Origin of the sequence: Porphyromonas sp. oral taxon 278 str. W7784 (genome assembly GCF_000467855.2) — a bacterium.
In the GTDB taxonomy this organism is placed as follows: domain Bacteria; phylum Bacteroidota; class Bacteroidia; order Bacteroidales; family Porphyromonadaceae; genus Porphyromonas.
Map to the genome: position 1 here is coordinate 1 of NZ_KI259228.1, position 57,671 is coordinate 57,671.

48 protein-coding genes and 1 tRNA gene are annotated in these 57,671 nt (G+C 54.5%); 18 read left to right on the top strand and 31 right to left on the bottom strand.

Annotation, left to right across the window (positions count from 1 at the left end; translation table 11 throughout):
- Positions 1 to 180: 180 nt before the first annotated feature.
- The 6 genes from HMPREF1556_RS02370 to HMPREF1556_RS02395 form a co-directional block, all read right to left on the bottom strand.
- Positions 181 to 253, bottom strand: a tRNA-Lys gene (locus tag HMPREF1556_RS02370).
- Between the two features lie 94 nt (positions 254 to 347).
- On the bottom strand, positions 348 to 1,895 hold the full coding sequence (locus HMPREF1556_RS02375; protein WP_021666618.1) for a YifB family Mg chelatase-like AAA ATPase: 1,548 nt from the start codon (positions 1,893 to 1,895) through the stop codon (positions 348 to 350).
- Between the two features lie 42 nt (positions 1,896 to 1,937).
- Positions 1,938 to 2,663, bottom strand: coding sequence for a hypothetical protein (locus HMPREF1556_RS02380; protein WP_157047504.1), 726 nt, complete (start codon positions 2,661 to 2,663; stop codon positions 1,938 to 1,940).
- Positions 2,632 to 4,734: a GDSL-type esterase/lipase family protein gene (locus HMPREF1556_RS02385; protein ID WP_021666620.1), complete on the bottom strand. Its 2,103-nt coding sequence runs from the start codon at positions 4,732 to 4,734 to the stop codon at positions 2,632 to 2,634. Before HMPREF1556_RS02385 ends, HMPREF1556_RS02380 begins: the two co-directional genes overlap by 32 nt.
- Positions 4,735 to 4,751: 17 nt before the next feature.
- On the bottom strand, positions 4,752 to 5,360 hold the full coding sequence (locus HMPREF1556_RS02390; RefSeq protein ID WP_021666621.1) for a DUF4294 domain-containing protein: 609 nt from the start codon (positions 5,358 to 5,360) through the stop codon (positions 4,752 to 4,754).
- A gap of 23 nt (positions 5,361 to 5,383) precedes the next feature.
- On the bottom strand, positions 5,384 to 6,610 hold the full coding sequence (locus HMPREF1556_RS02395) for an L-serine ammonia-lyase, iron-sulfur-dependent, subunit alpha (protein ID WP_021666622.1): 1,227 nt from the start codon (positions 6,608 to 6,610) through the stop codon (positions 5,384 to 5,386).
- A gap of 409 nt (positions 6,611 to 7,019) precedes the next feature.
- Here HMPREF1556_RS02395 and HMPREF1556_RS02400 point away from each other — a divergent pair, with 409 nt between their 5' ends.
- The 11 genes from HMPREF1556_RS02400 (at position 7,020) to dut (ending at position 17,954) form a co-directional block, all read left to right on the top strand.
- Positions 7,020 to 8,516 (top strand): carboxylesterase family protein, encoded by a 1,497-nt coding sequence (locus tag HMPREF1556_RS02400; RefSeq protein WP_021666623.1) that lies wholly within the window; start codon positions 7,020 to 7,022, stop codon positions 8,514 to 8,516.
- A 107-nt stretch (positions 8,517 to 8,623) separates the two neighbouring features.
- Positions 8,624 to 10,681, top strand: coding sequence for a molecular chaperone HtpG (gene htpG / locus HMPREF1556_RS02405; protein WP_021666624.1), 2,058 nt, complete (start codon positions 8,624 to 8,626; stop codon positions 10,679 to 10,681).
- A gap of 147 nt (positions 10,682 to 10,828) precedes the next feature.
- Positions 10,829 to 10,963, top strand: coding sequence for a hypothetical protein (locus tag HMPREF1556_RS08915; protein ID WP_021666625.1), 135 nt, complete (start codon positions 10,829 to 10,831; stop codon positions 10,961 to 10,963).
- 114 nt (positions 10,964 to 11,077) lie between these two features.
- Positions 11,078 to 11,686, top strand: coding sequence for a hypothetical protein (locus HMPREF1556_RS02410; protein WP_021666626.1), 609 nt, complete (start codon positions 11,078 to 11,080; stop codon positions 11,684 to 11,686).
- 184 nt (positions 11,687 to 11,870) lie between these two features.
- Entirely contained in the window at positions 11,871 to 12,683 is an 813-nt protein-coding gene (locus tag HMPREF1556_RS02415; protein WP_021666627.1) for a hypothetical protein, read from the top strand.
- A 213-nt stretch (positions 12,684 to 12,896) separates the two neighbouring features.
- On the top strand, positions 12,897 to 13,610 hold the full coding sequence (locus HMPREF1556_RS02420) for a transporter (protein WP_021666628.1): 714 nt from the start codon (positions 12,897 to 12,899) through the stop codon (positions 13,608 to 13,610).
- A gap of 237 nt (positions 13,611 to 13,847) precedes the next feature.
- Positions 13,848 to 14,570 carry a transporter gene (locus HMPREF1556_RS02425; RefSeq protein WP_021666629.1) on the top strand — a complete coding sequence of 241 codons (723 nt, stop codon included), beginning with the start codon at positions 13,848 to 13,850 and terminating at the stop codon, positions 14,568 to 14,570.
- 133 nt (positions 14,571 to 14,703) lie between these two features.
- Positions 14,704 to 15,084 (top strand): glycine cleavage system protein GcvH, encoded by a 381-nt coding sequence (gene gcvH, locus HMPREF1556_RS02430; protein WP_021666630.1) that lies wholly within the window; start codon positions 14,704 to 14,706, stop codon positions 15,082 to 15,084.
- Complete coding sequence (gene purE, locus HMPREF1556_RS02435) at positions 15,084 to 15,596, top strand: 5-(carboxyamino)imidazole ribonucleotide mutase (RefSeq protein WP_021666631.1); 513 nt, start codon at positions 15,084 to 15,086, stop codon at positions 15,594 to 15,596. The genes gcvH and purE overlap by 1 nt, the downstream gene beginning before the upstream one ends.
- An 80-nt stretch (positions 15,597 to 15,676) precedes the next feature.
- Positions 15,677 to 17,464, top strand: a complete 1,788-nt coding sequence (gene ispG, locus HMPREF1556_RS02440) for a (E)-4-hydroxy-3-methylbut-2-enyl-diphosphate synthase (RefSeq protein WP_044125133.1) — start codon at positions 15,677 to 15,679, stop codon at positions 17,462 to 17,464.
- A 55-nt stretch (positions 17,465 to 17,519) separates the two neighbouring features.
- Positions 17,520 to 17,954, top strand: coding sequence for a dUTP diphosphatase (gene dut, locus HMPREF1556_RS02445; protein ID WP_021666633.1), 435 nt, complete (start codon positions 17,520 to 17,522; stop codon positions 17,952 to 17,954).
- 120 nt (positions 17,955 to 18,074) lie between these two features.
- Here dut and folD read toward each other — a convergent pair whose 3' ends face one another.
- The 12 genes from folD to pflB all read right to left on the bottom strand — a co-directional run bounded on the left by folD (position 18,075) and on the right by pflB (position 32,033).
- The gene (gene folD, locus HMPREF1556_RS02450) at positions 18,075 to 18,968 is read right to left on the bottom strand and encodes a bifunctional methylenetetrahydrofolate dehydrogenase/methenyltetrahydrofolate cyclohydrolase FolD (protein ID WP_021666634.1); all 894 of its coding nucleotides are present in this window, start codon (positions 18,966 to 18,968) and stop codon (positions 18,075 to 18,077) included.
- A gap of 268 nt (positions 18,969 to 19,236) precedes the next feature.
- On the bottom strand, positions 19,237 to 20,958 hold the full coding sequence (gene lpdA, locus HMPREF1556_RS02455; RefSeq protein ID WP_021666636.1) for a dihydrolipoyl dehydrogenase: 1,722 nt from the start codon (positions 20,956 to 20,958) through the stop codon (positions 19,237 to 19,239).
- Positions 20,959 to 20,997: 39 nt separating this feature from the next.
- Positions 20,998 to 22,113 (bottom strand): dihydrolipoamide acetyltransferase, encoded by a 1,116-nt coding sequence (locus HMPREF1556_RS02460; protein ID WP_044125134.1) that lies wholly within the window; start codon positions 22,111 to 22,113, stop codon positions 20,998 to 21,000.
- 87 nt (positions 22,114 to 22,200) lie between these two features.
- On the bottom strand, positions 22,201 to 23,205 hold the full coding sequence (locus HMPREF1556_RS02465; RefSeq protein ID WP_021666638.1) for an alpha-ketoacid dehydrogenase subunit beta: 1,005 nt from the start codon (positions 23,203 to 23,205) through the stop codon (positions 22,201 to 22,203).
- Positions 23,206 to 23,247: 42 nt separating this feature from the next.
- Entirely contained in the window at positions 23,248 to 24,216 is a 969-nt protein-coding gene (locus tag HMPREF1556_RS02470) for a thiamine pyrophosphate-dependent dehydrogenase E1 component subunit alpha (RefSeq protein ID WP_021666639.1), read from the bottom strand.
- A gap of 776 nt (positions 24,217 to 24,992) precedes the next feature.
- Positions 24,993 to 25,394, bottom strand: a complete 402-nt coding sequence (locus tag HMPREF1556_RS02475) for a DUF5606 domain-containing protein (protein ID WP_021666640.1) — start codon at positions 25,392 to 25,394, stop codon at positions 24,993 to 24,995.
- Between the two features lie 90 nt (positions 25,395 to 25,484).
- Positions 25,485 to 26,126: a dephospho-CoA kinase gene (gene coaE, locus HMPREF1556_RS02480; protein WP_044125135.1), complete on the bottom strand. Its 642-nt coding sequence runs from the start codon at positions 26,124 to 26,126 to the stop codon at positions 25,485 to 25,487.
- Entirely contained in the window at positions 26,104 to 27,126 is a 1,023-nt protein-coding gene (locus HMPREF1556_RS02485) for a YbbR-like domain-containing protein (protein ID WP_021666642.1), read from the bottom strand. The genes coaE and HMPREF1556_RS02485 overlap by 23 nt, the downstream gene beginning before the upstream one ends.
- Before the next feature lie 101 nt (positions 27,127 to 27,227).
- Positions 27,228 to 27,545 carry a preprotein translocase subunit YajC gene (gene yajC, locus HMPREF1556_RS02490; protein ID WP_021666643.1) on the bottom strand — a complete coding sequence of 106 codons (318 nt, stop codon included), beginning with the start codon at positions 27,543 to 27,545 and terminating at the stop codon, positions 27,228 to 27,230.
- A 39-nt stretch (positions 27,546 to 27,584) separates the two neighbouring features.
- Positions 27,585 to 28,640 (bottom strand): transcription antitermination factor NusB, encoded by a 1,056-nt coding sequence (gene nusB / locus HMPREF1556_RS02495; protein WP_021666644.1) that lies wholly within the window; start codon positions 28,638 to 28,640, stop codon positions 27,585 to 27,587.
- 346 nt (positions 28,641 to 28,986) lie between these two features.
- Complete coding sequence (pflA, locus tag HMPREF1556_RS02500) at positions 28,987 to 29,715, bottom strand: pyruvate formate-lyase-activating protein (RefSeq protein WP_021666645.1); 729 nt, start codon at positions 29,713 to 29,715, stop codon at positions 28,987 to 28,989.
- A gap of 86 nt (positions 29,716 to 29,801) precedes the next feature.
- Entirely contained in the window at positions 29,802 to 32,033 is a 2,232-nt protein-coding gene (gene pflB / locus HMPREF1556_RS02505; protein WP_021666646.1) for a formate C-acetyltransferase, read from the bottom strand.
- A gap of 574 nt (positions 32,034 to 32,607) precedes the next feature.
- Here pflB and feoB point away from each other — a divergent pair.
- From feoB to HMPREF1556_RS02525, 4 genes are read left to right on the top strand one after another with little or no spacing between them, the layout of a single operon-like run.
- A complete protein-coding gene (gene feoB, locus HMPREF1556_RS02510) occupies positions 32,608 to 35,142 on the top strand; it encodes a ferrous iron transport protein B (RefSeq protein WP_021666647.1) in 2,535 nt (844 codons plus the stop codon).
- An 11-nt stretch (positions 35,143 to 35,153) separates the two neighbouring features.
- Positions 35,154 to 35,297, top strand: coding sequence for a FeoB-associated Cys-rich membrane protein (locus tag HMPREF1556_RS02515; RefSeq protein WP_021666648.1), 144 nt, complete (start codon positions 35,154 to 35,156; stop codon positions 35,295 to 35,297).
- A 54-nt stretch (positions 35,298 to 35,351) separates the two neighbouring features.
- Complete coding sequence (locus HMPREF1556_RS02520; RefSeq protein ID WP_044125151.1) at positions 35,352 to 36,326, top strand: calcium/sodium antiporter; 975 nt, start codon at positions 35,352 to 35,354, stop codon at positions 36,324 to 36,326.
- A gap of 19 nt (positions 36,327 to 36,345) precedes the next feature.
- Positions 36,346 to 38,622, top strand: coding sequence for a bifunctional (p)ppGpp synthetase/guanosine-3',5'-bis(diphosphate) 3'-pyrophosphohydrolase (locus HMPREF1556_RS02525; RefSeq protein ID WP_021666650.1), 2,277 nt, complete (start codon positions 36,346 to 36,348; stop codon positions 38,620 to 38,622).
- A gap of 90 nt (positions 38,623 to 38,712) precedes the next feature.
- Here the strand turns inward: HMPREF1556_RS02525 and HMPREF1556_RS02530 are convergent, their stop codons facing one another.
- Positions 38,713 to 39,636 (bottom strand): magnesium transporter CorA family protein, encoded by a 924-nt coding sequence (locus HMPREF1556_RS02530; RefSeq protein WP_021666651.1) that lies wholly within the window; start codon positions 39,634 to 39,636, stop codon positions 38,713 to 38,715.
- A 975-nt stretch (positions 39,637 to 40,611) separates the two neighbouring features.
- Here HMPREF1556_RS02530 and HMPREF1556_RS02540 point away from each other — a divergent pair.
- Both HMPREF1556_RS02540 and HMPREF1556_RS02545 read left to right on the top strand, forming a co-directional pair.
- Entirely contained in the window at positions 40,612 to 42,060 is a 1,449-nt protein-coding gene (locus HMPREF1556_RS02540; protein WP_021666654.1) for an McrB family protein, read from the top strand.
- Between the two features lie 21 nt (positions 42,061 to 42,081).
- Complete coding sequence (locus HMPREF1556_RS02545) at positions 42,082 to 43,380, top strand: hypothetical protein (protein WP_021666655.1); 1,299 nt, start codon at positions 42,082 to 42,084, stop codon at positions 43,378 to 43,380.
- Positions 43,381 to 43,654: 274 nt separating this feature from the next.
- Here the strand turns inward: HMPREF1556_RS02545 and HMPREF1556_RS02550 are convergent, their stop codons facing one another.
- Positions 43,655 to 47,677 carry a glycoside hydrolase family 2 TIM barrel-domain containing protein gene (locus tag HMPREF1556_RS02550; protein WP_021666656.1) on the bottom strand — a complete coding sequence of 1,341 codons (4,023 nt, stop codon included), beginning with the start codon at positions 47,675 to 47,677 and terminating at the stop codon, positions 43,655 to 43,657.
- A gap of 534 nt (positions 47,678 to 48,211) precedes the next feature.
- Complete coding sequence (locus tag HMPREF1556_RS02555) at positions 48,212 to 48,616, bottom strand: nuclear transport factor 2 family protein (RefSeq protein ID WP_021666658.1); 405 nt, start codon at positions 48,614 to 48,616, stop codon at positions 48,212 to 48,214.
- 134 nt (positions 48,617 to 48,750) lie between these two features.
- On the opposite strand from HMPREF1556_RS02555, the gene HMPREF1556_RS02560 reads away from it, so the two are divergent.
- Positions 48,751 to 49,065: a helix-turn-helix domain-containing protein gene (locus HMPREF1556_RS02560; RefSeq protein WP_021666659.1), complete on the top strand. Its 315-nt coding sequence runs from the start codon at positions 48,751 to 48,753 to the stop codon at positions 49,063 to 49,065.
- Between the two features lie 394 nt (positions 49,066 to 49,459).
- Here the strand turns inward: HMPREF1556_RS02560 and HMPREF1556_RS02565 are convergent, their stop codons facing one another.
- The 10 genes from HMPREF1556_RS02565 to HMPREF1556_RS02605 form a co-directional block, all read right to left on the bottom strand.
- Positions 49,460 to 50,083, bottom strand: a complete 624-nt coding sequence (locus HMPREF1556_RS02565) for a TatD family hydrolase (RefSeq protein ID WP_369795588.1) — start codon at positions 50,081 to 50,083, stop codon at positions 49,460 to 49,462.
- A 104-nt stretch (positions 50,084 to 50,187) separates the two neighbouring features.
- The gene (gene yidD, locus HMPREF1556_RS08600; protein ID WP_021666662.1) at positions 50,188 to 50,430 is read right to left on the bottom strand and encodes a membrane protein insertion efficiency factor YidD; all 243 of its coding nucleotides are present in this window, start codon (positions 50,428 to 50,430) and stop codon (positions 50,188 to 50,190) included.
- Positions 50,427 to 50,861, bottom strand: a complete 435-nt coding sequence (gene rnpA, locus HMPREF1556_RS02570) for a ribonuclease P protein component (RefSeq protein ID WP_052332606.1) — start codon at positions 50,859 to 50,861, stop codon at positions 50,427 to 50,429. Before rnpA ends, yidD begins: the two co-directional genes overlap by 4 nt.
- A 31-nt stretch (positions 50,862 to 50,892) precedes the next feature.
- Positions 50,893 to 51,639 carry a uroporphyrinogen-III synthase gene (locus HMPREF1556_RS02575; RefSeq protein ID WP_021666664.1) on the bottom strand — a complete coding sequence of 249 codons (747 nt, stop codon included), beginning with the start codon at positions 51,637 to 51,639 and terminating at the stop codon, positions 50,893 to 50,895.
- Positions 51,636 to 52,334 carry a DUF4271 domain-containing protein gene (locus HMPREF1556_RS02580; protein WP_021666665.1) on the bottom strand — a complete coding sequence of 233 codons (699 nt, stop codon included), beginning with the start codon at positions 52,332 to 52,334 and terminating at the stop codon, positions 51,636 to 51,638. The genes HMPREF1556_RS02575 and HMPREF1556_RS02580 overlap by 4 nt, the downstream gene beginning before the upstream one ends.
- Before the next feature lie 110 nt (positions 52,335 to 52,444).
- Positions 52,445 to 53,356, bottom strand: coding sequence for a sugar phosphate nucleotidyltransferase (locus HMPREF1556_RS02585; protein WP_021666666.1), 912 nt, complete (start codon positions 53,354 to 53,356; stop codon positions 52,445 to 52,447).
- 50 nt (positions 53,357 to 53,406) lie between these two features.
- Positions 53,407 to 54,864 (bottom strand): lytic transglycosylase domain-containing protein, encoded by a 1,458-nt coding sequence (locus HMPREF1556_RS02590; protein WP_021666667.1) that lies wholly within the window; start codon positions 54,862 to 54,864, stop codon positions 53,407 to 53,409.
- A 12-nt stretch (positions 54,865 to 54,876) separates the two neighbouring features.
- Positions 54,877 to 55,566: a DUF5683 domain-containing protein gene (locus HMPREF1556_RS02595; RefSeq protein ID WP_021666668.1), complete on the bottom strand. Its 690-nt coding sequence runs from the start codon at positions 55,564 to 55,566 to the stop codon at positions 54,877 to 54,879.
- 39 nt (positions 55,567 to 55,605) lie between these two features.
- A complete protein-coding gene (locus HMPREF1556_RS02600; protein WP_021666669.1) occupies positions 55,606 to 56,505 on the bottom strand; it encodes a ParB/RepB/Spo0J family partition protein in 900 nt (299 codons plus the stop codon).
- Positions 56,506 to 57,270: a ParA family protein gene (locus tag HMPREF1556_RS02605; RefSeq protein WP_021666670.1), complete on the bottom strand. Its 765-nt coding sequence runs from the start codon at positions 57,268 to 57,270 to the stop codon at positions 56,506 to 56,508.
- Positions 57,271 to 57,671: the final 401 nt, after the last annotated feature.

The window sequence follows — 57,671 nt, forward strand, 5'->3', positions numbered from 1 at the left end:
CGCCCCCTCATCTCGCAGGATGAGGGGGCGGGGGCTTTACTTATTGGGAGGTTTCTGTGCCAGAGGCAAGGGCCTCCCTCTCCGCAGGGTGGCTCAGCCCCCTTTCTCCTAGTATCCTAAACGAACTTAGCTTGGAGATCTGCTACACGCAGTCTCCAAGCTAAGCTAACGTTGAGGATGTGAACCAGCTGGGGTTCGAACCCAGGACCCCATCCTTAAAAGGGATGTGCTCTACCTACTGAGCTACTAGTTCTACCTAAAAGCATTCAAAGCAGGCGAAGCCCACTCTAAAGCGATGCAAAGATAGTCAAGATATGTGATACTTCCAATATGGGGAAGTGGTAGCCTCAGCGCACACGCTGTCCCCACGAGCCTCGGTCGAGACTGCGATAGCGGATGGCTTCGGCTATATGCTCCCGACGGATCAGCTCCGATCCCGAGAGGTCGGCGATGGTGCGAGCGACCTTGAGGATACGATCATAGGCACGAGCGGAGAGGTCTAGTCGCTCCATGGCTAGACGGAGCTTCTCCAGCCCCTCGGCATCAGGGCGAGCGAAGAGCTCCATGAGGCGTGGGGTCATCTGAGCATTGCAGTGTACGCCTGGGTAGGGAGCAAAGCGAGCGATCTGGATCTCCCGAGCTCGGAGGACACGCTCCCTGATCTTCTGACTACTCTCCGAAGGCTGTATATCAGAGAGCTTATCGAAGTCTACGGGGACGATCTCCACCTGTAGGTCGATGCGGTCGAGCAGCGGACCAGAGACCTTCCCTAGGTAGCGCTGTACTTGCTGAGGAGTGCATTCGCAGGCATGAGTAGGATGATTGTAGTAGCCACAAGGGCAGGGATTCATGGCAGCGACAAGCATGAAGCTAGCAGGATAGTCCACGGTGTAGCGTGCTCGAGCGACGGTGACTACTCGCTCCTCCAGAGGCTGTCGCATGACCTCGAGGACACCACGACTGAACTCAGGGAGCTCATCGAGGAAGAGCACCCCATTGTGCGCAAGACTGATCTCCCCAGGCTGAGGATTAGCACCCCCACCGACTAGCGCCACGGGTGAGATGGAGTGATGAGGTGAGCGAAAGGGGCGAGCAGTCATCAGGGTGACGTCCCGAGCGAGCTTACCTGCCACCGAATAGATCTTCGTTGTCTCCAGACTCTCCTCGAGCGTGAAGGGAGGCAGGATGCTGGGGAGGCGCTTCGCCATCATCGACTTCCCACTGCCTGGAGGGCCTATCATGAGTAGGTTGTGCCCGCCAGCTGCAGCTACCTCGAGGGCACGCTTCACCGTCTCCTGCCCCTTGACCTCTGAGAAGTCGAAGAAGTCCTCCCTCAGTCCTCGATAGAACTCCCCTCGGGTATCGACCTCGACCTTAGGAAGGGGCTCCTCACCCGAGAGCATAGCTATCACCTCACGGAGGGAGCGTGCTGCATGTACCTCGAGCCGATTGACGACCGCTGCCTCCCGAGCATTAGCCTCGGGGAGGATGAAGCCTCGGAAGCCCTCACTACGCGCTTGTATAGCTATGGGGAGAGCGCCATGAATGGGACGAACAGATCCATCAAGGGAGAGCTCACCCATGATCATGTAGTGCTCCAAGAGATCCGCTGGTATCTGCCCATCTGCCGCTAGAAGGCCAATAGCCAGAGGGAGGTCATAGGCTGCTCCCTCCTTTCGGAGGTCTGCGGGACTCATGTTGATGACGATGCGCTTCCCTGGGAACTTATATCCCGAACTCTCGATCGCAGAGATGATACGATCTTGACTCTCTTTGATCGCTGTGTCGGGCAGTCCTACGAGCTGGAAGTAGGAGCCCCGTGTACAGTTGACTTCGATTGTGACGGTCTGCGCTTGGATGCTCTGTAGAGCGGCTGCATAGGTCTTGACAAGCATGGTGGTGTGTCGTGTGTAGTAGAGGTAAGGAGGGAAGGGGTATCAGCGCTTGATCTTGCCTAGGGTATCGATACGAAGGTGTATGGGTCGGTCTTGTCCCTGGACGCCGTACTCATGGCGAAGCCTCGTGACAAGCCCTAGGCTATCGGAGAAGGCTATTCCCTCGAGGCTGTCCCGACGAAGCTGAGCCCGTACGGTGGAGTCAGAGAGGGAAGGATAGAGGAAGACGAACTGCAGGCTATCGGGGCGAGCCTTGGTCCTCAGCTGAGCCTGCTCCTGCTTGGTGAGGCTCTGCATACGCTCGGGGGAGGCGAAGACCAGTACTACAGGGCGCTTCCGATAGAGGTCGGAGAGGCTTCGCTCCTTCCCCTGGATGTCTCGCCCCCGGAAGTCATGGGCTTCGGTGAGGGGCGTGAGGGGCGCAGACTCCTTAGCAGGGCTCTGAGTCCTCTGCCACGCCCTACCATCCCAAGAGAAGAGGAGCACCTCTGCCCCCGAAGCATGGACGAAGGAGATCCTGCGGAAGCGTGCTGTATCAGGGCTCAGCGAGATCGTCTTGGAGAAGTGCACTAGGGTATCGGTCTCCTGCACGCCCTCCCCTATGTAGGTCACGTAGGCGAGGGTGTCGCTGGGTGCTAACTTACCGAGGTCGATCGTCAGTTCGGGTAGCGAAGAAGAGCAGGAGCTAGCCCCTGCGAGGAAGGCTCCCCCTAGGAGGGCGAGCAAGCGGAAGGATCTATTGAGCGCCATGGGAATGGGTCTTAACATCTAAGGAGAAGGTACCTACGGGGAGACCCGTGGCACCGATGAGGTTGGCATCGCTGTAGGGGCGATAGGCATAGCGGAGGAGCCAGAGTGCCTGAGTGGGGAGGGAGGCGGGGAGACGAAGGGTGACGGTCTGCCCCTGGATTGTGCCCGAGAGTGGGTAGGTCTTCCCCTCACGGGTGACGAGCTCAAAGCCTCTGAGTTCAGCACCATCGGAGGTGCGTAGCTGGGTCGTGCCCGAGAAGGAGATGAGGAGTGCCTGTGGCTGGAGTGTGAGGTGCTGCACCTCGGGACTACGAGCCTCCAGCGAGCTGTACCCATACTGCCTCGAGAGAGCTAGCTGTGCCAGACGGTGCCCGATGGGGTACTTGACCCGAGGGTGGACATCGGTCTTGAGCCCATGATCTAGAGATACGACCATCTCGACCCCATCCTGAGGGCGGGCGAGTCGTCTCTGACTATCACGGAAGGCAGGCCAAGAAGGGCGCTCCATCGAGGAGAGCTGTACGTAGTAGAAGGGAAGCTTAGCACCGAAGGTCTTCCGCCAACTATCGACGAGGAGGGGGAAGAGTACTTCGTGCGCCTCGACGTTGTGCGCATTCGACTCCCCTTGGTACCAGAGTGCCCCACGGAAGGCAAAGCCCTTGAGTGGGCGGATGCCCGTATCATAGAGATAGGTGGGGGCGTAGGGGTGACGAGCGAGCGGGGCGCTACGTGCCTCGAGGTTCTGCCCAGCACGCTCCCGCACCCATGGCATGATGAAGTCATTCGTTCGCCAGTGACGGAGGATAGCGGGAAGCTTCATCTCCAGCGTAGCTCGGTCGATCCAAGCCTCCGCAGGTGAGCCTCCTACGGCATTCACGACGATCCCTACAGGTATCTGGAGGCTATCCCTCAGCTCACGGGCGAAGTGGTAGGCGATGGCTGAGATGTTCGTCCGACTAGGGCTAGCTCCCGTCCACGAAGTAGGGCGATAGTAGCGAAGCTGGTCGAGGGAGTCGAGGAAGCTAAGAGGCCAAGCCGTCGCCGTCGTCTCATGGGCAGGCTCCATGCTGTAGATACGCAGGAGGCTGTCGGGCTGGATGGGGCGATGCTCCTCATCACTACTCTCCCCGAGGGTGAAGGCCATATTCGACTGCCCCGAGCAGAGCCATACCTCACCGACGTAGACCGAATGGAGCTGGATCCTACGGCGTGAGGTACCCACTTCGAGGGTATAGGGGCCTCCTGCTGACTGGGCAGGCAGGGTGATCGACCACTCCCCTAGCCTGCTGGTCTTAGCCCGACCTCGCCAGCCACGGAAGCTGAGCGTGACCTCCTCCCCAGCATCTGCCGTACCTCTGAGGGCGAGGGGGCGCTCACGCTGGAGCACCATCCCATCGGAGTAGATCGAGGGGAGTTGTAGCCCGCCGTAGTTCCCCGAGATAGCTCGGTAGGCGGTCTCTGCTAGGATACGTGTCCCTGGGGCGGTAGGGTGCACGGCATCGGGGAAGTAATGAGGGAAGGGATAGAGCGGGCTGTGGAAGTCGATGAGCTCCACGCCTGCTGTCTCAGCTACCTGCTCGATAGCCTGCTGGATCTGGATCTGCCAGTCCCGAGTGCCTGACTCGAAGCGTGGGTGCTCCACGCCGATAGGCGTCGTACGGGCGATGAGGATACGCACCCGAGGGGAGATGGAGCGTAGCGTGTCGATCAGGTGCCGGTAGTCGGGGATGAAGTCATCCCGATAGTTGGGCCAGTTGCGGGGGTCGGTATCGTTGACCCCAAGATGGATCACAGCGATATCAGGGCGGAAGGCTAAGGCTCGGTGGTACTCCTCTTGCTGGAAGTAGGGGCGGTGCCCACGAGCGAGCAGGGTGGCTCCCGACTTCCCGAAGTTCTCTACCTGATACTTAGCCCCGAGGAACTGCTGTAGCAGGACGGGATAGGCCTCCCGATCCCGATCCTGGAGGCCATAGCCGTAGGTGATGCTATTCCCGATACAGGCTACACGGATGGGAGCTTTCGTTCGCCCCACTGCCGAGAGGCTCACACCTAAGAGGAGTAGGAAGTAGAGGCAAAGGCGCTTTCTCATTGTGCTCAGTCTAGTCTTCAGAGGATATGTTGGTCATAGAGGCGGACGATACGCTCGGTGAGGGCATCATCAGGGTTAGTCTCGGGGGAGTAGGTCGACTTGAGGTTAGCCCCCGTGATGCGGGCGAAGATCTGCCATGTCCAGGCCTTGAAGCCCCCGAGGAAGGCCTGCACAAGTTCGTAGCCCGTCATCCCACACTGGCGATTGATGAGCTTGATCAGGAGCTTTCCCTGTCCTAGGGTGAGGTCCTTCATCTTAGGCTCCATGTCCCGCTTGAGTTCGACCTCGACACGCTTCAGATGAGGCTCCTGCTCCTTCTCAGGGAGGGTCTGCATGTACTCGTAGGTCTCGATGATAGTGGCGGCTACATATTTGGCGTAGGGGTAGACCTTCTTGACGTCTCGTATGCGTCGCCAGAGTTGCTGACGCTCCGAGGGGGTGAGTGGACGTACCGTGCGATGAGCCGAGACGTAGATATTGGCTAGATTGATCTCGATCAAGCTATCATTGAGCATACGGATCGCAGGGATCGTGTCGGGGGTCTGGGCATGAAGTCTCCCTCCGAGGCTTCCCAGGGAGAGGAGGACGAGGCCAAGGATCGTGAGGAGGGATGCTCTGAGATGCATAGGTCAGGATCGTGATGAAGTGATTACCAAGGGCGAGGAGGTTTCTTGGCAGAGTAAGCGCTGGCGAGCCCCCCGGTCGAAGTCTCACGATAGAGACTAGGCAGGTCATGTCCCGTCTTGCGCATCACCTCGACGACTTGGTCGAAGCTCACTCGGTGCCGTCCGTCGCTGAAGGTACCATAGGTATTAGCGTCGAGGGCTCGTGCCGCTGCAAAGGCATTGCGCTCGATGCAGGGGATCTGTACCAGCCCACAGACGGGGTCACAGGTCAGACCTAGATGGTGCTCGAGTCCCATCTCTGCCGAGTACTCGATCTGGAGGTTCGATCCACCGAAGAGCTGACTGGCAGCCGCTGCACCCATAGCGCAGGCTACCCCCACCTCACCCTGACACCCTACCTCAGCTCCTGAGATCGAGGCATTGGTGCGGACGACATTGGCGAAGAGCCCCGCCGTGGCCAGTGCTCTGAGGATACTCTGGTCGGGGAAGTCTCGGCTCGTCTTCAGATGATAGAGCACGGCGGGGACGACGCCACAGCTCCCGCAGGTAGGGGCGGTGACGACCTGCCCTCCAGAGGCATTGTGCTCACTGACAGCGAGCGCATAGGCGTAGACGAGCCCTCTATTCTTGATGCTCGCCGAGCCATAGCCCTCGGCCTTCACCTTGTAGAGAGCTGCCTTACGACGCAGTCCCAAGCCCCCGGGGAGCACCCCTTCGGCGGAGAGCCCCGCATGGATGGCTCGCTGCATCACCTGCCAGATCTCTGCCAGATAGTCCCAGATCTCCCTACCCTCGTAGTGCTCGACATACTCCCAGTAGGTAGCATCCTCCTCATGGATGCGATGCATGATGTCGATGATCCGGCTGTCGGGGTAGATGGTGGCGGACTTCTGCTCGTTGAACTGCTCATTGGCCAGCGTCCCACCTCCGATACTGAAGACCGTATAGGTGTCTAGTAGTCGCCCCTCAGCATCGAAGCCCTCGAACTTCATCCCATTGGGGTGAAACGGTAGGGTAATATCGGGCTTCCAGTGGATCTCTGTTGGAGCCACCGGGGTGAGGGTCTCTAGGATGGCCACGTCGGTCATGTGCCCCTTCCCCGTGGCTGCCAAGCTCCCGTAGAGCGTGACATCATATCTACGAGCCTCAGGACAGCGGGCACGGAACTGCTCAGCGGCCCGACGTGGGCCCATCGTGTGGCTACTGCTGGGGCCACTCCCTATGCGGAATATCTGCTTGATTGTCTCCATTGATGCTATAGCGATGCGTGCCACCTACGCCTGTATGTGACACGGGTCTCTGAGGTCACCCTCTTACCCAAAGGTACAAAATACTCAGCCTCGGCGTACATTTCCGTGTATTATCCGCCTGGGGTCTAGCAAGCCCTCACCCGATCCACTCCAGAGACACTCATGCATGCCTCCCCAGAGGGACCCATACATGGGTCACCCGAGGGACCCATTCATGGGGTACTCGAGCGACCCATGAATGGGGTGCTAGGATGAAGGATAATAGCCCACCCCAGAGGGCAAATTTAGGCTGAGCACGACGAGGCTTTAAACCCTCCCCTCTGCTGGAGCTCTAAGGGACAATAAGTGCCTCTCTGATCGAGCACTTCGCTATCCATCACGATTCACTCACTAAGTCAATATACAGAAGATGAAAAAGTCCCTCTTCGTACTGCTCGGTGCCCTCTGCACCATGGGGCTCTCTGCCAAGACTAAGACCGTCACTCCCCTTAGCTTCGATCGCTCCAAGGGGGTGAAGACTCAGCTCACGATGCCCGATGGGCACAGCGTGAGCTACACCGCCTATACCCAGCTCTACTATGTGACCCACGTAGAGGACTCCACCTATCAGTACCTCAATATCTTCGTCCCCGATGGGGCTACGGAGCGTACCCCTATCTTCCTACGCACCTATGTAGGAGGCTACATGGAGAGCCGAGCAGGCGGTCCTCAGGCAGACGATGCCTCTGGACGAGCCTTAGCCGAGGGCTATGTCCTCGTGATCCCAGGTAGTCGTGGGCGTCGCTCGACGGTGCCTCAAGGCAAGAAGACCCTCTACACGGGGCGAGCGCCCAAGGGGCTACTCGACCTCAAGGCTGCCGTACGCTACCTCCGCCACTTCGTTAGGGAGATCCCAGGGGACAAGGAGCGTATCATCACTGATGGTACCAGCGCTGGAGGAGCGATGTCCGCCCTGCTCGGTGCTACGGGCAATCATCCGAGCTATGCCCCAGCGCTCAAAGCAATGGGGGCAGCCGAAGAGCGTGATGATGTCTTCGCCTCGGTATGCTACTGCCCTATCATCGACCTAGATCATGCCGACATGGCCTACGAGTGGCTCTACGGGCAGACGGCGAGTAGGCAGTCCCTCAGCGAGGATAAGCGAGCCATCACGACAGCGCTAGCGAGTCAGTTCCCCGCCTATCAAGCCTCACTTGGGCTGAGCCTCCCTGACGGCACACCTCTGACAGCAGAGACCTACCCCGCCTACCTCAAGAAGCTCCTCATCACGAGCGCTCAGGAGGCCAAGGATGCTGGGGCTACCATCCCCGACAGCATCGGATTCTCCTTCTCCCAGCAGGCCCATGGACAGGCGCCTATCAACGGCGGAGTCGGAGCTCCTCCTACCCCCAACTCAGGTGCAGGCATGCCCCCTCAGGGTATGGGTCCCCGTCAGCGACAGCAGGGAGAGTACATCACCGACCTCGACCTCTCGAAGTACCTCGACTATGTCGTCTCCACACAGCCACTGAAGGGAGTCCCCGCCTTCGACAGCTATGGTGTCGGCGGTGCGACAGCCAGCGGGGAGAATGGACTCTTCGGAGACGATGCGGGGAGCGATGCTAACTTCACCCCATGGGCAGCGACTCAGACGGGGAGACGCCTTAGCCCCGCCCTCGAGGAGCGTATCCGACTGATGAACCCCATGAACTATATCGGAGCCCCCAAGGCCTCTACCGCTCCCCACTGGTACATCCGACACGGAGCGAGAGACCGAGATACAGCCTTCCCCGTCATCATCAACCTAGCTACCAAGCTGGAGAACACAGGCAAGGAGGTTAACTTCAAGCTCCCTTGGAATCGTCCGCACAGCGGAGACTATGCCCTCGGTGAGCTCTTCGCTTGGATCCGCTCCATCGTCCGATAGCAGGGCTAGGTCTGCCATATTGTCGTAGAGACGCAGGGTGGCATCCCCTTTGAATACCGAGGGATGATAACACGCATATCCATCATACAAGATCAACTATAGACTCTATGAGTAAGCAAGGTAAGATCGGGGTAACGAGTGAGAATATCTTCCCCGTCATCAAGAAGTTCCTCTACAGTGAGCATGACATCTTCCTTCGGGAACTTGTCTCCAATGCAGTAGATGCTACGCAGAAGCTCCGTGCCCTAGCCTCCGCAGGGGAGTTCAAGGGCGAGCTCGGAGAGCTACAGGTATCTGTCAGCTTCGACCCTGAGCAGAAGACCATCACCGTCAGCGACCGAGGTATCGGGATGACTGCGGATGAGGTAGAGAAGTACATCAACCAGATCGCTTTCTCGGGTGCAGAGGAATTCCTCGACAAGTACAAGGATGACAAGGTCGCCATCATCGGTCACTTCGGTCTGGGCTTCTACTCCTCCTTCATGGTCTCCTCTCGTGTGGAGATCCAGTCCCTCTCCTATCGTGAGGGTGCTGAGCCTATTCACTGGAGCTGTGAGGGTAGCCCTGAGTACACCCTGGAGAAGGGTGATCGCACGGAGCGAGGTACGGACATCATCCTACATATCGACAGCGAGAGCGAAGAGTTCCTCAGCAAGGATCGCCTCTCTACCCTACTGAACAAGTACTGCAAGTTCCTCCCCGTGCCCATCATCTTCGGCAAGAAGCAGGAGTGGAAGGACGGTGCCTATGTAGACACCGACGAGGACAACCAGATCAACGATATTCACCCTACTTGGACGAAGAAGCCCTCCGAGCTCAAGGATGAAGACTACATCGCCTTCTACCACCAGCTCTACCCTCAGACCTTCGAAGAGCCCCTCTTCTGGATCCACCTCAATGTAGACTACCCCTTCAACCTCACGGGTATCCTCTACTTCCCCAAGGTGAAGAACCAGATGGAGCTCCAGCGCAATAAGATCCAGCTCTATGCTAATCAGGTCTTCGTCACCGAGGAGGTCGAGGGTATCGTCCCTGAGTATCTCACCCTCCTACATGGGGTGCTTGACTCACCAGATATCCCCCTGAACGTCTCTCGCTCCTACCTACAGAGCGATGCTCAGGTCAAGAAGATCTCCAACCACATCTCCAAGAAGGTAGCAGACCGACTCGATGAACTCTTCCGCAATGAGCGCCCCCTCTTCGAGGAAAAGTGGGAGAGCCTGAAGGTCTTCATCCAGTATGGGATGCTCTCTGATGAGAAGTTCTATGACCGTGCTGTGAAGTTTGACCTCGTGACAGATCTCGAGGGTAAGCACTTCACCCTAGAGGAGTATCGTACCCTCACCGAGAGCAACCAGACGGACAAGGATGGTCAGCTCATTTGGCTCTACACCAACGACCGTGAAGGGCAGTATGCCGCCATCGAGCGTGCTCAGGCGAAGGGCTACTCCGTACTCCTGCTGGATGGGCCACTCGATGTACATGCCGTCTCTCAGCTAGAGCAGAAGCTCGAGAAGACTCGCTTCGTACGTGTCGACTCCGACTCTATCGAGAAGCTGATCGCCAAGGAAGAGCAGCGTGCCGTAGCACTCTCTGAGACCGAGCAAAGCACACTGAAGGCGATCTTCGAGGGACGACTACCTCGTGAGGCAAAGCGCAACTACAGCGTCTCCCTCGAAGCTCTGGGGGCTGATGCCGACGCCGTACTCATTACCCAAGGTGAGTTCATGCGCCGTATGCAGGAGATGGCTCGCCTACAGCCCGGGATGAACTTCTATGGTGACCTCCCCGAGGGCTACAATGTCGTCCTCAACACCGAGCATCCCCTCATCCAGCGTCTCCTCACTGAGGAAGCAAAGGTGGTCGAACCTAAGCTCGCCAACCTACGTACCGAACTCAAGGAGCAGACCTCGCTCGTAGAAGCCGCCCAGACCGTACAGTCGGCTAAGAATCCCGAGGAAGTCACCGCTGCAGAGCGTGAAGAGCTGGAGGCGCTCCGGAGCAAGCAGTCGGAGATCGAGGGCAAGATCAAGTCCGAGCTCCAGAGCTTCGGTGCGAGCGAACTGCTCGTAGGTCAGCTCATCGACCTCGCTCTCCTAGGCAATGGTCTCCTCTCAGGAGAGGCACTCGCCTCCTTCATCCGTCGTAGCCACCAGCTCCTCTAGTAGGCTACCCTATACTCTTAGGCCGTGCCTCCAGCCCTCCCCTACCACTACAGTGGCTCGGGAGCTGGAGGCACGGCCTTCTTTATTTGGACGCAGTCCTTATCTTTGCCTCTGGACTCTTGATCCCCCCAATCCTAGTATAGGGATGTGGACGACCTCGCCCCCGAGGCTCGTCCCGCTCTCCCCGCACGCCTCCCTCCCCTCGCCCCACCCTCTACCGAGACCACCGAAGGCAAGATGCAGAGCGGTCGCGCCGACACTAGCACCGGTATCAACGTCTAACGCCCACGATGCCCACTCGCTGGTATGAGGGAGGGAATATGAGCTACTCATGTCGCGAAAAGAGCTCATCTTTGCCTAGGACGACGCTCCAACGAAGACTCTAAAGAGAAGAAAATGAACGATCTCATGCATATTGAATCACTGGGGTATGGAATAGCAATTGTCTCTGTATCGGGCTTTGAGAAATTGAGGAAGTCCCATAAGATTAGACACAAGAAGATGCTCTCCCTCTTCGACAGTAGCCCAACCACATTTCACGAGTTCACTCGGGAAGGAACGTTCATCCCCATTCCTCATATCAATATGTCTGATTATGTCATTGACATCCTCATGGATGGAGATGAGGTAAGTTTAGCCGATTGGCAGATATTGGGCGAATGGGATGGATTCTACCTGGATACTAGGGAAGGCCCTATTTGGGTGCTTAGCTTTGAGGCTATGCAAGAATGGAATCACTCTATGTATCTAAGTCAAGATACATTGCCATCATCTTACATCCTAGATGACCAGCTAGTGGAGTCTAACAAAGGCATTCGCCTTAGCCTCGCACAAGGGATCTATGCCCTCAAGATAACTGGAGTAAAAAGCCTTGATCATAGTCGGCAGTATACTGGAGAATATGGCTTCTTCCTACACTTTACTCCGGTTGACAAGATCCCCTCTTCCTATATTCGCGACTTATCAGAGATCGATTACAGGAGCATGTTTGACAAAGGCGCATAGATTAGGATTAAGATATTCAGCATAGCACACACTGCTTTAGTTACTGAGCCAGAAGCTAGCTTATCTATCCATCGTAGCACATACCATTGAGCAGGTAGTGGAGAAATGATTGGATAGGCAAAGAAAGAATCACCCATCACGAACAAAGGGGCTAACTGCCCATTAAGGTTATAGTTCACTGATTATGGTCAAGATCGGACACCTCTCCTTGGATGGACTTTCACTAGAGGAAGAGCCCCTCTCCTCAGGGCAAAAAGAAAAAGGTCGCACATACTCCTGCACAAAGCAAGAACTCAATGGTCGGACCTACTACATAGAGCGAGAGAATAATCGGATAGAGACCATCTCTACTCAAGATGTGACACAGGTTGAACTTGGCGGGATAATCGTTTCGCCCAAGACTATGGAGGAATTTGCAGAGCAGAACCATGGTCATAGAATAAGCGAAGGATTTATATTTCCCTCGCTTAACCTTGTGATCTCCCTCTCCCAAGATCAAGATGAGTTTGCAGAGGTATTGGTATATGCCCCTCATCTAAAGACGGACTATGAACGGGAATACATTGAGAGCACTCCTACCAAGACTGAGAGAAGTAAGGTGATAAGCATCACCCCCTATGAATCCATTGGAGGATTCATGCTGGGAGCTACGGAGCATGCTATTCAGAAGAAACTAGCACTTCAGATAGAGCATCAGAGCCGTAAAAGCGTGATCAGGACAGAGACATTCTTCTTGTCCTTCTATGATGGTACATTGGGGCAAGTGAATATCAAATTAGGGCAAGACACGAAGCTACAAATAGGGGATATTTCTATGCCAGCAAAAGATGCGATGAGACTCTTACTAGAGACAGAGCAAGTAGTAGAGCGAGGGTTTTATTATGCATTTCCTAGCTTAGGGATAGCCCTAGATAAAGACCTTGATCAGATCATTGGCTTCGATGAGAGGATACTTGAATATTGGCAGAATATCCATCGGCCAATCACCAGCTGGTGAGCATCCTAAATACCCAACGCCATTCAAGTAGCTATAACGAACGAGCGACTGAAGGGATGCAAAGGATACTCCGAGCCCTACGGTGGAGGGCAGAGGCCGACTTGAGAAGGAGATGCACCTAGGAGCCTCGGTACATACTGGTGGACGCATGGAGGCCCGAGAACTTTATGGTGTTATTATCTTTGCGCTGATACATTCATTATCATAATTAAGATGCGATTACACTCCTCTTTGCTCCGTAGATGGAGCCTCACACTCATAGCTATCACGGGGGTGACCTGCGCTCTATCTGCCCAGACGGACGACGACAGGATGCAGGTAGACCGCCCTGACCAGAGCCAAGGGACAAGCGTTTTGGCCCCACGACGCCTACAGTTAGAATGGGGCGTAGGTGGCGACTCGGGAGCACATAATATGGAATTGATGCTTCGCTATGGCCTCATCCCCGACTTAGAGCTTCGCCTAGGGGGACAGCTCGAGCGCCCACACCACGGAGCAGTACAATTCTCCACCCTCACCTTTAGTTCGAAGCTAAGCCTCTTCTCTGGCGAAGGATGGATCCCAGCTATGGCACTTGTCGGGGATCTGAACTATACGCCCCAAGAGGAGCGACGGAGACTCACCGGCGACCTCACCCTTGCCTTCGAGCAGGAGCTGACCTCGGGCTTCTACCTTACCTATAATATAGGTTCTGCCGAAGGGATGCGTCGGCTGGCTGTGACTGCAGAGCTGGGCTACGACTTCTCCGATCGACTTAGCTCCTTCGTCGAGTACTATGGGGTCTTTGGTCCAGCAGTGCATGGGTGCGACCTCGGGCTAAGCTATGCGCTGACGAAGGACCTACTCATCGACCTCTCTTGCGGTAGGACGTACTACCATAGTGGAGGCGTGAGCTATGCTGCTCTGGGCGCTTCCTTCAGACTATAGACTTCCCCAAAGCACATCCCCACCTCTCTCCCCTTCTATCCAAAAGAAGAGACGAAGATCGAGCATGGAGCCCCTCGATAGAGGACGACGGCACCGATTCAATAAATCAATCCCCCCACACCTCCCCAAAGATCAGGGAAGTGTGGGGGGATTATCTTTAGCCCCGGAGGGAGTTGAGACATGCAGGCTCTGGCCTATAAAGTGTGTACCTTTGTGTAAACGTATGATGATTCATCTATGATCAAGATCTTCCCCCGACTTCGCTATTTACTCCTCATCCTTGTCCTCCTCCCCCTATCGCTAGAGCGAGGCTATGCCCAGACCTTCGAAGACTATCTACAGCCCGATCGCCCCGAGCAAAGTGAAGGCGTAAGGGTCACCGCCCCGGGTCGCCTGCAGGTAGAATGGGGTATCGGAGCCTCGTCGCATGCCAAGATGGCTGGACTCATGCTCCGCTATGGGATCATCCAAGACTTAGAGGTGCGTCTGGAGGGGATCATGCGCAAGCGTGGAGGAGATACTCCCCGCTTCACCAACCTCAACCTCAGCTCCAAGCTCAACCTCTTCTCCGGTGAGGGGCTCATCCCTGCGATGACCCTCGTCGGATACCTGTGCTATGCTCCCGACTTCCAGAGCCGTCCCGTGACCTCGGACCTCTGCCTAGCCTTCGAGAATGCGATCACCTCCCAGCTAGCCCTCACCTACAACCTCGCCTCCTCAGACGGCATGCGAGGGCTCTTCGTCGTCACAGAGCTGAGCTACACTCCGTCGAAGCGCTGGAACTGCTTCGTCGAGTACTACGGCAACTTCCGCACCTACTATCACCCCGAGCACGGAGCCGATATAGGGATGCGCTACACCCTCTCTCCGAGCCTTGAGCTGGAGCTCTGCTACGGCAGGACACACTCGAGCTACGACCCGATCAGCTACGCCTCTCTGGGTGGTACTTGGAGGCTCTAGAGAGTCGATGGGAAGAGGGAAGATAAAAGTTCCCGCTCCCCTAGCGTAACATCCGAATATGTTGCTTATCTTTGCTTCACAAAGCAAGCAAACAAATCGTATCAACTAACTTTTATAACCCCCAAGAAAGAACATGAACATTCCACAGGAACTACGGTACACCAAGGATCACGAATGGGCTCGTCTCGAAGGTGATGTCGTCTACGTAGGTATCACGGACTACGCTCAGGGTGAGCTCGGAGAGATCGTATTCGTCGATGTCGACACCGAAGGAGAAAGCCTCAGCGCTGAGGAAGTCTTTGGCTCCATCGAAGCGGTCAAGACCGTCTCTGATCTCCTCCTCCCTCTCGAAGGTGAGATCCTCGAAGTCAACCCCGACCTCGAAGATAGCCCTGAGCTCGTCAATAGCGATCCCTATGGCAAGGGCTGGATCGTGAAGATCAAGCCAGCCAACGCTGATGATGTAGAAGGCCTACTGAGCGCCGACGACTACAAGAAGCTCATCGCAGGATAATGCAAGCCTCCCCACTAGTCAGCATCATCATGGGCAGTACCTCTGACCTGCCCATCATGGAGAAGGCCGCAGCTCGGCTGGATGCCCTGGGTATCCCCTTCGAGATGCTAGCACTCTCAGCGCACCGTACCCCTAAGGAAGTGGAGGAGTTCGCTACCTCTGCCAAGGAGCGTGGTATCAAGGTGATCATCGGCGCTGCAGGTATGGCCGCCCATCTCTGTGGTGTCATCGCTTCGATGACCTCCATCCCCGTCATCGGTGTGCCTATCAAGGCCAGCCTCGAGGGAGTGGATGCACTCTACTCCATCGTGCAGATGCCTCCAGGCATCCCCGTAGCCACGGTAGGGATCAATGCTGCAGAGAATGCTGCCCTCTTGGCCGTACAGATGATGGCGACCTCCGACGAAGAGCTCTACCGTAGACTTGAGGCCTACAAGGAGTCGCTCAAGGAGAAGGTAGTGAAGGCTAACAAAGAACTCTCTGAGGTGAAGTTCGCCCACAAGACGAACTAACGCCTTGGTCTATATGTTGTAAGCCCAGAAGGTATCCCAATGCCTTCTGGGTTTACTTTTGCACTCTAGAAGACTCATTCATGGTAGAAAACCAATCCCCCTCGCTACACGCCCTCCCCTGTACCTATCACCGACGCCAGTCAGCTGTCGTACAGATCGGAGACACTCCTCTAGGCTCCGGCTACCCCATCCGTGTGCAGTCCATGGCCACCGCCTCGACGCTAGACACCGAGGCTGCCGTAGCTCAAGCTGAGCGGATCATCAATGCTGGAGCTGAATATCTACGCTACACGGCTCAGGATAAGCGTGTGGCTACCAACCTCGGTGCGATCCACCGCGAGCTCAGAGCCCGTGGTATCACGACACCCCTGGTAGCAGATATTCACTTCAACCCGACAGCTGCCGACACCGCCCTAGAGTATGTCGAGAAGGTACGTATCAACCCCGGGAACTATGTCGACACCAAGGGCATCACCGAGTGGAGCGAAGAGGTATATGAGGCCATGCACCAGCGGGTGCGTGAGCGCTTCGGAGCGTTCGTAGAGCGAGCCAAGGAGCTCCGTCGTGCGATCCGTATCGGCGTCAATCACGGCTCCCTCTCCGAGCGTATGGTGATGCTCTACGGGGATACTCCCGAGGGGATGGTACAGAGCTGCCTCGAGTACCTCGATGTCTGTAGGGAGCACGACTTCCACGATATCGTGATCTCGATGAAGTCCTCCAATACTGTCGTGATGACGGCAGCAGTACGCCTGCTCGTCCAGCGCCTCGATGAGCTAGGCTATCCAGCCTATCCCCTCCACCTCGGCGTGACAGAGGCAGGCGAAGGTGAGGATGGTCGCATCAAGAGTGCCGTAGGTATAGGCTCGCTCCTAGCCGATGGTATAGGCGATACCATCCGTGTATCCCTCAGCGAAGAGCCTGAGTGTGAGATCCCCGTAGCCCGAGCCCTCGTAGACTATATCTCCCAGCGAGAGCATGCCCCTTCGCTAGGAGGAGAGCTCCCTTCTTGGGAAGAATACCGATCCCTCAGCCAAGAAGACCGCAAGCGAAGCACAGCCCTCGGCTCCTTCGTCGGTGGGGCTAACCTTCCCATCGTACTCTACCCCACCCATGGTCATGAGGACCTATCGTCACTAGCCCAGCGCCCCGATGCGGTACTCACGTCCGAGGGAGTGCTTCAGCTACCCAATTCCACCCCGATCATCGGTATCCCGGTATGCACCCTCACGACAGACGAGATCACTCCTGAGCGTGTAGCTCCCCTCCTTGACCAGCCACAGACGCTTATTCTCTTAGAGAGTAAGGGAGCGAATCCCGTAGCCGACTGGCGCTGGGGCTTCACTAAGCTTCGCCGTCTTGGGGTAACTGCTCCTATCCTACTGAGACGCACCTATGAGACGACAGACCTAGATCTCTTCCGTCTCTATGCTGCAGCAGACTGTGGGAGCATCTTCCTCGATGGTTGGGGCAATGGACTTGCCCTTGAAGCTCCCCATATCTCCCCCGAAGAGATCATCAAGACCGAGTTCGGTATCCTGCAGGCTGCTCGCCTGAGGATGAGTAAGACCGAGTTCATCAGTTGCCCGGGCTGTGGTCGTACCCTCTACGACTTGCAGAGCACCATCGCTGAGATCAAGGCAGCTACAGCACACCTCAAGGGGCTCAAGGTCGGTATCATGGGCTGTATCGTCAATGGTCCTGGAGAGATGGCCGATGCAGACTACGGCTATGTAGGTGCAGCTCCGGGTAAGATCGACCTCTACAAGGGGCAGGAGTGCATCAAGAAGGGTGTACCTCAAGCACAAGCCGTAGAGCACCTGATCCATCTCATCAAGGAGGGTGGCGACTGGAAGGATCCTGCCTAGTGGGCAAGGCCAGCCTCTATCCTCGCTCGGCACCTCCCCTACAGCACACAGCACTATGTTTGTCAAGCTAATCAATAAGTCGCACCATCCTGCCCCGAGCTACGCTACTACAGGCTCTGCAGGTATGGATATACGAGCCAACCTCACGGAGCCCATCGTCCTTGAGCCCCTCGGTCGGGTACTCATCCCCACGGGTCTCTATATGGAGCTCCCCTTTGGCTACGAAGCTCAGATCCGCCCTCGTAGTGGACTCGCCACGAAGCACGGCATCACCCTCCCCAATAGTCCAGGTACCATCGATTCGGACTACCGTGGCGAACTCATGATCCCCCTGATCAATCTCTCCCGAGAGCCCTTCACCATCCAGGACGGAGAGCGTATCGCTCAGATGGTGGTAGCACGGCATGAGTTGGTCGAGTGGGAGCTGGTGTCTGACCTAGAGGATAGCGACCGAGGTACTGGAGGCTTCGGTCATACGGGGAGAGAGTAAAGCCACTCATAGTAAGTAGCCTTCCTCCAAGGAAGGAGCTTCACCCACCAAGCAGAGAGCCTGCACCTAGTACACGCATACTAGGTGCAGGCTCTCTGCTATTATCGGGATGGGGGCGAACTAAGCCTCTTGAAGCTTCGCTGCCTGAAGGGTATTCAGCATGAGTGATATGATCGTCATCGGGCCGACACCACCAGGGACGGGCGTGATGTACGAGCTACGAGGAGCGACTTCGTCGAAGGCGACGTCTCCCGTGAGCTTAAACCCGCTCTTGCGTGAAGCATCAGGTACGCGCGTCGTACCTACGTCGATGATGACAGCTCCAGGACGCACCATATCCCCCTTCAAGAATTCAGGGACGCCAAGAGCTGCGATGATGATATCCGCCTGCAGACAGAGCTCCTTGATATTCGTGGTACGGCTATGGCATACCGTGACGGTGCAGTCACCAGGATAGCCCTTATGAAGGAGAAGTTGCGCCATGGGCTTCCCTACGATATTGCTACGCCCGAGGACGACGCAGTGCTTGCCACGTGTCTCGATCTTATATCGGCTCAGTAGCTCCATGATCCCCTGAGGAGTCGCCGAGACAAAGCAGGGAAGACCGATGCTCATTCGCCCGACATTGATCGGGTGGAAGCCGTCCACGTCCTTCTTAGGATCAACTGCTTCGATGATCTTCTGCTCATCGATATGCTTAGGTAGGGGGAGCTGTACAATGAAGCCATGGACTTCGGGGTCTTCATTGAGGCGGTGGATCTCCTGAAGGAGGCGCTCCTCGGTCACATCATCCTCGAAGCGGACCAACGTAGATCGGAAGCCTACCTCAGCGCAGGTCTTGATCTTGGAGGCCACATAGGTCTCACTGCCTCCATCATGCCCGACAAGGATGGCCACTAGGTGCGGAGCTGGCTTACCTGCAGCCACACGAGCAGCGACCTCTGCTGCGATCTCGGTCTTGATCTGTGCGGAGGTTGCCTTCCCGTCAAGGAGCTTGTAGTTCTGTTCTTCCATCGTGTTGTGTAGTGTTATTAGGACTAATCGTATCGTCCGTGTGTGAAACGATATCCAAAGATAGAGAAAGCCCTATACATAGCCATAGGAGAGCGAAAGTAGTAAACTAAGAGCTGATTACTATAGAGCACCAAAGGGATATAAGGCAGATCCAATATAGTTATCCTGATAAAGCGAAGTGGCTAGAGCATCCCGATGGATACTCTAGCCACTCATCTAGGGGTGAGAAGACTCAATAGACTCCTCTTAATATAGGGGATGCTAGTCCTTACTTCTTCTTAGCGGGAAGGTGGATAGCAAGACCGAGGGCATCACCGATAGCTTCGTAGAGCGCTTCGGAATAGGTGGGGTGACCGTAGATCGTAGCGATCACTTCCTCTGCCGTAGCCTCCATCTCCATGATCAGCGAAGCCTGGCTGATCATTTCTGCAGCCATAGCACCGATGATATGGATACCGAGGATCTCACCATACTTATTGTCGAGGATGACCTTGACGAAGCCCTGCGTTTCACCAGAAGCAAGTGCACGGCCGTTAGCTACGAAGGGGAACTTACCGACACGGATATCTCCGTACTTCTCACGAGCCTGATCTTCGGTGAGACCTACGGTAGCTACCTCAGGACGAGTATAGACGACCGAAGGAGCAGAGAGCATCTTGAGAGCACGTTCGTTGCCCTGCAGTGCATTCTCAGCTGCTACTTCACCCATGCGGAAGGCCGTATGAGCAAGCATCTTCAGACCATTGACGTCACCAGGAGCATAGATGCCCTTGACGCTGGTCTCCATGTACTTGTCGACCTTGATGCGACCACGCTCGATTTCGAATTCGATCTCACCGACGCCTTCGAGATCAGGCACACGACCGATCGAGAGAAGAGCCTTCTCACCTTCGATGACACGGCCATCCTTGAGGACTGCAGCGAGCTTGCCTGAGCGGTCTTCGATCTTCTCAATAGCTGCACCTGTGAGGATGGTAATACCACGCTTCTCGAGTTCTGAGCGAAGAGTCTGAGAGACTTCCTTGTCAAGAGCAGGGATGATGTAGTCAGCCATCTCGATGATTGTGACCTTAGTACCAAGCGATACCAGAGCTTCGGCCATCTCGACACCGATGACACCACCGCCGATGACGACGAGGCTCTCGGGGCGCTCCTGCAGGCTGAGGATATCATCGCTGGTCAGTACGGCAGGATGCTCGATACCAGGGATAGGTAGGCGACCGACCTTGGAGCCACCAGCGAGGATGATCTTGTCGGCCTTGATGATGTCCTTGCCATCGACTACGACGTCCTTATCTCGGTTGATCTTACCGACACCACGGAAGACTTCGACACCATTGCTCTTGAGTAGCGAGTAGACACCACCGGTGAGCTTCTTGACGACGCTGTCCTTGTAGCTGACGAGCTTCTTCATATCTACAGAGAAGCTTATATCTGCGAAGTTGATCCCGCGAGCAGCAGCCTGCTCTACCCCGTCGATGATCTCTGCGTTGCGGAGGAATGTCTTGGTAGGGATACAGCCCTTATTGAGGCAAGTACCACCGAATTCAGCCTTCTCGACGATAGCTACCTTAGCACCGAGCTGAGCAGCACGGATAGCTGCTACATACCCAGCAGGTCCACCACCGATGACGCAGAGGTGATAGGAGCCGTCGAGATGGATCAATGGCTTAGCAGCACCTTCGTGCTTGGGGCCGTCCTGCTTCTCAGGGATGATCTCATCCTTCGTACGGACGGTCTCGAGGCTTTCACCAGGTTCGCCGATGTAGCCGATGACTTCGGCGATGGGTACTGTCTCGCCAGCCTGGTGTGTGATCTTAAGCAGGACGCCTGAAGCTTCAGCTTCGAGCTCCATACTCGTCTTGTCCGTCATGATCTCAAGGAGGACTTCACCAGCCTGTACGGGGTCACCCTCGTTCTTACGCCAGCTGACGATCTCACCTTCTGTCATGTCTAGGCCCGTTTTGGGCATGATGATCTCTGTTGCCATATCTATATAGGATATCTTTTGTGTTTCGTATGAGGTGGATTAAACGAGGAGTGGTAGTGGCGACTCCAGGGTAGCCTTGAGCTCCTGCATGAACTTGGCAGCGGCAAGGCCGTTGATGACGCGGTGGTCGGAGGTCAAGCTCATCTTCATGATAGGGCGGATGACGACTTCGCCATTGCGTACGACGGGCATCTCCTTCGTACCAGCGATGGAGAGGATAGCGGAGTTAGGCTGATTGATGATCGAAGTGAAGGACTCGACACCATACATACCAAGGTTGGAGATGGTGAAGGTGCTCCCCTCCTGATCCGCAGGCGTGAGCTTCTTGCCGACAGCACGCTCGGTGATGTCCTTGAGGCGAAGCATCAGGTCTACCAGTCCGAGCTTCTCAGCTCCATGGACAACAGGTACCAGAAGGCCTTCGTCCATACCGACAGCCATAGCAAAGTTCACATAGTTGTGAAGCTCGATCTGTGAGCCATCAGCTGAAAGGGTGGCGTTGATATAGGGATGATTCATCAGCGTACGCACGACAGCGATGGAGATGATATCGGTGACGGTGAGCTTCTTGCCCGTCTTCTCCTTGATGGGTTCAAGGAGCTGCTTACGGAGCTTAGTAGCTTCGTACATGTCGACTTCGTAGTTCAGGACGAAGGTTGGTGCTGAGAAGTAGCTATCGGCCATACGCTTGGCGATGACACGACGCATCATATTCATAGGCACGATCTCGATATCGCCCTTAGGAGCAGCGGTTGCTGCGGGAGCTGCTGGCGATGAGGCAGGAGCAGAAGCCTTCGCAGCGGCAGAGCCAGCTGCAGGAGCTGAAGCTACAGCACCATCGGTATCCGTGAATGGATCGATGATGTCCTCGAGGTTAGGATAGTAGCGACCGCCCAGAGCTTTCGCTACGTCGGCACGTGTGATCTTGCCACGGAAGCCGGATCCCTGGATAGAAGACGTGTCGAGACCAAAGGCGTCGGCGATCTTCTTTGCCAAAGGAGTGATACCACCAGCCTTCTCGTAGCTGAACTCAGCCACATCCTCTGCATGGATACGTCCCTTATAGCCCGATCCAGCGATCGCATTGAGGTCGACCCCCATGCGCTGAGCTAGAGAACGAGCCGCAGGTGTGGCTCTTAGTTTATCATTTCCCATATTTAGATTATTCTTATGGCGTATAGCCCTCTCCAGCGAATCAGTGGGAGGGCTATACGCATGAGTAGTGTCACTTGTGTGCGGGGACTAGCGCTTGTTGTAGAGGCGCTCTATGTACTCTAGGATGCGGTCGACATCAGGTAGCATAGCGATCTCGAGCGAGCGGTTGTAAGGCGTAGGAATATCCTCGGCAGCCAGGCGCAGGATACGGCTATCAAGGTAGTCGAATGCATCGCTCTCTGTGATCGTCGCAGCGATCTCTCCGAGGAAACCACCCGTCTTGTGAGCGTCGTTTACTAGGAGTACACGACCCGTCTTCTTCACAGAATTGATGATCGCTTCCTTGTCCAGAGGCATCAGAGTCATCAGGTCGACGACTTCGACTTCGATACCCTTCTCGAGTGCCTTGTCGGCAGCCTTTAGGACACGCTCCAGCATACGGCCGTAGGTGACGACAGTCACGTCCTTACCGGTACGCTTGAGATCAGCCTTACCAAGAGGTAGGACGAAGTCAGGAGAAGTAGGAACTTCACCCTTCATATTGTACTGAGCCTTGTACTCGAGGAAGATCACAGGGTTATTGTCACGGATAGCAGCCTTGAGGATACCCTTGACGTCAGCAGGAGTACCTGGAGCTACGACCTTGAGACCAGGGATGTGGCAGAACCATGCTTCCAAGCTCTGTGAGTGCTGAGCTGCAGAGCAGAGCCCCGAACCAGCAGCACAGCGGAAGACTACGGGCACAGAACCCTTACCGCCGTACATATAGCGGGTCTTAGCTGCCTGATTGACGATGTTGTCCATCATATAGACGATGAAGTCCATGAAGGTCACGTCGACGATAGGACGCATACCCGTCAGAGCAGCACCGACAGCACAGCCCGAGATGGCATTCTCAGAGATAGGGGTATCACGTACACGTTCGCTCCCGAACTCCTCAAGCATACCGACGGAAGTACCGAAGTCACCTCCATAGACACCGACATCTTCACCGATGAGGAATACATTCTCATCCCGACGCATCTCTTCGCTCATCGCTTCGATGATCGCATCGCGTACGGACATCACCTTTGTTTCTTGTCCTTCTATCATAATAGTCTATTCGTTTAATAGGGTTAGTGAAGACCGAATAGCTTATTCGGTGAAGATATCTTCGAAGGCAGATTCGGGAGAGGGTTCAGGACCCTTGCGTCCGTACTCTACAGCAGCTTCGACATCTGCGTGGCTTGCAGCCTCGATAGCATCAAGCTCTTCGGCCTTGGCCAGCTTCTTCTCGATCAGGTAATTACGGAACCTGAGGATGGGGTCCTTCTTCTTCCACTCGTCTACTTCTTCCTTTGTGCGGTACTTACCTGGGTCAGAAGTGGAGTGACCGAACCAGCGATAGGAGATAGCTTCTACGAGTACGGGCCCCTTGCCAGCACGTACATCCTTGATCACCTTGTCCATCGTCTCACGTACAGCTAGCAGATCATTGCCGTCCTCGATGAAGACTCCGGGGACGCCATAGGCTGCAGCACGCTCATAGACATGCTTGGGGCGCATGACGGAGCTAATAGGAGTAGAGATCCCGTAGCCGTTGTTGATACAGTAGAAGATCACCGGGAGATTCCAGATAGCAGCCATATTGAGCGTCTCGTGGAAGGTACCTTCATTGGTAGCTCCATCACCGAAGCAGCAGACTACGATCTTACCTGTGTTTTTCATCTTTTGAGTGAGGGCTGCACCGATAGCGACACCCATACCACCACCGACGATCCCGTTGGCACCGAGGTTACCAGCATCTACGTCAGCGATGTGCATTGAGCCACCCTTACCCTTGCAGACACCATTGGCCTTACCCATGATCTCGGCCATCATCCCATTGAGGTCGATGCCCATAGCGATACTCTGGCCGTGGCCACGGTGATTGGAAGTGATGAAGTCTCCCTTCTCGAGACCAGAGATAGCCCCGACGTTGGCAGCTTCCTCTCCCACGGAGAAGTGCGTCATACCTGGGACTTCCCCACGGCGCACGAGCTGATTGACCTTGTTGTCGAAGTTGCGGATGTCCTCCATCTTGCGGTACATCTCTAGCAAGTCTTCTTTCTTGAGTTTAGCCATAACTGCATTCTATATTAGGTACTTATGTAATCTTCCTTCCTCCGAACCGAAGGGGCGTCTACCCTACCTCATTACGAAGGGGAGGACCGCCCTATCTTCTCGTTCTGGTCGGTGGCAAACAGGGAGAGCAGAATACCCTTAATAATGGAAAATAATCTGTATTAACACCCTTTATTGCAACACTGACTACGCAAAGATATATATTATATCAAAATACGTCCCCCACAACTACACCTATACCCCATGTAATGGGGCACTCCTAGTGCTTCAGCTGGGGTATTTCCCCCAAAAACACAGGGGCGAGGGGCGAACTGAGCAAGTCGTTTCAAGGAGAAAATCCTACCCTTCGAATAGGAAACCCTAAGATTATCAAATAGTTCATATCCCGATGACTTTACTTAATACCCTCTATCAATACGGGCATCAATATTGTCTATAACGCAGTGGAAATTGAGGGGATTTAGGCTGGAGAATTCCCCTAAACAGGTATCGGGAAGACCGAAGAGCCGTAAAGGGCAAATGAATCGCCCATCAAGTCGCCAGAGTTTATGGGTAATGAGGGTAATGCCCTCATCTACTTAGTACTAAGGCTATTGAGTAATAAGTGCTAACACCTGAGCATTAGAGCGCCAATGATCTCAAATGAGAATGCTAATGCTCTCGAGTGACTAATGTAAGGACTCCCATAGAAGAAGCCTTCCCCTATACGAGCGAGCCCCAAACTCTAGGGGTATGTACCTAGAGCTTGGGGCTCGACTTACCTAAGCGAATTAGGATTATTCTTCTGTCTCGTCAGCGAAGTTGGTGATACCTGCTTCGAGGAGGATATTGTACCAAGTATAGAGCTTCTTGATGTCTGACGTGTAGACACGATCACGGTCAAAGTTAGGGATCACCTCACCAAAGGAAGTACGAAGCGCTTCTGCATCCTTGAGCAGGTCTTCAGTGACAGCTACTCCGGCCAGCTTCTCATGCAGACGGGTGAGCACCTCTGAGAGAGGGATGTCTTCACCATCGGTGAACATAGAGATATCTGATAGGGCCACGACGCGATCCTTAGGCAGGATGGGCATGCGCTTCTTCGTCTGAAGGGATTCGACGATGAGGTTATTCTTCCCCGAGGAGAGGAGGCGATAGAGTCCAGGCTTACCTGAAACTGAGAGAATGGTATGCAACATAATGATACTGATAGTTCGATGGATCTCCAGAGAGCTCCGTTGTGGATGCAAAAGTAGGGATATTTGGGAGAATAGACTCCGTAAAGCGGGTCAGAGGGGAAGTGCAGCCAGTAGGCGATCGATCTGAGGAGCGAGGGGATGAGCATCGTCATTGTAGAGGATATAGTCTGCACGATCTATAAGTTCCTCCTCGGCCATCTGGTGCTGAATACGTGCTCGCACTGACTCTTCACTAGCTCCATCACGGAGCATAGCTCGGGTGAGGCGCACCGACTCCTCGGCCACTACCGCTACGACTAAGTCGACATACTCATCCAGCCCAGCACCAAGGAGCAAAGCACTCTCCAGCGCACAGAGGCGAAGGCCTGACTCCACCAGTTCACTACGCCAGCGACAGAAGTCTCTACGTACGGCAGGGTGGACGAGCTTATTCACTTCCTCCAGGAGGGCACGATCAGCGAAGATCAGCGAGGCCAAGTAGGCACGATCTAGATGCCCCTCTGTAGAATAGATCTCCTTACCACAAAGCCTTATCATGGATTCGCGTAGCTCCTCGTCCTCATCATAGAGGGCCTTCGCTCTCTGGTCGGTAGCGTAGACTGGGATGTGGCGCTCCTGGAGCATACGAGCCACATAGCTCTTGCCCGCACCTATACCACCCGTTAGGCCGATAGTATAGATACCTTCTGAAAAGAATGCGGAGAGCGAGCTACTTCCTCTCCTCGATGACATACTGCACATGGTCGGGAGTGATACGATAATTCTTGAGCCAATCGGGCTTCTTGATCAGCTGAATCGGAAGCTGTCGAGGTGCGTCGGACTTAGCCTCACCACTGGAGACCAAGGTAGGATAGGCTACAGCGAGCGTCAGATCTTCGGGCTGGATCTCCTTGTAGCGGGAGCGAGGTAGCGTCAGCTGAATCGTAGCAGAGCTAGGCAGAGGCTGAAGGATGAAGCCTTCGGGAAGGCCCGTCACCTCTACGGGAAGGGTGAAGGTCTGCTCAGTGAGTTGCTCCACAGGGATATGTACCTGCACCATCGTAGTAGAAGCATAGACACCCTCGGGGAGATGGATACGCACCTTCGTCGTCGTAGTAGTCGTCAGAGTCTCCTCAGCGAAGGGCTCCGTACGAAGCGACGTCAGTGTATCCAGGGTACGACCCGAGGCAAAGACCGTCACTTCCGCTGGAGTAAGCTCTATCTCTCCTACGGCATAGCCCGTAGCTATCTGAGGGAGACTCCCGAGGGTGATCGGTAGCACCTTCCTCTGTCTACGATAGGCTGAGGCGTTGATCGCAGAGGGGGAGACGGAGATGATGCGTGCCGACGAAGAGAGGCGACTACGCACCTCTGCCGAGAGGGCACTAGCAGAGATCGAGAAGCCTCCGATGAGCTGTTGATCCCGCTGAGGGTGCAGGCGTATCGGGGCGATACCACGCATGCTATATTCGAGGAAGCGCCCCCCTTCGTCCTCAAGACTTACTTCGATGAACTCAGGGAGCTTGGACTGAAGGCCCACTTCCGGAGGGATCGAATCATAGGTCACGGGGATACGCAGCGTGTAAGTGAAGCGACGCTGGAGGCTCTGCACGAACCAGAATGTAGCCGAGAGAAGGACGAAGACGAGGAAGGTAAGGAACTCTCGACTTCTACGCCGTCTCCGTGGAGAGGGCTTGAGACTCTTAGCTACAATAGGCTTGCTAGGAGTGGGATTCTTCAGATCTAATCGCATGGCTCGTACTCGTTGGTCCGCTCTATCGGTAGAGCTATGAAGAGAGGCTGCCCGTATCTGGTGACCGAGCAGCCTCTATATAAGTAGGGTCTTAGGAGGGCTTACTTGGCGTCAGCAGGAGCGTCGCCAGCGGGGAAGACAGAGCCCTTGTCCATACGGACACGTACGCCTTCTGCGATCTCGACGACGAACTCAGTCTCCTTGATATCCTTGATCACTCCGTAGAGGCCACCAGAGGAGACGATGCGGTCGTTGACGCTGAGCGCTTCACGCTTCTTCTGTAGCTCCTTCTGTCTCTTCTGCTGGGGACGGATCATGAAGAGCCAGAAGATGACGAAAATAGCGACCATCATGATGATCGTGGAGAAGCCACTGCCTGCACCGGCCTGACCAGAAGCCTGGAGGAAAATCATTTCCATTCGTTTTGCTTATTAAGATTGAGTAAATAATACGTACTGTTACTGCTTGAGGATCTTACCCTCTTCCTTGAGCTTGCGAGCCAAGGCATCAAGCACCCCATTGACGAAGGAGGCACTGTGCGCCGTAGAGAAGTGCTTCGCTAGCTCCACGTACTCGTTGATGGTGATCTGGGTGGGGATCATAGGGAAGTAGAGGAACTCTGTCAAGCCTAGGTTGAGCAGGAGAGCATCGATGTCAGCCAGACGCTCACTACTCCACTCCGTGCTAAGCACTGGTTCGATGAGCTTCATCTGCTCACTGTACTTCAGGAGGGTTTGGCGGAAGAGCATGCGGGCAAAGCGCTCGTCATCCTCATCCTTGAAAGCAGGGCGGATCTCCTGGTCGAAGGCGTTCTCCTCCTCACTCTTTCTCAGTGTCTTCTCCACGAAGTCCTTGACGATCTCTACGGGGCCGTTCTCTAGGCGAAGGCTCTGGTAGGCGCCTGCCTGACGAGCCTCGGCGAGCGCTTGCTCGACGGCTTCGTCTTCACTAGCGGGGCGCTCCTCTGTCTCTGCCTTCTCCGTACACTTTAAATCGTCTTCCCAGTAGATGGAGTTCTGCTCAAGCATCTCTGCCAGCTCTTCGTCTGTGGCGAAGAGCTCATGGAAGATCTCTACCCAGAAGTCTCGGTCCAGCTCGAAGGTCGACTCCTCTGCCTGGAGGTAGTGAGCATAGATCTCGGAGGCCTCGATACGGCGGAGCAGATGGCGAAGGAGTGATTCATCCTCCTCCCAGCGAAGATTGAAGCCTTCATACCAGGAGCTCAGCTTCTCGGACGAAGCGAGCTTCGCTGCTAGGCGATTCTCTACAAGGCGAAGGTTGGGGCTGCGCTCGGCCTTCGTAGCTAGGTGTTTCTTCTTGCGGATCTCTAGGACCTCGCGGTGAAACTCCGTAAGCGAAGGAATGAGCTGAAGGAGGAAGAGATAAAGGTCATACGTGCGATGAAGGCTGAGCAAGAGATCCTGCTCAGCAGTGGCAAGCCGAAGCTCTCCACGATGGAGGTGGGCATAGGCCACCTGTAGTACACGGGTGCGTATAAGTACTCTATTGATCATAATTTCAAGCCACCTACTCCTATCTACATACCTCTAGTGCGTCTCTGTAGATAGGCATAAGCAAGACAAAGAACGCACAGATACTCTGAGAAGTAGTTCACAAAGATAACAGGATTTCACCAAACCTAGGCATACCCTTCGATCCCCTAGTCTGGAGGTATACCATTATTATATAGGCGGAGATGGCGGAGGTAGCTATCGAGGGAAGGTAAAGGCAGCTCTTAGTGGAGGAGATCAGCGTCGGGATAGAGACGGCACCAGCATCTAAGACGGCAGGACGGCGACATCCTATGCGGGAAGGCGTCGGACATGGGGACGGGGGCGTGTCGCTACTAGCACCTCCCGACTATTGCGTCCAGACGACGAGGAAGTACTGCTCTAGTATCTCCTGAGCAGCAGCGATCTCCTCGTGGGTAGGCTCATGTACCTGCTCCAGAGGATAAGCACGTCCGAGGGTCTCGTACTTATGCTTGCCATAGGTATGGTAGGGCAGGAGCTCTAGGCGCTCGATATTCTCGTAGCTACCGAAGCGTTGCCCTAAGGCATGCAAGGCCTCTGGCTGGTCACTGTACCCAGGGACAAGCACGTAGCGCATACGGACGGGCTTACCCATCTGGCGTAGTTGCTCCGCCGTCGCTAGGGTGTTGGCATTGGACTGTGTAGTCAGACGACGGTGAGCCTCAGGGAGGATATGCTTACAGTCTAGGAGCACCATATCTACGATGGAGAGGAGCTCGTCGACATAGCGATTGCGGATACTACCTTGGCTGTCTAAGCAGATATGGATACCCTCGGCCTTGAGCTGACGGCACAGAGGGATGAGGGCTTCGGCCTGCACGGTAGGCTCTCCACCACTAAAAGTGATCCCTCCACGCTTGCCGAAGAAGGGACGTTCGCTCAGGGCACGGCGTAGCACCTCCCCCTCCTCTATGAGCTTCCCGCCCTGACCTATGGGGATGGTGTCAGGGTTGGCACAGTAGAGGCACTGGAAGTTGCACCCTTGGAGGAAGACGACGAGACGAAGCCCAGGACCATCAAACGTCCCCATGGACTCGAAGGAATGAATACGTAGCATGACCTGCAAGAAAGAGGGCGGGCGAAGGGTCGGTACCGATCCTTCGCCCGCCACTTTAGTTATAGAGATTCGGAGCGTCTCCTAGGCTAGCGCATGCGCTGGTGGAAGGAGCGAGAGATGACCTCGAGCTGGTGTTCACGGCTGAGCTTGACGAAGTTCACAGCATAGCCGGAGACACGGATCGTCAGCTGAGGATAGTTCTCTGGATGGATCATAGCATCCTCGAGCATCTCACGATTGAGCACGTTGACGTTGAGGTGGTGCGCCCCCTTGGAGAAGTAACCGTCCATCATAGAGATGAGGTTCTCGTTCTGCTCCTGCTTGTTCGACCCGAGCGAGTGAGGGATGATACTGAAGGTATTGCTGATCCCGTCGGCGGCATCGGTGTAGTCGAGCTTAGCTACCGAGCTGAGTGAAGCGATAGCCCCGTGGTTGTCTCGGCCGTGCATGGGGTTAGCCCCTGGAGCGAACGCTACGCCCTTGGCACGCCCGTCAGGGGTAGCGCCAGTCTTCTTGCCGTACATCACATTGGAGGTGATGGTCAGGACAGAGAGCGTAGGCTCAGCATTCTTGTAGACGGGGAGTTCCTTGAGGAGACCCGAGAAGATATGCGTGATATCGTAGGCGATGGTATCAGCACGGTCATCATCGTTGCCATAGCAGGGGAACTCTCCCTCGACCTTGAAGTCTTCGGTGAGACCTTGCTCGTTGCGGATCGGGGTGACCTTAGCGTAGCGGATCGCCGAGAGCGAGTCTGCTGCGATGGAGAGACCAGCGACACCGTAGGCGAGGTTGATCTTGGGATCGGTGTCAATGAACGCCATCTGCGCCGCCTCGTAATAATACTTGTCGTGCATGTAGTGGATGATGTTCATCGAGTCATTGTACACGCGTGCGATGGTCTTGAGTACCTTGAGGTAGTTGTCCCAGACCTCTTGGAAGTTGAGCACCTCACCCTTCAGTTCGGGGATCCCTTCGACCATGAGTGTACCAGAGATCTCACAGCGTCCGCCGTTGATCGCTAGTAGAAGAGCCTTGGCTAGATTAGTACGTGCGCCGAAGAACTGGATGTGCTTACCGATCTCCTGATAGGACACGCAGCAAGCGATCCCGTAGTCGTCCGAATTGCGGGTAGCACGCATCAGATCATCATTCTCGTACTGAATAGAAGAGGTATCGATGGAGACCTGTGCAGCGAATTCCTTGAAGCCTTCTGGTAGGGAGGGACTCCACAGGACCGTAAGGTTGGGTTCAGGACTTGGCCCGAGGTTATAGAGCGTGTTGAGGAAGCGGAAGCTAGTCTTGGTGACCTTGTGGCGGCCATCGAAGAGACGTCCTCCGATCGACTCTGTTACCCAGGTAGGGTCACCAGCGAAGATCTCATTGTAGGAGTCCATGCGCAGGTGGCGGACCATACGTAGCTTGATGACGAACTGGTCGATCAGTTCCTGAGCAAGCTCTTCAGTGATCGTACCATGGTCGAGCTCGTACTGGATGTAGATATCGAGGAAGCTCGACACATTCCCCAGAGACATAGCTGCACCATCCTGATCCTTGATAGCAGCCAGGTAGGCGAAGTACACCCACTGGACGGCTTCGCTAGCGGTATAGGCTGGACGACGCACGTCGAAGCCGTAGCCAGCTGCCATCTCTACGATCTTCTTGAGAGCACGGATCTGCTCAGCCACTTCCTCTCGTAGACGGATGACATGCTCCGTCATAGGTCCATGGATACCTGCTAGGTCTTCCTTCTTCCAGGCGATGAGGCGATCGGCACCGTAGAGCGCTAGGCGACGGTAGTCACCGATGATGCGACCACGGGCATAGTTGTCAGGCAGACCGGTGAGGAAGCTATTGGAGCGGAAGGAGCGGATCTCATCCGTATAGACGTCGAAGACGCCATCGTTGTGGGTCTTGCGGTAGTGGGTGAAGATGTCGGTGACACGAGGATCTACCTCGAGGCCATTCTCATGGACAGCCTTCTCGACGACCTTGTATCCTCCGAAGGGTTTCATAGCACGACGAAGGACCTGGTCCGTCTGTAGACCGAAGACCACTTCATTCTCTTTGTCTATGTAGCCAGGAGCGAAGGCGGTGATGCCGGAGACGGTGCTCGTGTCGATGGAGCGTACGCCATTGTTCTCACGTTCTTCCTTGAGTGCCTGAAGGCAGTGCTCCCACACACGGCGGGTCTTCTCTGTGGGGCCACAAAGGAAGGAGGCGTCTCCATCGTAGGGGGTTACATTCTGAGCGACGAAGTCACGAACATTGAGTTCGACTTCCCATACTCCTGACTTAAACTGGGGTTGCTCTTGCATAATGCTAATGAGGTTAGTTTAATGTAGACTGGTCTGTACGTAAGGCTTCGGAGGGGGCGGTAGTGCTTGGCCTTAGACCGCTCTCCTAGGTCCTTGCACGGCAAAGATATGATAAATATCCAAATTGCAAACTACTATGCACAACAACCCGCATTAGCACACACTTCTCCCATCTGTGCAATTCTACCTCCTTCGCCTCTCCCCTAGGCTAGGCGAAGCTTCGCTAGTAGTCCCCAACTAGTGGCACTACTAGCGCCTCCCTCGAGGCAACAGTAGTACCTCTCTAGAGGCGCTACTGCAAACACTCATTAGGCAACCTTGATGCTTCTAAGGCGGATGAAATGAAGGCGGACTCCTGAGCTGAATAGCCCCCTCCTCCCATCACCCCTCTCCTTCGACCGAAATGGGCAAAGAAAAAGGGGATGGACGAACCTCCATGCGCCTTCTCCGCTTATTGTACTAAAGCCCTCCTCATGGGCTTACTTCCCAGATAAAGTCTTCACTTGTGTGCCCTAGGAAAGAGAAGAGCCCAGAGGCTCTGGGGAACTAGTGCTTTTTACATAACTTTGTAGGTATGAACTTAGCTCAGCTACAGACGGGACAGAAAGCCGTCATCGTGCGTGTCGGCGGATCAGGAGCCTTCAGGAAGCGTATCCTTGAGATGGGCTTCGTCCAGGGTAAGGAGATCACTGCCGTACACAACGCACCACTCAAGGATCCCATCTACTACAAGATCCTTGACTACAACGTCTCGCTCCGTCACAAGGATGCCGAGCGCATCGAAGTGCGCCTCCTTGAGCCCTTCGAACTGGAACGTGAGCCCGCCGAAGCTCCCGAAGAGCCTCTACCAGCGCCTGAGCTCCACAGCCTCCATCATCGGGAGCATTCGGGGCTTCGCTCCAAGACGCTCCCGACGCTACGCATTGCCCTCTTGGGCAACCCGAACTGCGGGAAGACTTCCCTCTTCAACCAAGCTAGTGGCGCCCATGAGCACGTGGGCAACTATAGCGGGGTGACGATCGAGGCTAAGACGGGCTACATCTACTACGGAGGCTATCGTATCGAGCTCATCGACCTACCAGGCTCCTACTCCCTCTCGCCCTACAGCCCCGAGGAGATCTATATACGCAACTACCTGACGGGGAGCCAGCGCCCTGACCTGGTGCTCAACGTCGTCGACACCTGCAATATCGAGCGCAACCTCTACCTGACGCTACAGCTCAAGGAGCTGGGTCTGCCGGTGGTCGTGGCTCTGAATATGTTCGATGAGTTCATGCAGCGAGAGGAGTACTTCGACTACCCTCGCCTCTCCCGCCTCCTCGGCATACCTATGATCCCCACCATCTGCCGTACAGGGCTGGGGCTGGAGGCGCTCTTCGATGAGATCATCAGCGTAGCTAAGGGGATCAAGGCGGGGGACGAAAGCCTCTTCAGCCCAGAGACAGGGAAGCTCCGCCCGCTACGTATCCCCTATGGACCTACCCTAGAGCCCCTGATCGAGGAGCTGACGGAGAAGATCCAGGAGCATACCGAGATCACCGATGCCCTCGCTGCCCGCTCTCTAGCGATCAAGCTCCTGGAGCGAGACAAGGACGTCGAGGAGGGGCTCATCGCCCGTCATACCCGAGGAGGCTTCCTCCTCTCGGCTCGAGACTTCGCCCTGCGCAAGCTCCGTGAGTATACCGACGAGGAGGCAGAGTCTCTGATCACCGATGCTCGCTACGGCTTCATCTCTGGAGCACTCAAGGAGACCTACTTCCCCAAGCACTCGGGCAAGCGTACCCTCACCGACCGCATCGACGATGTCGTGACCAGTCGTCTCTGGGGCTTCCCGCTCTTCCTCCTACTCATGGGGCTGATGTTCTTCTTCACCTTCACCCTCGGGCAGTACCCGATGGACCTAATAGATAGTCTGGTGGGGAAGCTCGGGGCGTGGCTCGGCTCCAGCATGAGTGAAGGCCCCCTGAGGGATCTCCTCGTAGATGGGATCGTGGCAGGCGTGGGGGGCGTGATCGTCTTCCTACCGCAGATCGTCATCCTCTACCTCTTCATCTCCCTCCTCGAGGACAGTGGCTACATGGCCCGAGCAGCCTTCATTATGGACAAGCTCATGCACCGCATGGGGCTACATGGTAAGTCCTTTATCCCCCTGATCATGGGCTTCGGATGTAATGTGCCGGCAGTGATGAGTACCCGCATGATCGAGAGTCGTAAGAGCAGGCTCATCACGATGCTTGTCCTGCCGTTCATGAGCTGTTCGGCACGTCTGCCTGTCTACTTGCTCCTGGCCGCGGCCTTCTTCCCTATCCCTTGGCAGGCGACCCTGGTGCTCTTCTCCCTGTACCTCATAGGTATCTTCATCGCTGTAGTGTCTGCCCGTCTCCTGCGAAGCGCAGTCTTCAAGGGGGAGGACATCCCCTTCGTCATGGAGCTCCCCCCTTATCGTAGGCCGACGGTACGCTCGGTAGCGATACACGTGTGGATGCGCTCCAAGCAGTACCTTCAGAAGATGGGTACCGTGATATTAGCAGCGTCGATCATCGTGTGGTTCATGAGCTACTACCCTCGCCAAGACAAGGAGCGGGCGATCAAGGATCAACAGGTCGAAGCGCTCCAGCAGTCTGCCCTCCCCGAGGCTATCCGCCAGGCTCAGATCGACTCGCTAGAGCATAGCTTCGCCACCTATCATCAGGAGCAATCCATCATCGGCCGTATCGGTCACCTCAGCGAACCGATCATACGCCCGCTGGGCTTCGACTGGAAGATGGGGGTAAGTATCGTCTCGGGTCTCATGGCCAAGGAAGTCGTGGTAAGTACCATGGGTGTCATCTATACCGGCGATGGCGACGACGGGGATGAAGCCATCGCTCAACTCTCGACACGTATGAAGCAGGAGAAGCGCTCCGACGGGAGCCCTTCCTTCACCCCGCTCATCGCCTACAGCTTCATGCTCTTCGTCCTGCTGTACTTCCCCTGTATCGCTACCCTCATCGCTATCGGTAGGGAGTCAGGCCACTGGAAGTGGGGCTTCTTCTCAGCCCTCTACTCCTGTGGTATCGCTTGGCTCATCTGCTTCGTAGTATATCAGACCGCTCACCTGCTGAGCTAATCCCGCTACCTATGTTTCAGAATATAGCCGTCGCACTCATCCTCATCATCGTGGTCTTCTTCATAGGGAGATCACTCTGGCAGATGCTTCGCCCCAAGAAGGGGGGCAATGGTCCTGGCTCCGGATGCTCAGGCTGTACCGGTTGCTCCCATTAGCCCTACTGTATCTCCTCAACCAACCTCTCGTATATGATCACCAACCTCTCGTATATGATCGTAGACATTCTACTCTTTCTCCTGGGGATCGTATTGATCATCGTAGGAGCGAACTACCTCACCGAGGGTGCCTCTACCCTAGCCCGTCGTATGGGTGTCTCCCCGCTCGTCGTAGGACTGACCATCGTAGCCTTTGGCACCTCTGCCCCAGAGCTGATCGTCAGTCTCATGTCCGCCCTCAAGGGCAACGCCGATATAGCTATGGGGAATGTCATAGGCTCTAATATCTTCAATGTCCTCGCTATCGGAGGGGTGACAGCAGTGGTGGCTCCCATCCGAGTCACCCAGAGCACCATCCGTAGAGAGCTTCCTCTGATGATCCTAGCGAGCCTCGTGCTCTTCTTCCTGTCCTACGACACGATCTTCTCAGGCATCGGTGCTACGGAGAATATACTGACCCGTGGCGAGGGGATGGTCCTACTGGGGTTCTTCCTCATCTTCCTCACCTATACCTTCGCCATAGCCAAGGGCTCCCCCGATGATCCACACGCTGATCATGCTCCGGTGAAAGCCTATCCCCTCTGGCTCCTGATCCTCTTCATCATCGGAGGACTCGTTGCGCTCGTCTACGGGGGAGATCTATTCGTCTCCTCAGCCTCTTCCATAGCCAGAGCCCTAGGGATGAGCGAGAGCTTCATCGGGCTGACGATCGTAGCGGCGGGGACCTCGCTCCCCGAGCTCGCCACCTCCGTCGTCGCTGCTCTGAAGAAGCAGCCCGAACTAGCCGTGGGGAACATCGTCGGGTCAAACATCTTCAATATCTTCCTCATCCTCGGCATCAGCTCTACAGTGACGCCGATACGGGTCGGCGGTGTCACCCCCCTGGACTTCTCCGTCATGATCGTCTCGGGGGTGCTACTCTACATCTTCTCCGTGCTCTTCGGGGATCGCATCGTCAAGCGCACTGAGGGAGCCGTCCTAGTACTAGGCTTCGTCGCCTACACCCTCTACCTGATCGCACAGCTCTAACCCCTCGTATCTTCCACTCATGGCACAGATCAGTCTCAACTTCACTCCCGAGGAGGAAGCTCTCATCAACCAAGAGTATCAGGCTCTGGTCGCCGACTACATGGCCTCTCCACATAGACAGAAGACCGAGATCATCGAGCAAGCCTTCCAACTAGCTCGGCGGGCTCATGGCCTCGTACGACGCCGCAGTGGCGAGCCCTACATCCTACACCCGATAGCCGTAGCCCGTATCGTCTGCAAGGAGATGGGGCTTGGCTCTACCTCCATCTGCAGTGCACTCCTGCATGACGTCGTGGAGGATACAGAGTACACGGTAGAGGATATACGTCGGGGCTTCGGGGACAAGATCGCTCAGATCGTCGAGGGACTTACCAAGATCTCCTCCGAGCAGGTACCCCAGAATATAGATAGCCTGCAGGCTCAGAACATCCGCAAGCTCCTCCTCACCATCGGGGACGACGCACGTGTGATCCTCATCAAGATCGCCGACCGCCTGCACAACATGCGTACCCTCGGCTCCATGAAGCCAGACAAACAGCTCAAGATCGCCGGGGAGACCTCCTTCTTCTATGCTCCACTAGCTGATCGCCTCGGCCTCTTCTCCATCAAGACGGAGCTCGAGGACCTGAGCTTCCGCTACGAGCATCCCGATGCTTACGACGAGATCCAGCGCAAGGTCAAGGAGAGCGAGGCCGGTCGTGAAGACCTCTTCCATCGCTTCGCTGCACCCCTGAAGGCACGCTTTGACGAGATGGGGCTCAAGTACGAGATGAAGACCCGGGTCAAGGGGTGCTTCTCCATCTGGCGAAAGATGCAGATCAAGGGCATTCCCTTCGAGGAAGTCTATGACCTCTTCGCCGTACGTATCATCTTCGACAGCAGTGACGGCTACCCCGAGAAGAACCGCTGCTGGGATATCTACACCGCTATCACCGAGATCTACCGAAACCGCCCCGACCGACTCCGTGACTGGCTCTCCACCCCTAAGGGCAACGGCTATCAGGCCCTTCATCTCACGGTACTCGGACCCGATGCGCAGTGGATAGAAGTCCAGATACGTAGCCGTCGTATGGACGAGATAGCCGAACAGGGGCTAGCAGCCCACTGGCGCTACAAGAACGATGTCGTCGAAGAGGATCATGAGCTGGAGATTTGGCTTGATACCATCCGGGAGGTACTAAACCATCCAGACTCGAAGGGCATGGAGTTCCTCAACACCGTTCACCTCAGTCTCTATGCCCACGACATCACTGCTTTCACACCTAAGGGACGCCCGATCACGCTACCGGTAGACGCCTCGGTCCTCGACTTCGCTTACGCTGTACATACGGACCTAGGAGACACGTGTATCGGAGCGAAGGTCAACCATAAGGTCCTCCCCATCTCCTACCGCCTCTCCAACGGGGATCAGGTAGAGATCCTGACGAGTAAGACGGTACAGCCCGAGCCTAGTTGGCTCGAGTACGTCGTCACGGCTTACGCTAAGGTGAAGATCGAGACTGCCCTACGCCGTCGCCAGCGTGAGTCTATTGCTCAGGGGGAAGCGCTACTTACGGCCCGTCTGAAGAGCATCGGAGAGACACTCAATGGCCCCCTGCTGAATCGCCTAGCGCACTACTATCAGTACGACAAGCCCGATACCTTCCTCCGTCAGCTAGGAGAGGGGACGTTCGACTTCCCTGAAGACTTCGACCAGGTCGCCAAAGGCAAGGCTACCAGCCGTAAGAGTCGCATGACACGTGCCTTCTCTTCCCTCTTCGGAGGCAAGGAGAAGGAAAGTGACGCTCCGCAGACAGCACCGACTTCGCCCAAGGACTTCGACAAGTCACACCCCTACGAACTCATCGAGCAGGACGGCAAGCTCAACTACAAGCTCGCCCCTTGCTGTCACCCCATCCCGGGCGATGACGCCCTCGGGGTCATCGCCGACGAGGGACAGGTGATCGTGCACAAGCGCTCCTGTCAGGAAGCTACCCGCTACAAGACTGCTCAGGGCGACCGCCTTCTATCCGTCGCCTGGGGGACGTACCACGCTCCTATCTACGAGACGACCTTGGTCATCCGAGGCATTGACTCCAAGGGCCTGATCAACGCCATCTCGCAAGTGCTCCTCGAGGACTTCAAGGTAAGTATCACCTCGATCAACATGAAAGCCTTCGACGGCGTCTTCCAAGGTACGATCTCGGTGAAAGTACTCGACGTCCAGCAGGTAGAGGCGATCTGCTCCATCCTCAGGCGTAATCCTGCCATCCACGAAGCCTACCGCCTCTCGGAGCTGGACACGGGCAAGGAGTAAGGCATCCCTAGGCTCTCCCCTATACAAACAGCGATCCCCCCTGATGAGCAGAGTCATCAGGGGGGATCGCTATTTATAAGGCTCGCTAGGTTAGAACCACTTGATCTTTCGGAAGAGGTAGAAGGCTAGCCCCGATATGGCGACGGAGATGCAGAAGATGACGAGGAACGCCCAGTACCATTCTCCCAGATAGACGTCGACGTTCATCCCGAAGAAGCTGGAGATCATCGTCGGTATCGTCAGTACGATGGAGATGCTGGTCATTCGCTTCATGATGGTGTTGACGTTGTTGGAGATGATGTTCGCCGAGGCATCCATCATGCTCGTCACGATATCGGTGTAGATATTGATGGTATTGTACGCCTGCCTCAGCTCAATGCTTACGTCTTCGAAGAGGTCGGGGTCGATGCTCGACGCTCTCGAAGTGGTACGAAGGCGCCCAAGCATCGCTTCGTTGCCTCGGATAGACGTACTGAAGTAGACGAGCGACCGCTGAAGGCGCATGATACGCAGTAGGTCTTCATTACGGATACTCAGCTCTAGTTCCTTCTCCGCACGATTGATCTCGAGGTACATGAGCTTCAGGTACTTCAGGAACCATACCGCTGAGGAGTAGATCATCCGGGTGATGAACTCCATCTGGTTGGAGATCCCGATGTTCTTGCGCCGGATGTGATTGATGAAGTCGGGCAGGAGCTGCGTGCGCCGGTAGCAGACGGATACCGTTGCCGTTGGGCTCGTGATGATCCCTATGGGCACGGTCTGATAGGGCATGCCCGGCCCGCCTCCGTCCATAGGGATGCGAAGGATCGTCAGTAGCCAGTCGTCCTCACGCTCAGCACGAGGACGCTCGTCGATATCGGCGATGTCGGAGAGAAATTCACGGGGGATCCCCAGCTCCTTGGTTAGGAAAAGGAAGTCATCTTCGTCGGGGCATTCGACATGCACCCAGCAGTTTGGGGCAAACTCTTCAAGCTCGGGCAGTCCTGGCTCGAAGGTAAGATAGCTCTTCATCTTATTTATGCTTGTGTCTAAGTCGGTGAGACGGAGCTCTAGGTCTTATGTGCTAGAGGGCTGAATGTCGGCTCACCGCGTAGCCACCGGAGTAAGGATCGGGGTAAGGCAAGACGACTGCTAACGAGGAGCGCTTACACAGCGCTCATTCGGCGGGAGGGAATCATCCATGATCTTGCTTCTTATTGTCCTTAGCTGTTCTATTGGGCCGGAGAAGTGCCCTATGAAGGCGGGCGTCATTGGCTCCGAAAATCCGGAGGCAAAGGTACAAAAAAGCCCCTAATACCTCAAGGAAACCCAGCCCGAAGGGATTAGCCTTTTTCAAGGCACGGCTTATTTGCGATGACCTTAGCGGATTATCCCCCTTTCACAGTCCTCCTTCTTCCAGGCTATTCCTCAACGTATAGCCAGCTTGGGAGAAAACATATACGTTTTGGCCCTGAGGGGTAGGTAAGCCCGTTTGCCCCCCCTTTGCTAGGGAAGCAGAACGAGCCACCATGGCTCGCAGAAGTACCCCATTCATGGGTCGGTCAGGTGACCCATGAATGGGTCGTCGTGGTCACCCATGCATGGGTCACTTCATCGACCCATGATGGGTACCTTAAGTATATGGGAAGTAGGAATTAGAAACTGAAATAGATGACTGCCCAACACTAAGACCTTTCTCCCAGAATAAGGAGAAAGGTCACTACTAGGAGTATAAACTGAACACCCAACTGAAAGGACAAGTACTTATCCCCTAGATTATTAGATATAACGACTTGCTGCAGTTCACTGCCTCCAAACCCATGAAAGTATTTAATGACTAAATTTGGGAGACTTTGAGAGTCCATAGTCTAACCACTTAGATTTATGGTAAGATCCCTTGCCAGATGTTTCTGATTCGCATGTAAGTTTAAAGTCAATCACAGGCAAAAGAGCAAAGGAGGCCATCTCTTATTTTTTCAGAACTATAACACACTGCATAGTACAGACATGAATGCCCGAGAACTAGAGGATAAAATCAAAGAAGAAGCCATTAAGTTTGGACTTTTCACTTCTGAGATGAAGAATGAAGGAAAGAAAGGAACCGTCAATGCTGTAAGTCGATCCAATATCAGTACTAAGAGCTTTAGCGAAGGAGGTGCTTACTTTGGCTATGTAAGGCCAGAAGAAGCTCCTACTGGACCCTATTATGATGTATCCTTTGTAGTCTTCCCTCAAGAGAAGGATGGAGGCTGTATCATTGCTATTGCTGTCGGATCTGCAGGTTTCCAAAGGGACTATGACCTCGTCTCAAACCCATGGCTTAGACGTCTATATACAAAATTATCTACTTCTGATGGACAATCTTTCATCAAGAATGACTTCACGAATGTAGAGTCTTCTATCTCTGAATTACTCGAAACGATCGAGAATAGGGAGGAGCTAGGGTTATCTGATCTTGAAGAAACAATTAAACGATACAAAAACTGCATACTAGCAGCTTGTATTGTCGATCCAGATAGAGACTTTACTACAATATCTGCATGGTTAGCTCAGTATGCTAAGGTAAGAGGATGGGGGACCAATACTGCCCAACGCAAAAACCAGGATAATACTATTGAATACCTACGCGAAAAGGTACAACGACCAATAGATATAGAAAGAGATATCAAGGAGCTCCTAAAGCTTAAGCGGTTCGTCGTATTGCAGGGAGCTCCTGGTACAGGAAAAACCTACAATGCACTAAAGATTGCTCAGGACTATGCAGAGACCTACTTAATCCAATTTCATGCAGAGACCTCCTATACAGATTTTGTGGGAGGCATTCGCCCAAACCTGTCTTCCGATCAGCTAAAATATGAAGCCTGTGATGGCAAATTAGTCGAGGCGATTAAAGCTGCCGAACGAGTGCAAGACTCTGGAGAGCGTGTACTTCTGATCATCGATGAAATAAACAGAGCTAATCTATCCAATGTCTTAGGCCCTGTATTCTTCCTCTTTGAAACCCATGCAGATGGGAGAGAGACAACATTACAGGTAGGTTCTCTTAGACTGTCACAACTTCCCGAAAACCTAGATGTAATCGCAACTATGAATACAGCGGATAGGAGTTTGGCAGTAGTAGACTTTGCCCTTCGTCGCCGGTTTGCATGGTATACTATACGCCCCCAAGCTATAAACACAGGCGAGACGCCTGGGAGACACTTCGATGGGATATTATTTCATAAGTTCTGTGATATTTTCGAGAGATATGCTTCTGATGAAGAGCTTAACCTTCAACCAGGACCAAGCTATTTCCTGACAGACCTCGAAGCTCATGAAGGGATTATGAAAACAAGATTGATTTATGAGCTCATGCCATTAATCAAAGAGTACCTAGCTGAGGGCCTCTTACAAAAGGCTGCAGATAGCTTCTCTCAACTATTCTATACAGAGGCTAAAGTGCATTTATATGAGTAGTCTCACTCCTCCCGAATCGATATGAGGAAGCTTTATACTCTTGAGAATATCTCGATTTCTTTTGAAGAGTTGAATGCGACATGGAAATGTGACAAGCGCTATGGGGTAGATACACTCAGACGCTTTGTTGCACTGAATAAATGTGCCTTTGACTTTATTGGTGTTCGAGCAAATATTGATTCTTCGCTGGGTAAAGCTCTTCTGCAACTAAGCACGTCTAACTATGCGGGTAGCATCCCTCTATTATCTCCCAAAGATGGCAAACCCTACGAGGATCTGACTATCCGTGGCAGATTTAGAGAAGATATCTCTGGGCTACTAACATTCGTACAAGGTAGTTTATTGCCCGAGTATCATTCTAGTCTCCCCGACATTCAAGACTCTACCGTAGAGCCTCCTTTCTACTTTGAGTGCTGCAGATTCATTGATTTCTGGAAGCATGTGGAAAGGTCCCAATGGTGTAAGTTTGAGGTAATAGATCGTGATCGTGATTTACCAACCAGTGGAACACGATGGGAAGTTTATGCTCAGAGAAGTTTTGCCCCGGAGATGGCGATGAGGTATCTAACTAGAGAGAACAGGCTATCTAAACTTCATTCGGAGTTTAAACAACTGGTTACTGTTCTCCTATTTGCTATCTCAGAAGTTCAGAAAATCCAAACACCTATCGCCGTCAGATCTAGGTATCTTACCCAAATAGCACGATTGAGTTCTATCTATGGCCATACATCTAGGCTGAGGTTATGTGACACATTTGTTGAGCATGCCTCCGATCCAATGGTCATCAGAGAAGCCAAACGTCTTGCCAATGTAATTCTTCAAAATCAGAGGAGGATAAAACGAGCCTGGAGAGTAAACTATGCTGATCTATTTGAGCACTATGTCCAGCTTCTCTTCAAGGAGATAGCACGAAAGCGACACTACTCTATCGCGTGTAACCCTCGTTACTCAATATCTGGGAGCTCTCCAGCTTGGTCCTTGCGTTATCTTGAACCTGACCTCGTGGTATACAAAGATGACTGTCAGTATATCATCGATGCAAAGTACAAAAGCCACATGTTCAATCGGGAGAAGATTAGTGGAGACCTGAAGGAGTCCTTTAGGAGTGATCTTCACCAGGTCCTGGCCTATAGTTCATTCGGGATAACTCCTAACAAACGAGCTATCTTAGTCTACCCTGCGACCGATTTCATAAGCCAAAAACTACAGATCTCTAATCCTCTAACTAGAGCTTTTACAGATGTACATCTAGTCGGGATCTCCTTGAATATAGCATCTATAGAAGACACCAAACTTGAGCTAGGAAAGCTCATTGATTAGCCCTAACTTTTCATCAAAGGATCTACTCTATTCTTCGGTAGTTTAAGCTTAGTCATGGTAGGATTAAACAACCTACTCTGACAAGATGCAGACAGCATTAATTTCCAGTGATATAGTGTCAACATTTTTCTGCATCTCAGTGAGCATTCGCTTAGGGCAAGGTGGCTCGGCGGACCTTATAAAGCAAGCCTGCCTCAGCGACCAAGCGGTCACTGAGGCAGGCTTGCTTAGGGGAGGAAGAACGAGCGAAAACTAGTCAGAGAAGATGTAAGACTTAGTCGGCGAGGATGCGAAGCTCCGACCCAGAAGCGTAGTCTTGGCCGTCGTGCGCACTTAGCGCCGTGAAGCGGAGATAGCGAGCACGTGAGGACTTCGGGAGCATCACGCGCTGAAGCTTCTTATCCTTGGCGAACTTCCCCCGATAGACCTCCGTCCAGCTCTTGCCATCCCGGCTGACCGAGAGGGCGAAGTCCTTGATGTCTCCGACCGTGCTCTCGTCTTGTCTTGGGAGGTAGGTGATCCCGTGGATGTCCTTCTCCTGATAGAGATCAAAGTCAAGCCAGTGCGGATGCTTGGGCACCGTCACCGTCCAGACCGTATGCCACATCGTGTCGGGGCTTTCGTCGATGAATTGCTCCGAGCCATAGCCATACTCTTCGCTACTGCAGAAGATGATCCGTGCCTCGGCGTACTGCATCTTCTCCAGACGAACCGAAGAGATACGCCCTGGATAACGCTCGTCCCAAGCCTTCACTTCCCCGCCTTGGGCGAAAGGAATCGGCCGGGTGTAGCGCTGGGCCTTCCCCCGACCAATGGAATAGAAGAGCTTGGCACCGGGAGTGCTCGAGATCGACAGTTCGCCGTGAGCGCTACGGGAAATCGTAGGAGCGATGGCACCCGATAGTTCGACCTTAGCGAGCTGGCTGGCGTCTTCGCCCGAACGTAGAGGACGAAGTACCAAGCTGAACGTCTGGGGCGAGGCAAGCGTCTGGCAGTCAGCCAACGGACCGCCTTGTCCACAGCTCGCCCCTCCGAGACCCGTCGTCGAGCGAGACAGGACAAGGTGCGTGTCACCCGCCGCTGGCAACTCATGCGGATGCGCTGCCAGCATCAGATCCAGCGCCGAATAAGGGAGCGCCGAACTGGTCATCACGCTGTCGGTAGAGAAGAGGAGCCCACGCCCAGCCTTGTCCGTGAGGCTGACCCAGCGGACATCCTCGCGGTTAGCCATCGTCTGGGGCTTGGGGAAATCAACGAACTGGTCGGCGACTCGGCTTTCGTGACGCTCGATATATTGGCTGGCCTTGCGGTCGCCGTAGTTAGTGATCGGGCCACGTCCGTAGTACGTGTAGCGATCGTAGCTCTTGGGCAGGACGAATTCATAGCCAAGGCGAGGAAGGGTAAGGCTAGGCTTATTCGTCGATAGACTGGAGCGGAGCTCGATACTTCCGTCAGGATGCACTGTCCAGACCGTCTGCGCAAGGATATAGAAGTCACTTTCGCTAAACGGATGCGCTACATCCTCCTCGATCTCGTAGCACCCCGAAGCCCGATGCATCGAGAGCGTCGCTCCCTGGGGCGCTTGCGAGCGGATGGTGAAGAAGAGTTCGACAGAGCCATCAGAGAGCTTTCGGGCCTGATGCGCTAGGACTCGGTGGCGAAGGTTATGTAAGCCGTTGGTCACCCAAGCCGAACGTATCCAGATATCATTATCCGCAGGGGCACGGAAGGCCGAGATCTTCGGGCCCTGTCCCGAGTGAATGAGCGTGTCTTGTGCGTAGACCAGCTGACCGATCGTACCTTGCTCGAGGTCGAAGTTCACCGAGAAATCCCTCCCCTTGACTTCAAATGCCTTCGCTGATAGTGACCGAGACTGAAGGCGCTCCGAAGAACTTCCCTCACGAGAAGCCCGCTGAAGGAGGGGCTGTAGAGCGATCTGCTCGTCGGCTACGACATACCCTGCCTCAGCCCAAGGCTTAGCCGAGCGAAGACGACACTCAAGCTTGAGGAAGTACTCGCTCTTGGGATCGAGGGAAGCAGTAGAGACGGGCAGGGAAAGCTCCACTGCTGTGCGAGGAGCTACAGAAGAGAGCGGGCGAATACCATCGCTCGTCATCGTCCCGTCTTGCCAAAGCGACCAGCGAAGTTCGTAGTCGTCGAGGGAAGAGAAATAGTTCTTATTGAAGAGACGCACCTTACCCAGAGCAAGATCTACGGGCTCGAGGCTCACGCTCTGATAGACCTTCTTCACCTCATAATATTGAGGCTTCGGCTGAAGATCAGCGAACATCACGCCGTTCATCACGAACATCCCGTCGTTCGGTAAGTCACCGAAGTTACCGCCATAAGCTAAGTAGCGCTGGCCGTCCGAAGTATGATTGTAGAGCGCTTGGTCTACCCAGTCCCAGATAGCACCACCGCAGATGAAGTTCGTGCGGTCAATCGCCTTCCAATAATCAGCAAGTCCGCCACAAGCATTGCCCATCGAGTGAGCGTACTCCGAGATATGGAAGGGGTACTTAATATCATACTTGCCCTCGGCCGCACCTTCTACCCAAGCGATGGAAGGGTATTGGTTGGAGCCCATATCTACGATGTCGTTGTTGCGCTCATATTGCACGGGGCGGGAAGTATCGATGCGCTTGGTCGCTTCGTAGCTTTTGGTGAAGTTGATACCAGGACCAGCCTCGTTGCCCAGCGACCAGATGACGATGCTTGGATGGTTGATGTGAGCGTGAACCATCTCCAGCATGCGGGAGACGTGCTGCGCTTCGAACTCGGGGACATGCGAGAGCGAAGCCTTGCCGTAGTAATATTCGTGCGACTCTACATTAGCTTCGTCCTCGAGGTAGATACCATACTTGTCGCAGAGATAGTACCAATAGGGATCGGTAGGGTAATGTGAGTTGCGCACATGATTGATATTCGCTCGCTTCATCAGGAAGACCTCCCGCTCCATCTGCTGATGGCTGACGGCATGGCCTGTAGAAGGGTTGGTCTCATGACGATTGACGCCACGGAGCTTGACGGGCTTGCCGTTGATGTAAAAGTAGCGACCAGCACGACCAAACTCATCTTCGCCTGCTGGCGTATCCTTGATCTCGACCTTGCGGAAGCCTGTGTAGGTCGAAGCTCGATCAAGAAGGCGCTTGCCTGACTTGTCGAAGAGCTCGGCGACTAAAACATATCGGTGAGGAAGTTCGGCTGACCAGAGCTGGGGCATCGAGATCTTCAGTTCAGTTTCGGCGGTAGCGGGCGCCGAAGTGCGGGCTTCTGCGCTCGCTACTGCGACGGGATCGACCTCGTCCGAATAGAGAGCGACACGGTAGAGCTTATAGCGAAGGAGGAGATCCTTCTGAATAGCCTTCACCCACTTGCTGTCTAGGTCGGCGGAGATACGGAGTGTTCCCTCACGAAGATCAGGAGAAAGGTCGGGGATGAGGCGAAGATCCTTCACGTGAATACGGGGCTTGGCCGTCAGATAGACCGAACGGAAGATCCCAGGAAGTCGGAACATGTCCTGCGCCTCCAGGAACGACCCGTCGCTATTGCGGTAGACTTCGACCGCCACTACATTCTCTCCCTCGGGGCGGAGATAGCGGCTGATGTCGAAGGAAGCCAGCGAACGGGAATTTTTAGAGAAACCAACGTACCGACCATTGATCCAGAGGTAGAAGAAAGAATCGACACCATCGAAGTTGAGATACACAGCGTGCCCCTGCCAGTCCTTGGGGATGGTGAAGGTCCTGCGGTAAGATCCGACTTCATTACGGTCACGATAGGTCGTCCACTCCTTGGGCGGGGTGCGCATGACACCGCCACGCCAGTCGTCGGCTTTCACTTGGTGCCAGAAGATGACTTGCTGATTGACGTAGATCGGCGTGCCATACTTCTGCTGGCCATCCTTCTGAAGGCCGTAGACATTCCAATTCATCGGCACCGAGACCTTGTCCCATCGGCTGACATCATAGCTTGGCTGGAAGAAGTCACGTGGACGCTCCTCGGGCGTTCGCACCCAGTGGAAGGCCCACGTTCCATTAAGGTCTTGGTAAAGAGAACTGTTCTGGGGAAGGACCTTCGTGATCTCATCCCGCTCCTTCGAGCCAAAGGAGAAGAAGAATGCATGCGGTTGCTCTTTGTTGAGCGCATGCCTGGCGGGGCTTTGCCATTCATCGCCCTTGGGATTTGCCTCGTCCTGGTACTCGTAGCCCGGCAAGATTCGCTGGGCGCAAAGGCTACCCGAGAGCGAAAGTGCAAGTACCGTGAGTAGCGTTCGTACGGTCATGATTTTCGTCATCTTATTGTGCTAAGGGGTTGCTGAAGCTGGTTGGTCTCTGAAGACCGGTGGTAAAATTACCCTTTTACAAGCACATTCCTTCTAAGCGAACTGAAGTTCCCCTACCTCCCCACCGAAGGCGGGGCAACTTCGACCTCCTTCCCCACCCGATTCTTCCCGCTGAAGCGGGCTAAAGAAAGAATACTCCCGTCCTGAAGTAGAGGTGCTTCACGGGCGAAGGGATTGAGATTGGATTGAAGATTGATTGGATTTCTTTCTTGAAGTTTCTTGATTTTCTTTCAGAAGTTTCTTGACTTGGTTTGCAAATTGGCTCGATTTCCTTCCTGAACTTCCTTGACTTCGCCGAAGAAGTTCCTTGACTTTCCGAGGGAAGTTCCTTGAGTTCCCATCAGAAGTAATATAACATTCGAGCGGAAGTAATACTACTTCTGATGAGAATTCAAGGAGCTTCCTAAGCGAAGATCAAACGAATACGAAAACAGGCAGTAAGACGCATTCATCTTACTGCCTGTTCTCAGTGGAGCTGGTTATTGATCAGCCTTGCGCTAGAGCCGTCCAAATACGGTCTTCTTCGTCAATTCGCTCGGAGAAAAGCCAGACTTCCTTGATCAAACCATCCTCAAAGCGGAAAAGGTCTACCCCTTTCATCTCCATCGAATATCCGCTTGCCGACACGGAGAATGCAACCGCTGCCACGACCAAATCTCCGTTTTCCGTTACGTAATCTACTTGGTCGATGGCGAATGTCCCATTACTCAGCTGAGCCATCTTACCCAAATGGGCAAAAACATTCTGCTTACCGCTGTAGATGCCAGACACTGCTCCCTTCCCTGGCTGATGCCATATCAAGTCATCGGAGAGCAAGGTCCCCACCGTTTCAAAGTCACCTTGAGCCAATGCTGCATAGAACAGGCTCACCTTCTCTGTCTTCTTTTCCATAAATCAGTGTTCTTAGTTGTTGAAATCTCTACAAATTTATACCTTAGAATCAGAAATAACAAGTACTTACGACATGGTATGCTACTTACTTAATTGTTAGAATTGCTGATTATCAACAAGAAAAAAATGCTCGTATGGAAAGAAAAATCTCGGACAAAGACTGTCCCGTGCGCAAGTCAATGCAAATCTTCGCCGGCAAATGGACTCTACTCATCATCTTTCAAATCAACCAAAGGACGATCCGCTATGGAGAACTCAAGCGTGCTATTCCCAACATCAGCGAGAAGATGCTTATCGACGAATTGAAATTCCTGTGCGATAAAGGGCTCGTCAAAAAGGAACAGTATCCCGAAGTTCCTCCAAGAGTAGAGTACTCCCTAACAGAATTAGGAGAGAAAGTACTGCCGATCATCGACGAGATAGCCAAGTTTGGCATGGAGAATTTATAACTCATCTAGTACTTCTCATGCAGACTTTTTGCTCCCAAACGAATCGTTATCCCTCTCCAAAACAAAGGCCTCCCCGAAGCGAAGCCAAAGGACTTCCCAAACGGAATTAAGAGACTTCCCCTGCGAAGTAGAGATCCTTAGCGGGCGAAGGGATTGAGATTGGATTGAAGATTGATTGGATTTCTTTCTTGGATTGATTGGACTTCCTTCTTGAAGTTCCTTGACTTCGCCGAAGAAGTTTCTTGACTTCCTTTCGGAAGTAATATAACATTCGACCGAAAGTAATATTACTTTTTCCAGCCCCTTCAATTACCTTCCGTCGAAGGTGATATTACCTTACCTCGGAAGTTCAATTACGTTCGGTCGAAGGGGCTAGTAGATTGCATCGAAGGGGCTAGTAGTTCCCGCCTTCGCTTAAGAGTCTGGGGAAGAATGTAAGGGCTTGGGCGTAGAGCTTCTCACGAAGTTCTTTGAGCGAAATGCCTAGCGAACAGGACGCATCTTCATAGACCGAGGCGATCGAGAGATCGGGAACGTCATCCGTTTCTAAGAAAGCCCGCCCTTCACGATAAGCGAGGGCAAGGCTCTCCGAATGAAAGTACCGGCCGAAACTTAAATAGAAGCCCGCCCGAAGTAATTGCTCCGCCTGCTGAGGCTTCCCACGAAAGCCGTGGATGAGCCAAGGCGAACGGGGACGAAGTTCCTTGCCCAGGCGAACGAGGTCCTCTTGGGCACGCACCAAGTGAATGATGAGGGGAAGGTCAAGGCGGTCAGCGAGCTGTGCTTCTTCACGGAAGAAATGTAGCTGCTTCGAATAGGGCGTCGAGCAAACACGGTCAAGTCCCGCTTCTCCTAAAGCCACTACCCGAGGCGAGCGAAGGAGCTTCTCCTCCAGAAGAAGGAGACTTCCTTCCGTCAGATCCTCAGCTTGCCACGGATGAAGGCCGATACTTGCGAACGTCCTTCCCGCAAAGTGCTCGGGCATCGCCTCGGTAAGATGAAGGCTATGAATCTGAATGCTCGTCGCATCACCTTCTTCGGGGCAATGCGTATGAGTATCGACGTAAGGGGAGTACAGTTCTTCGGGGAGCATCGGCGAGGAAGGTGCGACGGGCTCGTCAGCTAAGGCACGGGATCATAACCGCTTCCTCCCCAGGGATGACAACGGAGGATACGGCGAAGGGCAAGGTAAAACCCTTTGAAGGGACCATGCTTTCGGATCGCTTCCAGGGCGTACGTGGAGCACGACGGCGTGAAGCGACACGACGGAGGTGTAAGAGGGGAGATCGCTCCCTTATAGAAATAGATCGGTAGGAGCAGAAGCCAAACGAGCGCTTGGCGAAGAAGTCCGAGGAGACGTTTCATAAGCCTTCGGGGGAAGTTCCCGTCTTCTCGAGCTCCACGGCAATGCGAGCCAGCGCCTTCTCCATGCCTCGATCGACGTCGGTCTGCTTAGGCAACTCCTTCGCTACAGAGAGTAAGCCCAGATGGATATGCATCCGACGCTCCTCGGCCAAGGCAAGGAGCGGGTGCTTACGCCTACGATAGCTCTCACGGATCAGCCTCTTCACCCGATTACGCTTATTAGCTCGGCGGAAATACTTCTTGGCTACTACGACGAGGATCGCCGTGCTTGGCTCCTCTCCTTCTGCTACGGGCGTGAAATGATACACCACCCGAAGAGGATAGGCAATGAAGGCCTGCCCAGAAGCAAAGAGGGCGTCCACATCTCGCTTGAGATGCAGACGCTCTTCCTTCGATAACGTACAGCGAGGGGATCGGATAGGATCTTCCACAGATATTATCCCTCCACGAGTAGAGGTACTGCTAATTATTCTTCTGGAGATACTGATCCAGAGCCATCGCCATAGAAGGTGCCCCAGGAGATGGCGCTGAGAGATCAAGACGTAGACCTGCTTGCTCGATGGCCTGACAAGTAGCCGGACCGAAACCTCCGATGAGTACCTTGCCCTGCTCGTAGTCTTCGTGATTGGCGAGCAGTGAAGTCACCCCAGCAGGACTGAAGAAGATGATCATGTCATACTCTTCTTTCTTCTCTTGGTCGGTGAACTTCTTGCTGACCGTGCGGTACATGATCGCCTTAGCAAACTGTAGCTTCTTTGACTCCAAGAGGTCGATCAGATCATTCTTGTGGTCCTCGGCCATCGGTAGGAAGTAGACTTCCTTGTTGTGCTTCTGCATGATCGCTACCAGTTCAGCCTGACCACCTGCCTCGGGATAGAATACCTTGCGCTTGCGGTAGACGATGAACTTCTGGAGATAGTTAGCCACCTGCTCGTTGATGCAGAAGTACTTCATGTCTTCAGGCATAGTGACACGGAGCTCTTCACTGAGCTGGAAGAAATGCTCCATAGCTTTACGCGAAGTGAAGACGATAGCCGTGTGGTCCAGGATATTCACTTTCTGATTGCGAAACTCTCGAGGAGTCACCGACTCGACCTCGATGAACGCACGGAAAGTAGCTTTAGCTCCATGGCGCTCGGCAATATCATAGTAAGGGGACTTCCCTGACTCAGGCTGAGGTTGGGAGATTAGAATCTTCTTGATACTCATTGATACAAATTCGGAAGGAGATCACTCCTCATCAGATATATACCACCCCCTACGAGGTAGAGGAATGGTACAACTTCGTGGGCGCAAAGGTACAAAAAAAGAAAGAGGCCTCCAGCGGACCCGTGCGACATGCGACGCACGACCTGGATGATACCAAGGAGCTGGACAAGTACTAATGTACCGATGGCGATCCACCATAGGACGAGGGTGGGGAGCGGTGCAAAGGTCAGCAAGGAGACCAATGCCATCAGAAGCGCTCTCAGCCAATCCTGGAAGAAATAGTCTTGAGCTAGTAGCCCTCCAGTGAGATCATCAAGCAGCACATAGCGCCAAAGCTTGAAGGCCTTCGAGCGAAAGTAAAGGAAGAGGTACACTCCTAAGAAGAGCACGACCAGCTGCATCACCAGGCTTGTATAGTTACTCCCGAGGAGAAGTCCTTCGCGAGAGGAAAGCCTCAGCACCGTCAGCGCAATGGATAAGCTCCCTAGCACGTAGGATAGAAAGCGAAAAAGCCCATACGAGACGAAGCGAGAAATGTAGACTGCCCCCGAGTCGGGATTGCCTTGGCGCCATGCTCCCACAGCCACCCCGATGAGTCCGGGCGTATAGACCCAGACGATCAAGGTGAGTAGCCAGATGACTAGCTCGGTGAGATAGCTGACATTCGCTAAGGGCTCGGTGAGCGCAAAGTCCATGCTGATATAGGAGATAAGAGAGAGCACTAGGTGTACTAGCTCGTAGAGCGAGACCAGTGCCTCAGCTCCACGAGCTAGTCATAGGAGGATAGCCTCCTGATGGGTTGAGATTAGCTAAAGAGCTTCTCGGGATAAGCTCCGTCTTCTGCCAGAGCAGCGAGCTTAGCGACGACGCCTGGACGGTCTTCGGCGTAGGTCACACCAAACCATGAGTCTGGCGTATCCAGTACCTCTACCGTCGAAGTACCTTCTGCCACGAGGTGGTTCACCACCAGCGGGATGTAGTACTCGAACTTAGGGTTCGTCTCTACCGAGCTTAGGAAGTGACGGAAGAGACGCTCTGAGTGCTCGAAGTAGTCAGGCGTGAAGCCCCACATATTCATAGAGACGGGCGTATTCTCATCGAGGATCACCTTCTGACCATGCTCGTCAGTGAAGGCGATCTTACCCTCCTCATCACGAGCGATAGCCGTACGCTCCACGACCCCCGTGAGGAAGCCGTTAGCATCTACCTCACAGACACCTCGTGCTACACTACCACTCTCGCTGAGGGTATTGCCGACACGATAGCCGACCATGCAGTACTTGTCGTGCGAATCCGAGAAGCTACGGAGCTTGTCTGCTAGAGCTGCGAAGCCATGACGACCATAGAAGTCATCGGCATTGATCACTGCGAAGGGCTCCTTGACGACTTCAGCAGCCATCATGACTGCATGGTTCGTACCCCAAGGCTTCTCACGGCCCTCGGGCACAGAGAAGCCCTCGGGGAGCTTGTCAAGATCCTGGAAGACGATCTCCACGGGGATCTTGTGCTCGTACTTAGAGATGATCTTCTCACGGAACTCCTGCTCGAAGGTACGACGGATGACGAAGACGACCTTACCGAAGCCTGCACGGATGGCATCGAAGATCGAATAGTCCATGATCGTCTCCCCAGAAGGGCCGACACCATCAAGTTGCTTAAGACCGCCATAGCGGCTGCCCATGCCTGCTGCAAGGACGATTAGAGTTGGCTGTTTCATTACGTTTGCTTTTACCAGCGTGATATATGATGTTATGCTTGTATCGTAGGTTAGCGACGTCTCTTCTTACCTCGCTTCGTTGCCTTAGAGGAGCGGGAGGAAGAGCCGGAGGACTTAGCCGCCTTGGTGATCTTGATCTTCTGCCCGACGCTGAGCTTATCGGAGCGAAGGTTATTGTTCTTCCTTAGCTCCTCGACGGTAGTGCCGTACTTATGGGCTAGGGAGTAGAGCGTCTCTCCTGAGGTGACGGCATGGGTACTCGTGGTCTGGCGCTCTGTAGTGCGCTTACCATGGCGTGAGGAGGGCTTTGCGTCCTCTTCCTCCGTAGCCTCCTCCTGCTCCTCCTGCTGTGCCTTGGCTCTGACAGTAGAGCGTGTCGTGGCGACAGAGGCTGGGCCATCGAAGTTCACACGAAGCTCAGGAGAGTGTACCTCCGAGCCTGCACTGTCTAGCTTGAGGATAGCAGAGAGCGGGAGGCGTACGGGATAAGGGGTGGTATTCCCAGGGATGATCCCCCGGCGGAACTGAGGGTTGAAGGTCGAGATCAGTTCCGTCGATAGCCCCGTGATCTCAGAGATGCGATCGAAGGTAACCCGATGATTGGCTGTGTAGTAGTCGGTAGCTAGGGGTCGGCCGAGCTGTCGGGGAAGGATACCATACTCTCTATGGTAGTGCATAGCGAAGTAAGCCCCGATGAAGAGGGGGATGTAGCGTCGTGTCTCATTCGGCAGGTAGCGGTAGATCTCCCAGAAGTTGGGGCGATCAGTGCCGGTGCGCTTGAGCGCACGATTGACGTTCCCCGGTCCGCAGTTATAGGCGGCCAGGACGAGCCACCAGTCTCCATAGATGCGATAGAGGTCCTTGAGGAAGCGACAGGCTGCTTCAGTGCTCTTGACCGGGTCCATACGCTCATCGACGAGGCTATTGACGGTGAGTCCATAGATCTTACCCGTGGGGAGCATGAGTTGCCAGAGACCGGCAGCACCCGCTGGAGAGATAGCCTTGGGATTAAGGGCAGACTCGACGATGACCAGATAGCGTAGCTCCATAGGGAGGCCACTCTTGTCGAGGGTCATCTCGATCTCAGGGAAGTAGAGGTCGGAGAGGGAGAGCATGGAGCTCAGTAGACCACGGCGCTTGAAGAGGTAGAGCTCGATGGCCTCACGGACCAGAGGGTTGTAGCTGAAGCGCATAGCCGACGGCATCCTATTGAGCATACGGATATATGTGCTATCAGGGGTATAGGGTACGGACACAGAGGAGTAGCGCCCTGACTGCTGGCGTCCGCCAGTAGAGTTGCCATAGCCCGAATACCACTGCTCCAGCATGCGCTCGACATCCTTATCTAGGGAGGCAGGCAGGGTGATGGGGTCCAGGAGGGCGGAGGCAAGAGTAAAGGGAGAGGTAGGTCTATCCACACGCTTCACACTATCGACCTGAGCGGGGAGGGTACGTACGCTCACGAGGATAAGGGCGGTGATGGAGAGGAGCTTGATGAGAAGCTTCATCTATCGTTGCGATTAGAAGGTGAGGCTACAGTTGACCCCTAATTGGTAAGAGGGGATACCGAGCTTGGGTAGTCCCACTTCGGGAGCTACACGGAGGGAGAGATCAGGGCTAATGTCGAAGGTATAGAGCTCAGCATCGACATAGGCGTCGAGTATAGAGAGTCCGTAGACGAGGATACTGGCTAGGATACTGAGGTCACGATAGCGACGGTAGAAGTCATTCCCTCGCTTGAGGGTGGACTTGAGGGTAGACTGGTAGGTCTTGTAGTCTTCGGCCTTAGCCCCTGCAGGAGCGAAGGCCAGCCAAGAGGTATTCTTCGAGGGGTCTTCGCTTGAGAGGTCACGATAGGCAGCGTGGTAGTCTTGGTACTGACGATGATTCCACGTCACCGAGTAGTAGCAGGTCATGAAGGCCCCCCAGACGATGGGGAGCTTCCAGTACTTGCGATTGTATATCTGTCCTCCACCAGGGAGTAGGGCCCAGAGGAGCGCCTTAGAGGAATTGGGTTGCCAGTTCACCTGATCATGGATCTTCAGCGCTTGCTCTCGGAAGTCGGGAGAGGCTGGTGTATGAAGCTCAGTCGTATCCTGAGCTCCTACCAGACGGCTCTGCTCCAGAGAGGTAGGTAGAGTCTCCTGTCCCCAGACGGGTGTCAGGGGCGAGAGTAGGAGCAGAAGCAGGAAGATATAGATCGGACGCACGATAGGGACTATTGAGGCGAACTAGACGATAGGGCGGGATTAGTGCTGGACACGCTCCAGAAGCTGCATGATGCGCTCCAGCTCTTCATCGCTTGCGAAGGGGATGGTGAGCTTCCCCTTACCCGAGGCAGAGCATCTGAGGGTCACGCTGGAGGAGAAGACCTGCGAGAGGTGTTGCTCCAGCAGACGGAAGTCCTTGCGCTCGGTAGCTCGTCGGGGACGGGCGGGTGTCGCTGAAGGTTCGTCCCCCGAGGGCTGATCGGCGATGGCACGGGCCAGCTCCTCGACAGCACGCACGCTGAGGTGCTCGGTGAGGATGAGGTTGTAGAGCTCGATCTGACGCTCGGTGTCCTCGACCTGTAGGAGGGCACGAGCGTGGCCCATGTCGATGAGTCGCTGGGTGAGACCGAGCTGGATCTCTGCGGGGAGGCGCAGGAGACGGAGGTAGTTGGAGACGGTAGCACGCTTCTTGCCCACACGGGCAGCCAGCTCCTCCTGCTTGAGGTGATGGAGGTCCAGGATCTGCTGGTAGGCTAGGGCTACCTCGATGGCATTGAGATCCTCACGCTGGATGTTCTCGATGAGGGCAAGCTCTAGGACTTCGTCTTCGCCCGTGGTACGGATGTAGGCGGGTAGCGTGGTGAGACCAGCTAGCGCAGCTGCACGCCAGCGTCGTTCGCCCGAGATGATCATGTACTGACCCGAGGGTAGGGCCTGCACAGTGATTGGCTGGACAAGCCCTAGGGAGCGGAGCGAAGCTGCTAGCTCCTCCAGGCTCTCATCGTCGAAGAGTTTGCGAGGCTGGTCTTTATTGGGGATGATCTTGTCTATCGGTAGTTCCTGGATAGAGGCTGCCCCTAGGAGAGGCTCTTCGGTAGAAGCGCCAAGGAGATTACCCAGGCCTCGCCCTAGGACATTCTTATTCTTTGACTTTGTCATCTACTTATTCTTGTTGATCAGCTCAGAGGCTAGCTGTAGGTGATTGATCGCTCCACGGCTATCGGCATCGTAGAGCAGAGCTGGCAGACCGTGGCTAGGAGCTTCTCCTAGCTTGACATTGCGCTGGATGACGGTCTCGAAGACCAAGTTCTTGAAGTGCTCCTTGACCTCCTCATAGATCTGATTGTTGAGTCTGGTACGGCTATCGTACATAGTCATGAGGAAGCCTTCGATCTCCAGCCGTGCATTGAGACGCTGGCGGACGATACGGATGGTATTCAGGAGCTTAGAGATCCCCTCGAGGGCGAAGTACTCACACTGCACGGGGATGAGCACAGAGTCTGCAGCCACGAGCGCATTGACCGTGATCAAGCCCAGCGACGGGGAGCAGTCGATGAGGATGTAGTCGTAGGCATCGACTACAGGCTCGAGGACAGAGCGCAGGATGTACTCTCTTCGCTCCCGCTCTAGGAGCTCTAGGTCTGCTCCAGCTAGATCAATATGGGAGGGCAGGATATCTAGCCCATCGACGACCGTCTTAGTGATCGCCTCACGAGCGGGTAGGCCTGCACATAGGCACTCGTAGATCGTCTTCCCCAGCTGCGACGCATCGATACCGATACCCGACGAAGCATTAGCCTGAGGATCGGTATCCACTAGGAGTACACGTTTCTCCAGCGAGGCCAAGGAGGCCGCTAGATTGATCGCTGTAGTGGTCTTCCCCACTCCTCCCTTTTGGTTAGCTAATGCTATGACTTTACCCATATCGCTAGATGATCCGTATTCTTAAAACTCTCGTTACTCTATCTATGGTATCTCCCTTCATCCCCACTAGCCTACTAGAGGAGGGACAGAAGACACCAAATTAGCCCCCAAAATTACTACTTCTCACCGACATGGCTTGCCCCTAGCTATATCTATCAGAGAATAAGGTCTGTACCTGAGACAGCCGACTTAATCCAGCGTAAGGGAGGCCATCCCTCCCCTACTCCTTCTCCCGAGATCGAGCGGGGAGGCGGGAGATAGGACAGACAAAGCTCCCTTGATAGACCGCCCGACAAGCGTCCCTTCTACAGGGCTCTACATGCCCCATCCATAGGTCGTCTCAGGGACCCATTCATGGGTCACCCTGACGACCCATGAATGGGTCGCATCGGTACCCCATG

Excerpts from the sequence above, each read along its gene's own strand:
- HMPREF1556_RS02375 (WP_021666618.1), bottom strand. The coding sequence starts at position 1,895 with ATGCTTGTCAAGACCTATGCAGCCGCTCTACAGAGCATCCAAGCGCAG.
- HMPREF1556_RS02380 (WP_157047504.1), bottom strand. The coding sequence starts at position 2,663 with ATGTTAAGACCCATTCCCATGGCGCTCAATAGATCCTTCCGCTTGCTC.
- HMPREF1556_RS02385 (WP_021666620.1), bottom strand. The coding sequence starts at position 4,734 with ATGAGAAAGCGCCTTTGCCTCTACTTCCTACTCCTCTTAGGTGTGAGC.
- HMPREF1556_RS02390 (WP_021666621.1), bottom strand. The coding sequence starts at position 5,360 with ATGCATCTCAGAGCATCCCTCCTCACGATCCTTGGCCTCGTCCTCCTC.
- HMPREF1556_RS02395 (WP_021666622.1), bottom strand. The coding sequence starts at position 6,610 with ATGGAGACAATCAAGCAGATATTCCGCATAGGGAGTGGCCCCAGCAGT.
- HMPREF1556_RS02400 (WP_021666623.1), top strand. The coding sequence starts at position 7,020 with ATGAAAAAGTCCCTCTTCGTACTGCTCGGTGCCCTCTGCACCATGGGG.
- htpG (WP_021666624.1), top strand. The coding sequence starts at position 8,624 with ATGAGTAAGCAAGGTAAGATCGGGGTAACGAGTGAGAATATCTTCCCC.
- HMPREF1556_RS02410 (WP_021666626.1), top strand. The coding sequence starts at position 11,078 with ATGAACGATCTCATGCATATTGAATCACTGGGGTATGGAATAGCAATT.
- HMPREF1556_RS02415 (WP_021666627.1), top strand. The coding sequence starts at position 11,871 with ATGGTCAAGATCGGACACCTCTCCTTGGATGGACTTTCACTAGAGGAA.
- HMPREF1556_RS02420 (WP_021666628.1), top strand. The coding sequence starts at position 12,897 with ATGCGATTACACTCCTCTTTGCTCCGTAGATGGAGCCTCACACTCATA.
- HMPREF1556_RS02425 (WP_021666629.1), top strand. The coding sequence starts at position 13,848 with ATGATCAAGATCTTCCCCCGACTTCGCTATTTACTCCTCATCCTTGTC.
- gcvH (WP_021666630.1), top strand. The coding sequence starts at position 14,704 with ATGAACATTCCACAGGAACTACGGTACACCAAGGATCACGAATGGGCT.
- purE (WP_021666631.1), top strand. The coding sequence starts at position 15,084 with ATGCAAGCCTCCCCACTAGTCAGCATCATCATGGGCAGTACCTCTGAC.
- ispG (WP_044125133.1), top strand. The coding sequence starts at position 15,677 with ATGGTAGAAAACCAATCCCCCTCGCTACACGCCCTCCCCTGTACCTAT.
- dut (WP_021666633.1), top strand. The coding sequence starts at position 17,520 with ATGTTTGTCAAGCTAATCAATAAGTCGCACCATCCTGCCCCGAGCTAC.
- folD (WP_021666634.1), bottom strand. The coding sequence starts at position 18,968 with ATGGAAGAACAGAACTACAAGCTCCTTGACGGGAAGGCAACCTCCGCA.
- lpdA (WP_021666636.1), bottom strand. The coding sequence starts at position 20,958 with ATGGCAACAGAGATCATCATGCCCAAAACGGGCCTAGACATGACAGAA.
- HMPREF1556_RS02460 (WP_044125134.1), bottom strand. The coding sequence starts at position 22,113 with ATGGGAAATGATAAACTAAGAGCCACACCTGCGGCTCGTTCTCTAGCT.
- HMPREF1556_RS02465 (WP_021666638.1), bottom strand. The coding sequence starts at position 23,205 with ATGATAGAAGGACAAGAAACAAAGGTGATGTCCGTACGCGATGCGATC.
- HMPREF1556_RS02470 (WP_021666639.1), bottom strand. The coding sequence starts at position 24,216 with ATGGCTAAACTCAAGAAAGAAGACTTGCTAGAGATGTACCGCAAGATG.
- HMPREF1556_RS02475 (WP_021666640.1), bottom strand. The coding sequence starts at position 25,394 with ATGTTGCATACCATTCTCTCAGTTTCAGGTAAGCCTGGACTCTATCGC.
- coaE (WP_044125135.1), bottom strand. The coding sequence starts at position 26,126 with ATGTCATCGAGGAGAGGAAGTAGCTCGCTCTCCGCATTCTTTTCAGAA.
- HMPREF1556_RS02485 (WP_021666642.1), bottom strand. The coding sequence starts at position 27,126 with ATGCGATTAGATCTGAAGAATCCCACTCCTAGCAAGCCTATTGTAGCT.
- yajC (WP_021666643.1), bottom strand. The coding sequence starts at position 27,545 with ATGGAAATGATTTTCCTCCAGGCTTCTGGTCAGGCCGGTGCAGGCAGT.
- nusB (WP_021666644.1), bottom strand. The coding sequence starts at position 28,640 with ATGATCAATAGAGTACTTATACGCACCCGTGTACTACAGGTGGCCTAT.
- pflA (WP_021666645.1), bottom strand. The coding sequence starts at position 29,715 with ATGCTACGTATTCATTCCTTCGAGTCCATGGGGACGTTTGATGGTCCT.
- pflB (WP_021666646.1), bottom strand. The coding sequence starts at position 32,033 with ATGCAAGAGCAACCCCAGTTTAAGTCAGGAGTATGGGAAGTCGAACTC.
- feoB (WP_021666647.1), top strand. The coding sequence starts at position 32,608 with ATGAACTTAGCTCAGCTACAGACGGGACAGAAAGCCGTCATCGTGCGT.
- HMPREF1556_RS02515 (WP_021666648.1), top strand. The coding sequence starts at position 35,154 with ATGTTTCAGAATATAGCCGTCGCACTCATCCTCATCATCGTGGTCTTC.
- HMPREF1556_RS02520 (WP_044125151.1), top strand. The coding sequence starts at position 35,352 with ATGATCGTAGACATTCTACTCTTTCTCCTGGGGATCGTATTGATCATC.
- HMPREF1556_RS02525 (WP_021666650.1), top strand. The coding sequence starts at position 36,346 with ATGGCACAGATCAGTCTCAACTTCACTCCCGAGGAGGAAGCTCTCATC.
- HMPREF1556_RS02530 (WP_021666651.1), bottom strand. The coding sequence starts at position 39,636 with ATGAAGAGCTATCTTACCTTCGAGCCAGGACTGCCCGAGCTTGAAGAG.
- HMPREF1556_RS02540 (WP_021666654.1), top strand. The coding sequence starts at position 40,612 with ATGAATGCCCGAGAACTAGAGGATAAAATCAAAGAAGAAGCCATTAAG.
- HMPREF1556_RS02545 (WP_021666655.1), top strand. The coding sequence starts at position 42,082 with ATGAGGAAGCTTTATACTCTTGAGAATATCTCGATTTCTTTTGAAGAG.
- HMPREF1556_RS02550 (WP_021666656.1), bottom strand. The coding sequence starts at position 47,677 with ATGACGAAAATCATGACCGTACGAACGCTACTCACGGTACTTGCACTT.
- HMPREF1556_RS02555 (WP_021666658.1), bottom strand. The coding sequence starts at position 48,616 with ATGGAAAAGAAGACAGAGAAGGTGAGCCTGTTCTATGCAGCATTGGCT.
- HMPREF1556_RS02560 (WP_021666659.1), top strand. The coding sequence starts at position 48,751 with ATGGAAAGAAAAATCTCGGACAAAGACTGTCCCGTGCGCAAGTCAATG.
- yidD (WP_021666662.1), bottom strand. The coding sequence starts at position 50,430 with ATGAAACGTCTCCTCGGACTTCTTCGCCAAGCGCTCGTTTGGCTTCTG.
- HMPREF1556_RS02575 (WP_021666664.1), bottom strand. The coding sequence starts at position 51,639 with ATGAGTATCAAGAAGATTCTAATCTCCCAACCTCAGCCTGAGTCAGGG.
- HMPREF1556_RS02580 (WP_021666665.1), bottom strand. The coding sequence starts at position 52,334 with ATGGACTTTGCGCTCACCGAGCCCTTAGCGAATGTCAGCTATCTCACC.
- HMPREF1556_RS02585 (WP_021666666.1), bottom strand. The coding sequence starts at position 53,356 with ATGAAACAGCCAACTCTAATCGTCCTTGCAGCAGGCATGGGCAGCCGC.
- HMPREF1556_RS02590 (WP_021666667.1), bottom strand. The coding sequence starts at position 54,864 with ATGAAGCTTCTCATCAAGCTCCTCTCCATCACCGCCCTTATCCTCGTG.
- HMPREF1556_RS02600 (WP_021666669.1), bottom strand. The coding sequence starts at position 56,505 with ATGACAAAGTCAAAGAATAAGAATGTCCTAGGGCGAGGCCTGGGTAAT.
- HMPREF1556_RS02605 (WP_021666670.1), bottom strand. The coding sequence starts at position 57,270 with ATGGGTAAAGTCATAGCATTAGCTAACCAAAAGGGAGGAGTGGGGAAG.